The sequence below is a fragment of the Nostoc sp. UHCC 0251 genome, assembly GCF_034932245.1.
Classification (GTDB): Bacteria; Cyanobacteriota; Cyanobacteriia; order Cyanobacteriales; family Nostocaceae; genus Nostoc.
On sequence record NZ_JAYGHD010000308.1, the window covers coordinates 1 to 43,144 of the forward strand.

Here is a 43,144-nt window from a genome sequence, read left to right on the forward strand (position 1 = left end):
GTGTTAAGCATACCGCCAGCGTTCATCCTGAGCCAGGATCAAACTCTCCGTTTTGAAGCGTTTGTAGCTCTATAGCTGCTCTTTTTTAACTTCAGCTTAGTTATCTTTATTTTCTTGACGCAAACTACTTGCTGTCTTTTCGCTTTCAAACTATAATATTTTCAAGGTTCGGTTCACCTTTTGGCGTCGCGATTTCGCGCTCCGCTTCAGGCACTTATTCAATATAGCGAACCTAATTCATTGTGTCAACTATTTTTTCCAATATTATTTTGGACTCCTTCTGAGTCTCTATGAAAGCCTTGAAGGATAAGGGTTTTAGGCTATAGTATTCTTGGAAGTCTCTAAGGAAGCAATAGATTTGTGAGCAATTCTGCTGTTTTGCCGCCAAGGCTAGTTTTAGATCCTCTGTTGCATGGCTGGTTGGTGGAGGATATTGGCCGGGGCGATCGCACTACTAATTCTCTACTCCTACAAGATGTCACCCTCGGCTCGGCTCAATGGGTAGCTAAAGCTTCTGGAATAATTGCTGGCTTACCACTTGCTGCTAGAGTATTTCAGATTTTGAATGAAAAAGTCAGCTTTGTGGCGGTTACGCCTGAAGGTACATGGTGTGAATCTGGACAAATAGTAGCTGAAATTCATGGTTCGCTCGATGCCCTGCTCATGGGCGAACGCACCGCACTCAATTTAGCTATGCGCTTGAGTGGCATTGCTTCCTTGACTTATATATATGTAGAGAAAATTGCTGATTTACCTGCTCTGTTGGTCGATACGCGTAAAACTACACCAGGGTTGAGACTGTTGGAAAAATACGCGACTGCTTTGGGTGGGGCGATTAATCACCGCATGGGGTTGGATGATGCAGTGATGATTAAGGATAATCACATTGCGGCGGCTGGGGGAATTAGAGAAGCAGTTACCCGTATTCGTTCTCAGATACCTTATCCCTTGACTATAGAGGTGGAGACGGAAAGTTTAGAGCAGGTAAAAGAAGCTTTGCAGCACAATGCTGACATTATTATGTTAGACAATATGCCTTTGGATATGATGTGTCAGGCAGTGCAGTTGATTCGTCAGCAGGATAGCCGGGTAAAAATTGAAGCTTCTGGGAATGTGACTTTGGAAACTATTCGCGGTGTAGCAGAGACGGGTATTGACTATATTTCTAGCAGTGCGCCGATTACTCAGTCGAAGTGGTTGGATTTGAGTATGAAGATTCTACTCTAAGCTCGACTTTATCCAAAATTAACAACTCGGATTTCTTTATCTGGCAAAAACTCTGACTTTTAGAAAATAGTTTTTCCACATCATAGATAATTGATGAAGTTAAAAAAGCAAAACTAGTGTCCCACAGAGATTTCAGCAATAGCGATCGTGCAATGTTGCCGTAGAAGTATTACTTTGCCAAAAAATGGATAAAGTCAAGATTAAATCCTGTTTAAATTGGAATTTTAATCCAGAATTCTGTACCTTTTCCTGGTTCTGATAGACAATTCAAAATCCCACCATGTTTTTCTACTACAATTTGGTAGCTAATTGACAGTCCTAGCCCTGTTCCCTTACCCACCTGTTTTGTTGTGAAAAAGGGATCAAATAATCGGTTTCTAATATCTTCCTCTATTCCTAACCCATTATCAGCAATTCGGATGACCACAAATTTACTGTCTAAAATTTCAGTACGAATTGTAATTTGCGGTTTATGAATTGTTTTTAAATTGACCATTGATTCTTCTAAAGCATCAATTGCATTAGTCAAAATATTCATAAATACTTGATTAAGCTGCCCAGGATAGCAATCAACTAAGGGCAAATTGCCATATTCTTTAACAATCGATATATCTAGCCCGATACCATTATTTTTCCAACGATGATGCAAAATTAATAGTGTATTATCAATTCCTTCATGAATGTCAACTAGTTTTTTATCTGCTTCATCATGGCGGGAAAAATTTCGCAATCCCAAAACAATTTCACGGATACGATTAGTACCCATATTCATTGAAGATAGGAGCTTATAAAGATCATCAGTAATAAATTCTAAATCAATCTTCTCAACAAAATCTTGAATTTCTGGCTGGGGGTTGGGATAATGTTGCTGATAAAGGTGCAATAAAGTTAACATCTCTTGAAAATATTCGTTAGCATAGGTTAAGTTGCCGTGAATAAAATTAACTGGATTGTTGATTTCATGAGCAACTCCAGCTACTAATTGTCCCAAGCTAGACATTTTTTCATTCTGGATCAGTTGAGATTGAGTTTGCTGCAATTTATGCAAAGTTTCGGTAAGTTTTTCGGCTTGAGTTTGAGCAGCTAAAGTAGCAGCACGACTTTGGGTATAAAGTTGTGCGTGATCGATGGCGATCGCTAGTTGATCGCAAACCGCCTGTAACAGGCTAATTTCACTGTTGCTCCAAATGCGATGACCACTGCAATGACTGCAAACAATTGCTCCAATCTCACCAGAATTGCTTTTAACTGGTAGCAGTAGTTGAGATGTAATGCCAAACTCAGTTAAAAGTTCTTGCATATCATCATTAAGATTTGAATTGCTATTAATATCGTCGATGCAAATTAGCTCTTGAGAAAGAAGTATTTTTGTTAGAAAAGTACTTTTTTGCGGCGGAATACTGCCTAACATGGTTGGGAGCTTAGGGTTTCGTGCTTCATAGGTAATAGTCAGGCTTGGCTGGGATGGGTGTGATAAGTAACAAAGAAAATAGCAACGATCAATTTGCAATAAACTGCGAATTTCATTAACAGCAGTTTCTAGGATCATATCTAGGTCAAGAGAACTGCGGATTTGGCTAGCTAGACGCAGTAGTAAGGCTTCTCGACGGCTGAGGAGTTCTTCTCGTGCCCAGATTCGGTCAATAGCCACAGCAATATTATTAGCAATCCAATTTAATAGATTATGAGTTGGCTCAGTAAATAATTGCTTGCTAAATAAAGCAATTATTCCAATTAATTGCTGCTCTATTATTAAAGGGTAGGCAGAAAATCTTAAAATTGATAATGTAGAGTTGACAAGTTTATCTGAATTGTTGATTGATAGTTCTTCGTTAAAAATGGCTTGATGGTTTTGAATCATTAAGCCAATAATATTATTGACTAAAATCATTTGCTCTGGGAAATCTTGAGTATCGCTCAAAGCACTACAAGCAATATCTGTGCAATGAACGCCAGCCTGTAATTGTAGCTGGTTTGTCTGCCGTTCAAAAGTCCAAATACAAACAAAAGCGATATCAAGATACTCGGAAATAGTATTTGTACATGATTGCAGAATTTCTGGAAGCGTGCCACTTTGAGATAAAGCTAAACTGACTTCTGCACTCAAAACTGACAAGCGCGATCGCTCCAATAAAGCTAACTCTGAGAGCTTGCGCTGTGTGATATCTGTACGAATTGATACATATTGATAGGGTTTTCCATCTGGGTTCAACATTGGAGCAATCAAAGTGTCCACCCAATAAAAACTGCCATCCTTAGCTTTATTTTTAATTTCTCCTTTCCATATTTTTCCTTGAGCAATAGTTTTCCATAAATTTGCAAAAAATTCCTTTGTATGATGACCAGAATTAATAATCCGATGATCTTGTCCTAGAAGTTCTTCTCTAGAATATTTAGAAATTTCACAAAATTGTTTATTTACATAGGTTATCCTTCCGGTTTTATCAGTAATCGCTACTAGTGAATGGGCATTTAAAGCAAATTTAAAAGCTTCTAGCTCTCGGATAGAATTGTGTAACTCTATTTCATTCTGTTTATTAAGGGTAATGTCACGAGCTACTGCATAAATCAACTTTTCCCTGCTGAAGGCAGTCGCATTCCATGACAACCATTTGTAAGTACCATCTCGACAAAGATACCGATTCTCAAAGCTGATTGCATCTACAGATAATGTAATTTTTTGGGCTGCAACAATAGTAGATTCACGGTCATCAGGGTGAACAAATTCGATAAAGGGTTTGCTAATGAGTTCTTGCTCAGACCAACCTAGCGTTTGTGTCCATTTTGGGTTTAAATATTTAAAATAACCGTCAAAATTAGCAATACACAATAAATCTATAGAAAGTGAGAAAAATCGAGAGTATTTTTCTTCAGATTGTTTGTACCCAGATTTTACTAGTTTCATCAATTGTTTAAATACAAGTACTTTTTGGTTACAAGTAGAATAAGTTAATACGTTTTCCGCAAATTTAATAACCACTTTAATGGGATATTATCGAGCTAGACACTACTTAATATGAATTCCCACAAAGATTATTTATTTTACGAATAAATACGTAATAAACTTGATAGCAGAGGCAATAATCACCTACTAGTTTTTACTGAACAAGGTAGCTAGTTGCTGACTTAATTCTCTATTAAATAAAGGTTTCCCAAAAAAGGTGTAAAGTAATCATTTTTATTTAAAATTGAGATAAGAAGTGTTACGTAATGACAGCACCTTTTGCCTAACAGTATCAATTCCTTAATCTGCTTAAGATTGTTTGCCTGGGTATCGTGCCCATTTTGCTATCTCTAGCTTGGTTAACGTGTTAGTGCTACTAATAGGAATAAATCTAAACATCATGAACTGGGATGGCTACGATCGCCAATTTCAAAACCCGTATATTCAAACGATAAGATCGCTCTGAAAGTTCCTAAGCAATACTGCCGCGCTTTCTGGCTTCTTTGTAGGAAGTTCCCACATTTTTTAGGCCAGCTTTAATCATTTGTTGTTCGAGGAGGGCAAAGAAACGCGTTCTATCGCCACCTTTTACCACTGCTTGATTATGGGCTTCTGCGATCGCTACTGGGTAGCCATATCCTTTTTGGACTTGTGCTAGCATCAGTCCCAGCGCTTGGTCTAACATGGTTGCATTCTCTGCTACCCATGCCGGAACTTCGATTCGGGCGATTTCAGTGCCAACGTGAACATAGCAAAAGTAAATGCTTTGGTCTCCGTAAAGTTCAAGAATGGGGGAATTACTGCGCCAAAGGGTGCTACGTTGTCCTGGTTTGAGTCGGGTTGCCCAAACAGAAGTATCTCGCAACTGTTCAAAAATTTTACAAGCTACTTTTTCTAGCTGATTTGGGCAATAAGTTTTACAGTCTGGCACTGGATGAGGACAAGCTAACAAACGTAAAAAATTCATTGTTTCGATGCTGCGAGAGGCGCTAAGATAGCCCATGAGTGGAATTTGAGCATCACGCATTTGCTGCCAAGCTTCGAGGATAGGGGGTAAAATGCGATCGCGTGCATCAATTGGCAACTGTTCTAAGAACCAGTAAACTAGGGAACCATCTACCATCGCCAATGCTGGTGCTTCCCCTTTTGCTGCACATGCAAGTTCTGCCAATACCGTTGTTTCTGAAGCAGTGCGGCGAAAACTCATCCATTCTTCGGTTCTAATTCCCCACTGCCGAGACATATATAAATCTTCTGGGCGGTAAAATACTTCTGGCAAACTATCAAGTAATGGATGGCGATTTTGTCCGTAGTGTAAAACTACTCTGCCAATATTTAGGAGATAACAGTAAGCAATTTCATGATGGTTAGGGGCAATTTGCGAACCATCGGTAGCGATGACAGTATGGATTTTGGGAGGAACCGGAATATCGATGCAGGTTTCTAGCGGTTCAATTGGGGTAGCATTAGCAAAGAGAATGCGATCGCGCCATTTTTCCTGGCGATCAATTAAGTCTTGTTGACACTCGTAAGCATTTTTGAGATGTTGTTGTGCCAATTCTAAACGCTGACGACTGGCAACAGCTTCTAAAGTAAGATGCTGACTTAAACCCTGCATTTGTCGCGCCAATTTTGTAAGGTCAAGCATAAAAGTAAGTGCTAAGTCAGGAGTGAATAGTTATGAATTATTATTTCACCTAAATCGAAAAACGTAAGCTTTTAGTTTCTAATCTTTGCTATATATCCCGCTTCGTCACGCTTCGTCACTATTTTGTGTCGGAACAAATTTCAAAGCTAATAATTAAAGTTATCTTCAGACGGCTAAGTAAATGATTTTAGTCTACTTGAACTGTCTTGGATTATGCCAGGAACTGAAATTCCTGGCGGGATATCGGTAAATGCAACAATTTGAGTATTACAAAAATCTGGGCAATGACAAACCCTATTAGAGTAAAGACATCAAGAGATTATTGCAATGTATTTAATATATTCAAAGCCAAGCAGAAAAATCTTTTGCAAATTGAGACAATGATAACAGATGAATTTGCGGATCATTTTGGGCAGCTTCCCGTTCCGCGTGGGTATTATAACCCCAGTCTGCAAGGAAGAGTTTCACATCTTCAAGGTCTGTTTGCTGTTGGACTAACTGCAATGTCTTGAGTCTATCTTCTACAAACCAAAGACTAACTGGTTTGTTTTCTGCTTCCTGCTTTAGTTCTCGCAGAATTTCGTATTTAGGACGCTTGACTTCCTTCCCAAAAATTGATGCTGCTGGTAAATTAACTCCTTCTTGTTGCAACAACTGCTGTACAAAACGCCCTTCTTTAGTTGTTACAATATATAACTTAACTCCACCGTCAAGAGTTAATTTGATTTTTTCTACTACACCCGGATAAAATCTATGCAGACTTAGCCAACCGTCTAAATTGGTGGTAATCCATTCATCTCGTTGATTATCTAGTTTCGCAGCAATTTCTTTTGCTTGTAGTTTGTCGTCTAACAAAAGTTTTGGGGCGATGCTAGCCCATTCATGAAGAATTTTCTCATCAGGAATTTCATCTACCAAGGCTTTGATTAAAACGGGCATTTCCCAACCCGTTTCAATGACAGGTCGTAGGCGATAGAACCTTAAAGCTAAATCATCTGCTGGTGTGTCGTTAGCAGAAGACCAAATTTTACAATAGGTATGCCATGCTACCTCAAAATATTCAATTAGTCCGTCGCATATGACTCCATCAAAGTCTAGGGCTAAAATTGTGGGACTACTTGCTGTCATTGTTTTGAGGATTAAACTTCTGTTGCCAGCTTAACTGAACTAGCAATGATTTGTTGTATCACAACTGTAGGTAGAAAAAAAAGTATGGATGATTGGACGAGCGCTCTAGCACTTCCAAGCAGGTAACTCTTCATCGCATTAATGATTCCAAACTGCCTCGACCTTTTGCTTCCCAATAGTACCCACAGGTGTACTGTTACCTTAATAATCTGAAATGTCATGATTTGAGTGTGAATTCCTCGGTGTAACTCCACTGACATATGAGTGGGCATTACCGGACTTCTATAAAGCAGCGGAAAGTGCTGACTGTTGACTGCTGACCGTTGACTTTTAACTGTCAGCAGTCATTGCAACAGTGCTAATATGGCCAACATTGGCACTTTGTAGCTTCTAAGTTGTCCTTTTATAAGACAACAACTCTACTACATCAGCCCTCTGTTTTTATATTATTCTTTTGGCGAAGGTACTGTATTAACGCATTTGCACCACTTGTAGGACAACAGCAAGCTATAGAATTACTCACTCAGGCTGTTAGACAAAATCGGGTTGCTCCAGCCTATCTATTTGTGGGGCCAGATGGTGTAGGAAGAAGTTTAGCAGCTAAGTGTTTTGTAGAACTGCTATTTTCTAGTGAAATGGGAGTCACTACAGCTTTACAAAACCGTTTGCGTCAAGGGAACCATCCAGCTTTGTTGTGGGTGCAACCAACGTACCAATACCAGGGACAACGATTAACAGCAGCAGAAGCGGCCGAGAAAGGACTTAAGCGTAAGGCACCACCTGTAATTCGGCTAGAGCAAATTCGGGAAATTACCGAGTTTCTCAGTCGTCCGCCCTTAGAAGCACCGAGGAATGTGGTGGTGCTGGAAGAAGCGCAAACAATGGCAGAAGCAGCAGCGAATGCTTTACTTAAAACCTTAGAAGAACCGGGACAGGCAACGTTAATTTTAATTGCACCTACACCTGAGTCTGTTTTGCCAACTCTGGTGTCACGCTGTCAACGCATTCCTTTTTATCGCTTAGATGCACAGTCTTTGGCTGTTGTGCTCACACAAACTGGTCATCAGGAAATTTTGGCAAATCAGGCGGTATTGAATATAGCAGCTGGTAGTGCGGGAAGTGCGATCGCATCTTACGAGCAATTACAAGCTATTCCTCCTGAGTTACTCGATGATTTGAAAAAAGCCCCTGCTTCTTACCGCAAAGCTTTGGAGTTAGCTAAGAAAATTGATAAGGATTTAGATACAGAAGCCCAACTGTGGTTAGTTGATTATCTTCAGCAATACTACTGGCAGCAGTGGCATCAACCCAGCATCATCAACCAGCTAGAACAAGCTCGTAAATACTTACTTTCTTACGCTCAACCAAGGCTAGTTTGGGAATGTCTGCTTTTATCTATATATCAAAAATAAAATCTCATTTATTAACTCTTGTACAAAAACCTCAAACCCTTTAGCAATATTAAATGATATTACTTAAGTATCCGAAAATATTAGTACTTGTGTATTATTGAAAAGCTACGCAAAGTGTCATCTAGAGGATATGGCGAGTTAGGAGACATTGCCCCAAGACACTGTAATTTGCTCAATTGTCTAAGCTTCATAGCAAATGAAAGTCTTGCGGGAGATGACTAAGTAAAGGCTGTTCAATTATTGTCTTTAAAGATTGTACCCCTGACTTATGATGAACTTACCACAGACAATTCCAGCTCTTCTTTTAGGGACTAGCTTGGCTGTGTTTTTGCCTCAAGTTTGCCCTGCTTTCACTGTTCAAGAGGTAGCTAGCCTTGCCCAAGCATCAAGTGATTTACCAGTAGTCAAATCAGCAGGATTATCCCCTGATATGGATGTGCCTTGGTCGAAAGCCGTGAGAATCGTTGACCCTTTTGAAGGAGAGTTTCTTGGGGTTTTTGACCGCAACTCCTTGGGTGGCTATTTGTACCGTGAGGGTTCAAAGCAAGTTATTAGTTTGTGGACTCCTTCGAGCGTTCGAGTTCTCGTAACTGTAAATTCGGGCCAAGCAATGTCTTCTTTCTACACCGCAGGTCGTGTGTATCCCAGACCTGACTTTCTTCGGTTTGTCACAACCAAGAGAGTCGAGAAACTTTTGCTCAAGGTCAAGGAAAAAGTTTTTCAATTAGACGGTTCAACTGGCACGTTTGCTGTCAGTCAAGAATTAGCCACTGCTTTGAAAAACGCTCCAGATGAGAACTTAGACATCAGACTAGTTTTGGAAGGAGGTCAAACTGTTGATAGCGAAATTGGCAAAGCGACGGTAAAAGCTTGGCGAAACATTTATTAAGCGATGTCTTCTCTGCAAGAGGCTACGCATAGCTTATTTAACCGTAGGATTACCACAGACTATTCAATGTAGCATTTTTAACTTAAATATTTTTTGTTAGGAAAGGAAAATTTTTCTCCCCTCTTATCAGGAATTTCTCTGGTAGAACTTGTTTATACATTTAGCAAGAACAGAAGCAGAATCGTTGATAGGAATGTAGAAATTAAAATATGAAATTCATCAAATGTATAATAAAGTTCTCTAATTACCAGATAAATAAGTATAGTGGCGATCGCTATCTTTTATGGGAGCATTATTTTGAAACGCCCAAGTGCGACGCCGATAGCGAGTCTTGCCTACGGCACGCTACGCGAACGAGCGTCATAGCCCATCGTAGACTATCACTACTTTGAGACTGCTGGTAGCAATGCAAAATAGATTGGATATTTTTTACAAGCTTCTTCACCAACTACGTGAGAAAGCTCTCGCTACAACTGAGAACCGACTTGTTTGATGTAGTCGTGTTCATAACTTATCTGCACCGCAATTTCCGCATAGGTGCGTCCCAGCAAACTTCCAGTAAAACTACAGATTGAATATTATTGAGCCTTTCCCCAAAGGTAGAGTATAAAAGAGTATCGGCTGGATTCAGTGCCTCTTGTGCTGTCATTAGTTAGCCTGCTTCATTTATAGGTTGAACTTATGAAATTTTTGTTTTTCATGAGATTTTTACGTTAAATGTTACATCTATGTACAGTAAAAACTCACTTTATCTCACTGACAAGACGATTGCACTTGGGTTAATAATTAATACAGTATAGTAAGTTAACCCGTACTTCTTAAGTTATAAAAAGGACATCAACTCTATGAAATTTGGTATTGATATAGGACACAATTGCCCTCCTCACGATACAGGAGCAACAGGTATCCAACAAGAAGATATTTTAACGAAAGCAGTTGGTACAAAACTGATACAAAAACTAAAAGCAGCAGGTCATACGGTTATTGATTGCACTCCCACAAGTGCTAGTGGTATAAACGATTCTCTAAGACAACGAGTCAATAAAGCAAATGCTAATAACGTTAATGTCTTTATTTCGATTCACTTTAATAAGTTCAACACTATAGCTAATGGCACAGAAATTTTCGCCATTAGCAATACATCGAAAGGTATCGCTAGATCAGTTTTGCAAGAGATTGTAAAACTTGGTTTCAATGATAGAAAAGTTAAAAGTACAAATTTCTTTGTGATCAAGAATACACAAATGCCAGCTATTTTAATTGAGTGCTGCTTTTGTGATTCCAAGTCAGATATGGATCGCTTTGATGCTGAAAAAATGGCCGAAGCAATTAAAAATGGATTAATTGGTGAGTCCGATCACGATGAGCCTAAGCCTGATAAAAAGTACAGTCTGGAAATTACAGAAAAAACTTTTTTAAAACCTTCTACAGAACAGTCATCAGAACTACCTAAAGAATCTGTAATCGATATTGTTCCAGGAAGTTACCCAATTTTAGATGTCCGTTTTGAGGAAAACCATTATTGGGTTAAGTGGCTTGATAAAAGTAAAGGAAATCGAGATGGGCATTTTGTTTTTGCTGGACACGCCAAAGTTGTAGAAAAAGATTAACTTATTCTATTTAAACCATTCGTGAACACATAGATCCCCCACTTTTCCTAGAAGTAGGGGATCTACAAAAAGTTTTTAATAGGACAAAGATATGTCATTACTAGATGATTTAGTTAACAATTATTTTAATAAAGATTTAGCATTAATTTTTACAAAAATTGGTATTGAAAATGCAAGGATTACCGAGATAAATCGGCAAACTCTAAAAGAAGTTACCCTGGCTCAATGGTTACTAGAGTCTACTAGATGTAAAAGCGATCTTGCTGTTAACGCTAACAATTTTGCCGGATTAAAATGGCGAGATCCTGATATGAAAGGGTTTGCCGAACCGTTGAAAATCAAAGTTCCTTCTGAGTCAAAAGAAGTTGATTTCTGTAAATTTACAGATATAGACGCTTTTATTATTGGTTATTGGAAGTTTTTAACTCGCACTCCCTATAGAGGCTTAGAGGATTATACCAACACGCCAGAGAATTTTATTGGCTTTCTCAAGGCTAAAGGCTATTCATCTGATCCTAACTATGTCAACAAGATTGTGAATTTGCTTCCAGAGGCGCAGAATTTACTGGCTAATGCAGGTGGAGTTGCCATTCCCGCTTCAGTGGAACAACTACAGCTAATTCGTGCGCCAAAAGAAGTTGAATTAGGACAAAATTTTAGGGTTGAAGGCATAGCACGTTTAACCGACAGTGGTAAGGTTTTGTCGGTGATGATCGATGACAAATTTCCAGCCTCAAGTGTAATAATTAATCAGTATGGCAAATGGCAATTTGATTTCGTCTTTAAAGAAGAAGGCGATCGCCGCATGATAATTGCCATTGACGATCAAACTCTAGAGATCCAGATTAAAGTTGTTGTTCCTTTCGATAACAAGGATGATGAGAATACTCAACAACCTACAGCATCCAGTTTACCAGGAGCAAAGCTAATTACGCTCAGTGGTAGTGTAGGAATTGGCGGAGTTAATAAAGCTGATGATGTTAAGGCTATTAAAGCGCGATTGCATGAGCTAGGCTACAAATGGGTAGGTGATCCTAACAGTGCAGACAGAGACAGAGGACTGTTTGACGCGATCAAGTTATTTCAATCAATTATTGCTGGTCGCAGTACTATTAATGGTGATGGTCGAGTTGATGTTGGTGGAATAACTCATCGATGGTTGCAAGCAGCTAACTCACCACGATGGGAGTTGATGCCAAAAAGCGATCGCGACAATGGTTTTGTAAACGGTGAACTAGAAGACACTAAAGATAACCACGATTTTGGAACACACTGGTTAGCTGATGCGATCAAAAAAATTGCCCAAGATTATCAAAACAGTTATCGTAACACTCACCCCACAGCTGCTCCATTCGCAATTAATGATGTTAGTCTTCCTCATGGAGGTGATACTCCCGACCATCATGGACATGAAACTGGCATGATGTGCGATGTTTACTTACCCAAAAAAAATGGAAATTTTGGTGGCATTTTTTGGTCGAGTTCTGAATATGATCAAGATGCTACGCGAGCTATTCTCAAGTCTATTCGTAAGCAAAGCCTGGTAAAGGTGGGGGCGGTTTTCTTCAATGATAAAAAGCTAATTCAAGAGGGGCTATGTACCCCGATGATTGGTCACGATCATCATATTCACTTTGAAATTAACCCACCATTAAGAAGCTAAGAGAGAGTCCGGTTGAATACCATTTTTTAAAATCTTAGCAACACATAATCGGCTATAGGGTTGTACACTTGTACAACCCTATCTATATATCTGTATCAGCTATTTCGTCAAACAGTATAATTAGGTAAATACGATATGATGCAATGTACGACTTAGAGGTTATTATTGCAATATTTTGATTAATGAAAGAGTTGCTGAGAGAAGAGATTTTACAATTTCTGCCCTGCGTAAATAGATCGCACTTCACCGTTGCGCCGGATGACAGCTTCGCCATTACTAACATCTACTAGCGTCCAACCGCTTGAGCCGATACTTTCACCCATATTGATGCGGCGAGTTACGCCATCAATTTTAAACAAAGCAGCAGATTTGTTGCCTAACTCTAGCAATCCTTCTAAGGTATTACTCGGAGCAACTGCGATCGCAGTTGCCGGATATACTTGTTCCTGGGTAATAGTTGGTTCTGGCTCTGGGGCGAGTGCTGCACGTAATGGAACTACTGGTAATGCAGGCAGAGGCTTGGGTGTTTGCCGCACAGTAATGGGTGCAGTTTTTGCAGCTACAGGCTTCAGTTCGGCTCTTACAGTCGCAGCTAACATATTCACAGTTACAGGCTTGGCAGCTTGTTGTACTGTATTTAGGGCATTTTTCACAACATTAGGTTGAGATCCCTGTAATGCACTGGGTAATGCACTGGCAACTTGTGGTAAAAGTGTGGGACTACCAGGAATAGTCGGAAGCGCATAGCGCATTGGCGACGGCGCTTGATAAACGGGAACGTATATCCGCTCAACAACGCCTCCAGAACGATTGGGGGCTGGTGGTGTATTGTTAGCTAGAAGTGGAAGTGGTGGTAGATTACCTGTTGTTTGCCCGTTACCAAGGGCTATTTGGTTAGTATTTGCCTGATTGGAGAATCCAGGCATGACAGATTTTTGATTGCTTTTTGCTCCTTGCTTATCTATAACTGCTAGCGATTGGAGCATGTAGTCAACCAACTCTGCCTCAATTTCTACTTTTGTTGGCAACTGTGACTGCGCTTGCGGCACTAGAAGAGCTGGCTGGGCCAAGTTGGTATTTAAAAGATATACGACTCCAGACTGTACCAGGTAAATAATACTAGCCATCGCTACGCCTAAAGTTGTTCCCACAATCAGCAGTTTGCCCAAAGTCCGACTACTTTTCTGACGCTTTCTAGTAACTGATTTAACAGTAGCAGTGTCAAACACAACGGTACTCAAGTGCTTGTGGTTATCGTAAGCAACTGACTGTACTGCTTGGTTCACTGTGTTCGGTAAGATAATCTGTGGTATCGTTACCACGTATTCTGAAGGCGACTGGCGTTGAGCTTGGGAGGAAACCCCAGCAAAAGACTGGCTCGATTTATTCTGCCTACCGTGCCTAACGGTTTGAGAAGGCAGATTACTACTAACATCCAGAACGGAGTCGATATCGGCAAAGAGTTCATCCATTAGGCCATCAGCATAGTTTTCTATCGACCAAGGCTCGTTGGCGATTAAGTCTTCTGATGGTTCCGGTACTATGAGACGGGTGCTGGCTTCTTGTAACATAGACTTTCTGGGTTGTTGCTAGGACGAGGAAACGCCGCGCCTACTGCCTGGGAATTAGGATTACAGATAAAATATCCAATCCGCCGTCTTATTGAGACGAGTTGGTTGAGCGCTGGTATTAAAGTGAACTTTAATCTGGGGATTGTTGATGATGACACTACTAATATTTATGTCATCTATCATACCAATTTCCCTCCCTACTACTATACTCAGTCTTTATCAAGCTTGTGTTAAGCTAACGCTGGAAACTCTGATTGGCTCTTGGTTCTACGCAATTCTAAATATAATAATAAAGCGTTAACGTCCGCTGGGTTTACACCACCAATACGTGCAGCTTGACCAAGTGTGAGTGGTTTTACGTGAGTTAGCTTTTCCCGTGCCTCTTTGGAAAGAGTATCAATTGCTGTATAGTCCAAATCCGCAGGTAATTGGCGATGCGCTTGGCGGGCAATTTGGTCAATCTGATTTTGTTGCCTAGCGAGATAGCCAGAATATTTTATGTCAATTTCTGCACCTTCTTTCTCAGCGCGGTTGAGGTTGGGGTTTCCTAGTCCGAACCTGTCGAGGTCAACGTAATGGAATCCCGGACGGCGCAGTAAGTCATTGAGAGTTATTGAACCTTTAATTGCTTGTTGGGTATTAGATGCGATCGCTATTCCTATTTCATCATGTTCTTTGACTCGTGTAACTTGCAATCTTTGTTTTTCTGTGGTAATATTTGCCTGCTTTTGGGTAAATAGATCCCAACGGCGATCGTCAATTAAACCAATTTCTCGCCCCAAGGGTGTCAAGCGTTGGTCGGCATTGTCAGAACGCAATATCAATCGGTACTCAGACCTACTGGTAAGCATCCGGTAAGGTTCCCGTAAATCCTTTGTACACAGGTCATCAAGTAGCGTTCCAATGTAACTTTGCTCACGGGCAAAGACAATCATTTCTTGAGAACGAACAAATCGAGCTGCGTTAATTCCCGCCACAAGCCCTTGAGCTGCGGCTTCTTCATAACCTGTGGTGCCATTAATCTGCCCAGCACAAAACAGTCCGGCAATCTTCTTAGTCATCAGTGTGGGGTAACACTGAGTTGCAGGTAAATAGTCATATTCCACAGCATACGCCGGACGCAGCATCACACATTTTTCCAAACCGGGGAGAGTCCGCAACATTTGTAGTTGCAAATTTTCTGGCAACCCTGTAGAAAACCCTTGGATATAAAGTTCGGGTATATCCCTTCCTTCTGGTTCAATAAAGATTTGATGGCTTTCTTTATCAGCAAAGCGCACAATTTTATCTTCAATACTAGGACAATAACGCGGCCCTTTCGCTTCCACCCAACCGCCATAAACTGGTGATAGGTGCAAATTATCTTGAATTAGGCGATGGGTTTCGGCGGTTGTGCGGGTGATGTAGCAAGGCATTTGTTCCCGTTCTACCCACGCCTCTGGGTCAAAGCTAAACCAGCGTACATCTTCATCCCCTGGCTGGATGAGCATTTTACTATAATCCACCGATCGCTTGTCTACCCGTGCTGGAGTTCCAGTTTTAAGTCTTCCGGTTTCAAATCCCAGGCGATTTAGGGTTTGTGTCAATCCCTCAGCCGCAAATTCTCCAGCGCGTCCGGCTGGCATTGATTTGTTTCCAACCCAAATTTTACCCCCCAGGAAAGTGCCAGTTGTCAAGATGACTGCTTTACATTGGAACCCCACACCAAAATAAGTTTCAACGCCGATAACTTCACCGTTAGCGCCCAGCACCAAATCTGTCGCCATACTTTCGCGGATTGTCAAGTTGTCTTGGTTCTCGACAATATTCTTCATCACCGCTGCATATTCGCGCTTGTCACTCTGGGCGCGTAATGCCCAAACAGCAGGCCCCCGTGAAGAGTTGAGGATACGTTTTTGTAGGTAAGTGCGGTCTGCTACTTTACCAATTTCTCCGCCAAGTGCATCTACCTCATGAGTCAACTGAGATTTGGCCGGGCCACCCACTGCTGGATTACAAGGTTGCCAAGCGATTTTATCCAAGTTGAGCGTCAATAGCAGGGTACGACAACCGAGGCGTGCAGAGGCTAGAGCTGCTTCGCAACCGGAGTGACCTGCACCGACGACTATGACATCAAAAGCGTCTTGGAATTCAACGGAATTGTGCATGGTCATACTTACAGGATCGGCAAGCTTAGAGTTCTTTTCAATTTTAACTGTTCCAGTGGTTTCCTGGATGTAACTTTCTGATAAAAAAGTTATCAACTTTACTAGTACTGAATTAGAGACAAGTTTCTAGTTTTAAACTTGAAGAATAAGTCAAAAATACAATCTTTTTTAATAATTCTGGCGGTGTTGCCATTTATTTATTACAGCTATTTTTAACATAATTAGCTATGAAAAAAGCTGATTTATTACAGTTTTATATTATATAGGTTGCATAAGCTATATAGAAAAATATATCAACCTTATGGATTATCTGCTCTCTCATTTTTTTCATTTTCGCTTGCAATTAATTAATAACAGATTATAAGAAACTTATCTAGCGCTTTTATTCTTAAATCCACTAACCAATTATTTAAAAATGAAACTACCCATCAGAAAGAAAAAAATCATTCCTAGAATTATCAGAAAGGCAACTTTTATTAGTATAGTTATCTTGATGATTTTTATCTTAGTAGCTAGTAATGAGATTACCCAACAAAAATTAGCTAGAACTGCACAACCATTAAATAGATGCTTGAGTAATGATTTATTAGTTTGTACAGATACTTCTAAAGAGACAATATTAGAACCATTTATTCCCAACCCCGAATTAAATGAGCAACAGCGTTTTTTATCTGCGATCGCTAGGAAGTTACCAGTTCCCCTGCCTGGTACTTATGAATATATTTTGCTACGAGCATATGGTGCAGCCTTTGTAAATCAAAATGTCGAGATTAAATTGCCGCCAAAATATATCTTTGCTAATGAACAAGAAACCCAAGAATTTCAAGCTACTTTAACAATGGGTTATGTTAATGGCACTAAAGATTGTTATTTACAAAAGCCAGCAGCTGATGCTTTAAATCAAGCGCGATCGCTACAAAAAATACCGCTAAAATCTGGTTATGGTTCTGGTGATTGTACTCGCACTTTCAATACGAATTTAAAATTTTGGCATAAATATGCTAACAATCGAATTTTGGCAAAAGTTCAGGAGGGCAAAGAAACAAAAATTCTCGGTGTGGTTGCCCCTCCTGGAACTTCACAACATCTCTGGGGATTAGCAATTGATTTACGCGTAGGTAGTAAAGAACAAAGAAAAGCTCTTAATCAAAATGGTTGGTTTCAAACTGTAGCAAATGATGTCCCACATTGGACTTATGTGGGCTTACCTGAAGAGAATTTACCTCTGTTTGGTTTTAAAAAACAACTTGTCCGAGGCATTACTTATTGGATTACGCCACTTTAATTATTAATATTATTTAACATATAATTAGACTTGCTTACCCTGAGCATGGAAATTATATTAACTTTTTGAAAGATGCATAGTGGCGTCGCACAGCGAAGCATAAGACTTGGTATGAATGTTGGGTTTCGCGTTGATCAACCCAAACTACTAGTACATCAGCCTTAAAAGATTGGTTTCAAATAAAAATAAAAATCTAGTTAGTCTCTACAAAGGTAGTTTGGCACATAAAATTTTTTTATCTTTAGCTCCGTTCTTCAACTCTTATAAAAACTACTTTTACAAGAGTTGAAGAAAGAGTATCCTAACGATTGTTATTCATTAACAATCGTAAAGCCTTCATAATCAACGACTCCACTCACAGCATTTGGTAAATTAACGTTACCAAGCAAGGTGGCGGTTGCAAAACCAGCACCATTAGCACCACCAGCACTACCTAAACCTAAACCTGATGCAGCAAGTTCATCTTGGTAGCCTGTGATCTCATAGACAGCGCCAGTTTCCACCCAACCGAGCAATCTTTGAGAACCGCTGTTAGTAAATGACAACCCAGAATCTAAGTTGAGATTCAAAGCTTGCCCTGAAGGAGTTCTCAGAGCAATCGGTGCAGATAGCTGACCAGTAAGCAAATCTACTTTGTAAAGCTGGTTTCCATCTCCATCATTAGTCCTGAAATCGCTAGCAAGAGCGCGAGTATTACCAGGATTGAGATTGTCGATAGCTAATCCATCGGCAAATTGAGAGTTGGTAGGTTGAGTTCCTCGTCTTTGTGCAGCAGTAGTAGCTGGACCAAAGTTATCTACAAGGCTAATAACTCCAGGGTTAGCTGTAGTAATTCTATAAAGAGAGCTTCCTACTGGTCCATTGGCGGGATTCGGATTCCCTGAAATGTTGTATAAAGCACTACGATTAAAGTCAGCACCTGACTCAAATCCAAAACGACGGTCAGATGCTGTACGAGTTGGTGAGGTCGTGGCTGGAGCAAAAGGCTGATCTACATTATTAACGACAGTAACAGTTGGATCAATTGGTGTTGTGGGACCAGTGACCCGTGCTTCGTTAACTGCACCAACCCTTCCAGTAATGGGGTTAGTTCCCAAACCTTCTAAATCTGCGGTAGTAGCATTAGCTGGGAGATTGACTGTACCTACTCGTGTGGGAGTAATAGTACCTCCAGGTGCAGCAGGGATCAAAAAGCGGTAAACGTCAAGTTGCTTGCCATTACTAGCGTTGCCGTCACGATCTTCTCCAATGGTATAGCCGTAGAGTGCCATGAGAATTTTCTCCTTGTTGAAACCTGTTAAACTTTTGGGAATATTCCAAATATGCAGTATTCAATATGTGCAAATTGCTATCCGACTAAAAGTCTTTAACGACACAAACAAAAGCTTTCCTTCGCAGGCTAAGATTTAGAGCTAGTCTGCGTTATCTTAACTTTGCTTATATAGTCTATAAGCTTGCAAAATTGAAACACTACTAAACCTTTGACTGTAAACAGGCTAGGACGACTTAACTCAAGACTGTTGTAGTTACTATTTGCTCAATTTGTGAAAGTAGAATATGTGATAACTTGATGTTGGGGATACAAATTTCAAAACTACATCTAGTTACACTTACATACATTTTGTAGGAACCCACTATTTCCAAATTGTATTAAAACAACGGAGAGTTAAACGTCTTTTATTTACCTAATTAAAAGTCAAATTTTAAGGTTAATAATTGTATTTGGAATTATCTTAATATCAATATATTTGAGTAATATTAAGAGAAAATTTTCTATTTGTTAAGTTTTAATAACATTTTGGTTAAGGTTTAGTAGTTGCTAAGTGTTTTTACTTGCTGATATGCTTCTTTCATCGTTTGAACAAAGGAATCATCATTGAGAACAACTAAATACACAAGTATACTTTCTCCTGCTGAAACCGCTACCGATTACCTGTGGGCTTGGATAGAACAATTTGCTCAATCCTCAGGTCTGCCGAGCAAGGATGATTTTGTACAGTTTCACAAATAGATATAATTTCTATAAATAACATTTTGTAGCTAATTAATACCTTTACTAAAGTTATTGTTATAGGCATAAATTGATTAATTTAATAATCCATTAAATTAATCAATTTATGCAGGGGATCGCTATTAGTCTATTCAGTTAGAAATATCTTTAATAAAAATAATTAACAAAAGGTTAAATAACAAAAGTAAAAAGAGTTTTTTTTACCTTTGCTATTTAACCTTATTCTGCAATAACGTTAATTCTTTTTCGTGGAGCACAAGATTAGACTTTTTCTAGGGCGTAGACGCACAGTGCAAAGCCGGAGACGTATCTGTTACTCCAAGCTGTCAGACTCGCAACCTAGATGTAATCAAATTGCTCCTCTGGTTTCAGCATATTAATTGGAAAGTAGATTTAGTATTACTTCACTTCACTGGGTTCAAACTTTGTTACCTTACCTTTTTTAATCGCTACAATCACATCGTAGTGCGAACAGTAAGCGAATGTGACATCATTAGCTTTGTTATAAAGGTTGACTACATGACCTGCACCACCTAGCTGGATACCGATTGGCTCCAAGTCAGCAAAAAAGAAACGACGCAGTTGATCACCACTACCAATCTGACCCTTACTCTTAGTAAGCAAATCTAATTTCTGTGCTACAGACATTTCTTCGGCTGCTGATGCTTGGACTAATGACGGATTGATCGCCTTTAATGGTGCGTCCCAAACTGTGAAAAAACCAACCAAAGCAAAACTTGTAAGTAATGGGGCGAGTTTCATTTGTTATTCCTCTTCTTTGTTCTATCCTGAATATGCCAAGCATCTCAGGTGGGAGTGAGAGTTGATTGAAACTAAGCCACTATTTTCATGAATTTATCCTTTGAGAAAATTTAGTTGATTCTCAGGAATTTCTCAGGCAACTATGTAGTTTAAAGTTATAGAATAGCTTAAGTATTTTCTCACCAAAACCTCATTTTGAACTGAATGAGAGCAACTTAATATAATTAATGAGCAATGCTTTCATTGCAGTAGTGTTATTGTGACTAGACCCAAAAGGCCACATCGCCTAATCCATAGAGTTTCGGGGCAAACATATCTCTGGCTAGCAATGCTAATTTTTGCAGCATCTGGTGCAGTTACCCGGAAGCTAACAGAAATTGGTGCTGAACATTTTATCGGCGATGCCTACGGCGGCAAGCTACGCAATCCAATTTCTTTGTGTAATGTTTTATTCGTGGGAAACCTTTGCGCCTTGATACTTCTGATCCTAATCTATGGGCGACAGTGGAACAAAGCTACTTTGAAGCAATTCTCAAGGACGGATTGGGTCAGTCTAACAACAGTAGCGATTTTATCAGGAGCGTTAGCCCCTGGCTTAATTTTTCAGGCACTTGCACTCACAGGGGTGAACAATGTCATCTTGGTAGGACGTTTGGAACCGCCTTTAACTCTGGCTTTATCAGTCTGGTTATTGAGGGAACGGGTAAATATTTGGGAATTTATCGGAGCGATCGCAGCTTTTATAGGTGTTATCCTAACCATCATCCTTCAGTCCCCAGCAGAAGCCATGATCAACATGGGAGATTTCGGTTTAGGCATAGGGGAAATTTTGGCCGCAGTAGGATCTGTGGCTCTAGCCACTTCTACAATTATTGGTAAAAAATACCTTTCGCAGATACCTTTGGGAATCTATAGCATTTTTCGGACTGCACTAGGAACTGTAATCTTTTTCCTTACTGCTTTAGTCCTCTATGGCAGCGATCATTTTGCTGATGTTCTCTCACCGTTCTTGTGGCAATGGATGTTTCTCTATGGTGGGTTAATTGTGGTATTAGGTCAGTCTTTTTGGATTAAAGGCTTGAAAACTGCCACTGTATCTATGGCTTCTTTAGTTAGCACATTTAGCCCAATTGCGGGTATTTTATCAGCCTATTTAATTTTGGGTGAAATTCCTACGCTACCTCAATATATTGGCGGTAGCTTGATTTTAGTAGGCATATTCTTGAGCCAGCTTGGCATTTGGCGTAAGACTTCTAGCAGAGTTGCGTCTGGCAAGGTGAATTCTACTCCAGCACAGCAAGAGGTAGAAAATGCTATGGGATTTAAGGGGATTTGAAGTAGAAAAAAGCTTATGCCTTAAACCTTTGCGTTATTTTTAACTAGACAGTTATTAATGCCCTGCTGCACTAGTATGTCAAAATGAAAATACCCGATACATCAAGGTGAGCGATCGCTCCAAAAGCTAGATTAAAGGATTGACCTGAGCAATGGCAGACCCAACCAATCACAATCAAGCGGGAGAAGTAGCTCCCAGCACTGTTGATAAACAAGCTCCCAGTGTGGCTGAAGAACACGCTCCTAGTACAGACTCACCCGAAGCCACAGACATTCCTACTGCTAACGCGCCAGACCCTAAAGCCGCAAATCCAGAAACTAACCCAAATGCTGCCAAACCAGTTGCTACACCCCCTAAGCGAGAAAAACCAGCAGCTAAAGCCGCAGTAGGCGAAAAACCAGCCGCAGCCGAAGAAAAACCCGCAGCCGCAGCTAAAGCCGCCAAGAAGGAAAAAGCCCCATCTGTTGAAGATAAGCCATTTGTAGAGTTCATTGAGCAAGACTACTTACCAGCTTTACAAAAAGCGATCGCTCAACAAGGTGTGCAAGATTTACAGGTGTCTTTTGCCAAGCAGAAAATGCCAATCACTGGCTTTGAATCTGCCCAAGAATGCTGGCAAATTATCGGCAGCTGGAAAGAAAAAGGTCAACGTCAGTTTAACCTCTATTTCCCCGAAGAAGATATTCAAGGGAAAAAGGGATTTTCCTGTAATGAAGGCAAAAAACCTAGCACTCTTGAGTCCTTCTTAATCGATGAGCGCAAAATTACCCTCGATTTGTTGGTATTTGGCTTAGTTCAGCGCTTGGACGGACAAAAGTGGCTAGGTATAAATTAGTCATTGGTCATTAGTCATTAGTCATTGGTTTTTTGACAAGGGACAAAGGACAAATGACAATTTAAAGTTCATGGAAATGGTAGATAACGGCTCCAGTATTGGGGTCGTTATCTATTTTTACATAACCTGATTTATACATCTCATTGAGAGTAGCTTCAACTTCAGCAAAGCTAGCTCCCGTGAACTTCACGCCTTGAGTGACAGTTAAAATACCACCCTTGCATTCCGCTGCTTCAATCAGTTTAATCATTAGTTGGTTGCCTGTTGGGCGGTGGACTTGAGAGGCAACCACTGCTTGATTCAACGGCACACCGAAGGGAGATACACCTGCTTTTAGCCTCAGCTTGTGTTCGTAGTTGTCAACCATATCGGTGATAAAGAACAAATCTACGACCTGCCCTATACCAAACACACCACCAGTTAACAGCCAGAACAAACCAGTTCCGATCTTGCCATTGTAGAAACGGTGCAATCCTCCCACTCCGATAAATCCGACTGCACACAAGATATAAGAGACAAGAAGTCGGTCTTTATGTTGATTGTTTTCAAGATTCATCTTGCTTTTCAACCCTGTAGATTTGCTCTTGTTGTCTAAGACGGGTTTTCTATGTTGTAGTAACAACTATAGAAAATTACTGAGATAGCAGTATTTGGAGATACAACAGGTGCGTATTACTTCACTTGTTTTAAACAGTGCTAATCACTGAACTACGTTTATTTGACTACTAATCCGCGATTCTTGGTTCCGTAAACATTGAATGATTGTTGCAACTCTTAATCTTTTGCTTACAAATTTCTCACCCGCACCTTGGTAGACTGAACTTTATACAATTGGATTATTGTGGGCTGTCAAGCCTTGCCAGAGCTTTAACCTTGGCTTTCTGGTCTACTTAAGATAATAAAGACGAAAGAGCAATCAAGACATGGTAGATTCCCTCAAAAAACCAGGCTTTGAAGAAATCCGGCCAGGGATTAAAGTCCCGGCAAAAGAAACCCTGTTAACACCTCGGTTTTATACTACCGATTTTGATGAAATGGCGCGGATGGATATCTCCGTCAATGAAGACGAGTTACAAGCCATTCTCGAAGAGTTCCGCACTGACTACAACCGCCATCACTTTGTTCGGGATGCCGAGTTTGAACAATCCTGGGATCATATTGACGGGGAAACTCGCCGATTGTTCGTTGAGTTTCTAGAACGGTCTTGTACGGCAGAGTTTTCCGGCTTTTTGCTGTATAAAGAACTTGGCCGTCGCTTGAAAGGAAAAAGCCCCGTCTTGGCAGAGTGTTTTAACCTGATGTCACGGGATGAAGCACGTCACGCTGGCTTTTTGAACAAAGCTTTGTCAGACTTTAATCTGTCCTTAGATTTAGGGTTTTTGACTAAGAGCCGCAGTTATACCTTCTTTAAACCGAAATTCATCTTCTACGCTACTTATCTTTCTGAGAAGATCGGTTATTGGCGCTATATCACCATTTATCGCCATTTAGAAGCACATCCCGAAGACCGGGTTTATCCAATCTTCCGGTTCTTTGAGAACTGGTGTCAAGATGAAAACCGTCACGGCGATTTCTTTGATGCGATCATGAAATCTCAGCCGCAAATCTTGAATGATTGGAAAGCACGGCTGTGGAGTCGGTTCTTCTTGTTGTCGGTGTTTGCGACAATGTATCTCAATGACATCCAACGCAAGGACTTTTATGCAACCCTGGGATTGGATGCGCGAGAATACGACATCCATGTAATTCAGAAGACTAACGAGAATGCAGGTCGCGTATTCCCACTGATGCTGGATGTAGAAAATCCAGAGTTTTATCAGCGATTGGATACTTGTATAAGCAATAACGAGAAGTTGGGTGCGATCGCTAATTCCAACACTCCCAAATTCCTGCAAATCTTCCAAAAACTGCCACTTTACATCTCCAATGGCTGGCAGTTATTGCGGCTGTACCTAATGAAACCGATTGATACTGTTTCTGCTCAAGGGGCAGTTCGTTAAGTTAAAACAAATTTGCGAAAGCTTTAGTGGTTCTGCTGTTTGCAGAGCCACTTTTTTTGTCCGCAAAGTTCACTGAAATTGAACTTTCTGTAGGTAATGTTTTACAGTTACCAGCCCAAGGACAAATTCGTACTTGGTATCAAAAAATAGATTTGAGTGAAAGCATTGCTGCTTACTTGCGTCCCTATAACCATTGGTTTCAACTTAAGCAAAAAGTAGCTTAACTGAAAGCTTGACTCGCCCGCCTCAAACTAAAGTTCTAGGTTAATAGCTACCCTTTATTTGTATAAAGGGTTTTGAAATCTGCCAAAGTTTCAGTTACCCTGAAGTGTATTATTATGAGCGCTAAAGTGTGATCAGTCATTGATCATTAGTGATTCTCCCCCAATGCCCTTTAGGAGTGTCTTTACTCAGCACTGGCTCAACGCCCTGCTACCGCTAACGGAACTCAGAACTCAGAACTTTTTTTGCCCCATGCCCAATGACAATAATTAATAATTAACAGTTGTGTCCCAAGTTATTTTAGAAAACGTTTATAAAAGTTTTTCCCCACGTAAAGGGGAAAGTGTTAGCTCACAAACCCAATCTCCCCTGACATCTGGGGAGAATGATGCAGCGCAAGAGCGTACGGGAAGTGTCAATGTCTTGCGGCGAATTAACCTGACGATCGCAGATGGCGAATTTATGGTGCTGGTAGGCCCTTCTGGTTGCGGTAAAAGCACCTTACTGCGATTAATCGCCGGGTTAGAAGTGATGACTGGCGGCAATATCTGGATAGGCGATAGCTTGATAAATGACCTACCACCCAAAGAACGCGACATCGCAATGGTGTTTCAAAACTACGCCCTCTATCCTCACATGACGGTGTATGACAACATCGCTTTTGGGTTGCGTCGCAGGGAATTAGGGAATAGGGAAAATCAGCGTTCCCCACTCCCCACTCCCCGCTCCCCACTCCCCACCTGGGCGGAAAATCTTTTTGTAGGGGCGACCAGAAAGTTACCTAAAGGATTGCGATACATTTCTGACAAAGAACGGGCGGTGGATGAGCAGGTGCGTAGTGTTGCTCAATTGTTACAAATCGAAACATTACTGAATCGCTTACCCAAACAGCTATCTGGGGGACAAAGACAACGGGTTGCATTGGGACGAGCGATCGCGCGTGACCCCCAAGTATTCTTAATGGATGAACCGCTTTCTAACTTAGATGCCAAACTTCGGGCGGAAACCCGCGCTCAAATTGTCAAATTGCAGCGCCAATTGGGGACAACAACAATTTACGTTACCCACGATCAAACAGAAGCAATGACAATGGGCGATCGCATTGCGATTATGTCTGAGGGTAAAATTCAGCAAGTTGCTTCTCCCCTAGAACTTTACAACCGCCCTGCCAATCTTTTCGTAGCAGAGTTCATTGGTTCACCACCGATGAATTTTATTCCTGTAGAATTTCATGCTCCACAGTTGATTACTCATTCCCAGTTGCGTTTCACCCTCCCAGAAGTCTGGGGAAAAGCTTTACAAAAATATGATCGGAAGACTCTAATTTTAGGCATTCGCCCAGAACACTTGAACTTGAGTATGCCTGCCACCAAAAATCTACCAGTGCAAGTAGATTTGGTAGAGAATTTAGGTAACGATTCCTTTCTCGCTGTTAAGATTGCCGAACCGGGATCTAAACCTGCTACTACAGCCAATTCCCTACAAGTGCGAATACCACCAGACCGATTTGTACAACCTGGAGAGCAACTTTGGTTATCGCTAACTCCAGAGAAAATTCACTTTTTTGACCCGGAAACTGAGTTAGCAATCTTTCCCTAAAACTATCTGCGTCTAATCGGTAGAATACGCACCCTAGATTGGGCTTGGTCAACAGTGACTAATGCGCCTGTCTCTAGTGAAGACTCAAACTGATTCAGGGCTGAAATAACTAGATTTTCGATACTTTTTGGCAAAACATCCTGGGTACGAACCTGAATGACACTGGGAGTATCAGCACCTGTAGCAGCGAGCGAGCAGGGAACCGAAGTCTAAATCGTGAGTAAAGACGATATATCCATTAGTTCTTGCCCACTCCATAATTATTGAATCTTTCTCACGGGGATCGCCAACCGTAGACCAGTGGACAGCAGAGATATTGTACTTCTCAAAAACCGCAACCCAATCAGGGGAAAGGTTCATATCAATCAAAATTTTCATGCACTTCTAAGAGGGACTTCAATTTCTTCAGCCCGCCATGCAGCGTAAGCAAGTGCCTCATAGATGTCGGCTTCTTCGAGGTAGGGATATGCCTTAAGGATGTCACTATTACTGTGTCCAGAAGCCATTAACCCGACGATAGTACCAACGGTGATACGCATTCCCCGAATGCAGGGTTTGCCACCCATAACTTCAGGATTGCGAGTAATTCTGGCTCTTGGCAACTTTTGGTGATGATGAAAGGTTACGCGCCTTAAGGCAGAGGGCAGAAGGCAGAAGGCAGAAGAAAGAAAGGAATAAGTAGTGAGATTTTGCATAATTTTTGTAGAGTGGGGGTGAGGTTATTGGATTGAACAACCAAAAATGGCCGCGTCAATCTTTTTCATTATCGAACTTTCACCATCTTTCAGGGTAAAATTCAAAGTCTCTCTCCTAGAAGGAGAGAGATTTAGAGAGAGGTTTTTCAGATACCGTGAAAAGTCAGGTCGTAGCCATCGCTTTGTTTGTGGAGATTTATAAAAGCGATGCCTACGGTGGTCACTGAGCTTGCCGTTCGCGCAGCGTCTCGTAGAGAAGTGCGGGCTACGCCTACGCACCTGTGTACTTAATGGCGGTGCGACAAAGTTTGGAGTACCTAAACACAACTTTGAAGTACCTCAACACAACTTTGAAGTACTTCAACACGACTTTGAAGTACCTCAATACGATTTCTAGGTATAATTTAAACTATTAGCCATATAAAGTATGACTACAAGTTCGCCTGTTCCCGAAGATTATCAATATCAATTTGGTGGTAGTCTTCCTGCTAATGCACTTACCTACGTCACACGCAAAGCTGATGCAGATTTGTATCAGGCTGTGAAAGCTGGAGAGTTTTGTTTTGTTTTGAACTCTCGACAAATGGGTAAATCTAGTTTGCGTATCCGCACAATGCAAAGGTTACAGGGTGAAGGAATTGCTTGTGTATCTATTGATTTAACCGCAATTGGGACATCAGGGCTAAAGCCGGAACAATGGTATTCTGGGATTATTGATACTATTGCTGGTTCTGAAAGTTTAAACTTAGGTGAGCAGTTTGATATAGATGAGTTATGGGAAAAAAATTCCCGGTTTTCTGATGTGCAGATTTTTGGTAAGTTTATTGATAAATTACTCAAATTAGTTTCCACACAGATTGTTATTTTTATAGATGAAATTGATAGTGTTCTCAGTTTAAAATTTCCGGTTGATGATTTTTTTGCTTTAATCCGAGCTTTCTTTAATCAAAGAGTTGATAATCCTGAATATCAACGCATTACTTTTGTGCTTTTGGGAGTCGCCACCCCATCTGAGTTAATTCAAGATAAAAAGCGTACTCCTTTTAATATTGGCAAAGGAATTGAGTTAATCGGCTTTGAATTTGCAGAAGCTTTACCTTTAATCAAGGGATTGTCTGGACAAACTAGCAACCCCAAAGCCATACTCAAAGAGATTTTAGACTGGACTGGAGGACAACCATTTTTGACTCAGAAAGTTTGTGAATTTGTCCGTAAATCTAAAACTATAATTCCCCCAGGTGAGGAAGCTGCTTTTGTAGAGAATTTAGTCAGAAGTCGAGTGATTGAGAATTGGGAATCTCAAGATGAACCGGAACATTTTAGAACAATTCGGAATAGGATTTTAAAAAGAGATGAACAGAAAGCGGCATACTTGTTAGATTTATATCAACAAGTATGGCACTCAGGCGGAATAGATATTGATAATAGTATTGAACAGAGTGATTTACAGTTAGCGGGAATCGTTGTTAACAAAGGGAATAAATTAAAAGTTTATAACCAGATTTATCAAACCATTTTTGACAATTTATGGATTGAGAAAACTTTAGCCAGTTTGCGTCCTTATGCAGAGAATTATCGTCAGTGGACAAAACAACAGGATAAGTCTCGGTTATTGCGGGGGAAAGCTTTAGTAGAAGCGGAAAGTTGGGCAAAAGGTAAAAGTTTAAGTTTTCAAGATGGAGAATTTTTAGCTGCTAGTCGCACACTACAGCGAGAAGAGGAACTAGTAGAAACAGAAAGACAAGCAGAATTAGAAAGAGAAAGGAAAGAAAAGGAAGCGGCAGAAAGAGCTAGACAAATTGAAGCTGAAGCTAAACAGAACGCAGAGAATCAACTAGCGGCTATTCAAATAACCATAAATGAACTCGAACAATCTATTGCTAAAATTAGAGAATTATCAACAGTGGCTTCTCAATTGCAACAAAAAGGAAAAACAAACGAAGCAAACGAGTCTTTGAATATTGCAGGGTTGGTTTTGCAAGATCAAATTGAGAATCCCAAGCTAAAAGAGATTTTATTAGATAGTGCGCTAGTTTTAGGATATCAATACCTAGCTGATCAAGGAAAAGAGCGAAATCAAACAGAGTCTTTAAAATTAAAAACTGCTGAGAATAATTTTGCTGGAAGTATAAAAGAATTATCAATAATAGAAAACCAAATTGACAATAATTCAACCGATTTAGCTATTTTAGTTTATATTAACTGTGTTAAAGGTAAATTAGAGGAACTATCAGACCAAGTTAAGGCTTTAGTTGATTACAAGAAAGCATTTGAGCATATCAGCAGTCTAAAATCTAAGTTTAAATCTAATGTTGAGTTATTTACTCAAAATATTCTCTACAATGGCAATGCTGATATTGTAGCTTTACTTTATCGTAAACTTAAAGAATTAGACGGTTCAAATCAAGTATATGATCAATCTTTAAAGGAACATTTATTAAATGAATTAGACTATTTAATGCAGGAACATCGATGGAGGGAGGCGGATTCAAAAAATTGGCAGTTTATTCTCTATTCAGCAAGAAAAGAAGAACAACGCTATTTAAATTTAATTGATGTCAAAAACTTTAATTGTAAGGATTTAAAACAACTAGATACACTTTGGGTAAATAACTCTAAGGGGTATTTTGGTTATAGTGTCCAGAAAAAAATATATTTGGCTAGTGGCAATTCTCTCGATTTTGATTGGGAGAAGGGAGAATGGAAAAATTGGAACGAGAAAGGGTATAATGATTTTACAAAAAATGTGGGATGGAAAGGACAGGATGGGGAGTGGAGAAGTGAGGATGAATTACCCATGAACCTGAAGGGAGATGGGAGGGAAGTATCAATTTCGATGAGAGGAGAACTCCCGTGGAGATGGGGAAAAGTGAGACGAATTGTGAGAGAGTCCTTACTCTTCTCTTCTTGCAGAGACTTGTAAATTTTAGCAGATAAGGCTTTCAGAGAATTATAAAGATTTATTTATGGGATATTTCCCATGCAGTAATAAGGCTTTGGGAGATTCGATACCTGGCACTAGGCAATGCACAAAGAAAAAAACAAACAACATAAAGGGAACTGAGAAGAGCGAATGAGTGAGTCGCTGATATTACCAAAAAGTAGCAAATTCCTGTAAAAAAGACATCTTTAGTGATAAATAGAGACACTGCTCCTATCTTCATCTCAAATCATTGACTGTGACCTCTAAAAATCATCCCTGCAACTTGCGGACTATAACAATTAGCAAAAATAAATTTCTCAGCCACATCAATAATTTCTAGATTACTTGCCTCCCAAGTATCCCAAGGCAATCGCATCTGTCCTAGTGATGCTTTTTTTCCTTTGCCTTTAATTACTTTAGGCAAAAATTGATTACCCCAAAAATAGTGCTTTTCTGTTTTCGCTTTTGGCTTATACTTCTTACAAAAACCCCGATATTTAGCAGCACATTCATTCAAAGTTTTACCCAACGCCAAAAAAGCCGGATGCCAAGTTGTTAAACCGGTTTTACCCCACCCTAACCCTCCCCTTGTAAAGGGGAGGGAACCGGAAATCTTATTTCCCCCCTTTATAAGGGGGGTGATACGACTTATGTGTACACCGTAGTCCGAGTAGTGACGCGATCGCTGTATCCTAGTTTTAAGTCGCGCTGCGATCGTGGCATAAAAAGAACTTGTCATCCTCTAATTCTCCCCATAATATCTATGCCCTTTAACATTTTTTCTAAACCCCCAAAACCTGAATCCGCAGAGATGACTGGTTTAATCAAAATATCGGGATGTGACAACCCAAAGCGCTGCGGGGATGTGATTTTTGTTCACGGGTTAGGTGGCCACGCACGAGGAACTTGGCATCCGCAAGAACGACACGACGATGATAATTTCTGGTTAACGTGGCTTGCACAAGAAAGACCAGATTTAGGTATTTGGTCTTTTGGCTACAAAGCTGAACCCTTTGAATGGAGAGGTTCAACAATGCCACTCTTTGATAGAGCTAGTAATTTACAAGCATATTTAGAAGTTGATGATATCGGAAAATACCCAATAATTTTTATTGCTCATAGTATGGGTGGATTATTAATTAAAGAAATGCTGCGTAATGCACATACATTTCAAAAAAAAGCAGTTATTCAACAGACAAAAGGCATTGTATTTCTATCCACCCCTCACACTGGTTCTCATCTCGCCAACTTAGTCGATAAAATTGGTATTTTGGCACGAACCTCTGTTAGTGTTAATGAATTGAAATCACACATTCCCCAACTGCGTCAACTTAACGAGTGGTATCGGCAAAATGTTGACTCCTTGGAAATTACTACACAAGTTTATTATGAAACGAAGCGCATTCAAGGTTTTTTAGTTGTAGACCCAGATAGCGCTAACCCAGGCATCAGAGATGTCCAACCTATCGCTACAGATGATGACCATCTTTCTATCGCTAAACCAAAATCAAGAGAGAATTTAGTCTACAAGAGAGTAAGTCAGTTTATTAAGCAACAATTGCTAATTAATCTAACCATTGTTGAACAACCAACACCAGAAGTCAAACAGAATAACTCCTCTGTGATTTATGAAAATCCTGATGGTCAAGTTCCTCTTAACTCCCCCTTTTATATCGAGCGTCCAGAGGTGGAAATTAATTGTAATAAGTCCATCCTGCAACCAGGGGCGTTAATCCGCATCAAAGCGCCGCAAAAGATGGGTAAAACTTCTTTAATGAGTCGCATTCTTAACCATAGTAAACAAGAAGGTTATCGCACAGTTTCTCTTAATTTATGGAGTAAAGAAAATCTTACCGATCTCAATAATTTCTTACAGGCATTCTGTGCAACTCTGAGTTATGAATTAGGGCTAGAAGAACAAATAGATAAATATTGGAAAAAACGATTAAGCAGTCAAGTAAACTGCACTAATTATTTAAAAGACTATTTATTAAAAAATCTTGATGTTCCCCTTGTATTAGGCTTAGATGATATTGATAAAATTTTTCCTTATCCCGAAATTGCTCAAGAATTTTTTGCATTGCTCCGAGCTTGGCATGAAAACGGTAAAAACGAAGAAATTTGGCAAAAATTGCGTTTAGTAATTGCTCATTCTCAAGAAGTATATGTTTCTATAAATGTCAATCAATCTCCCTTTAATGTGGGTTTATCTGTTGAAATTGGAGAATTAAACGCCACACAAATAAAAGAATTAGTCCAACGACATCAATTAAATTGGTCAGATACAGAAATCGGACAATTAAGGGGAATGATTGATGGTCATCCTTATTTATTAAGGACTGCTCTTTATCAAATTGCTACAGGTAATTTAACTTTAGAAGAGTTCTTGAAAGTTGCTCCCACTGATGAGGGATTATTTAGAGGCTTTTTACATCCCTATCTTTCATTGCTAGAAGAAGACAAATTGTTAAAAGCAGCGATGAAAAAAGTGATTGAGAGTGATATTCCTGTGAAGTTAGACTCTGCACAAAGTTTTAAATTACGCAGTCTGGGGTTAATTGAATTTAAAAAAAATAAAGTTCAATGCCTTTGTAATTTATATCGCCTTTATTTTCGAGAACGCCTATCCGAATGATTACACCCAGCTTGAGATGAGGGATTATCAAGAAATAAATTATCCAATCTTGTGGGGTGGACATCTTGTCCGCCCTTGCTTACGGGCGGGCGTCTCGCCCACCCCACAAGAAAAGTTGAATGTTTTTTATTTGGAAATCCCTGATGAACCATCAATAATTAGTGGTGAAATGATTACCAATGTCTACGACGGGCTACGCCTACGCAGCGCCAACACCAAAGGCGATCGCACTTCTGTATCTTACTAATTTGTAGAAGTGCTAAAAGATAGCGCAGATGTTTCCACCAAATGCAGATTGTGGCGTTCCCAAAAACTCAAAATTTGTTCGCCAACCTGTTGAGGATAGAAGTAGTGAAAAAAATGATACCCTTCTGGGCATTCCCAGAGCTTATCTTCTGGCTTCAACCAATTCAACCAGTCATGCAATACAGTTGAGTTGACTACCGGATCGCTCTTGCTACCACATACCATCATTGGCATAGAAACTCCACCCTTGGGTAAATAAACCAACTTAAATAAAGAGTGTGATGATGGAGATTGTTCTAAATCTTTATCTAAGGCAGCTACTAACTTTTTAGTAGTATGAGGTGGTTGATTTCCAAAAAGACTGCGAACGGTGCTTGCTAGAACTAGTTCACGGCTGATGCTAAAAAGTTGTCGTTGAAAGTAATAGTGAGCTTGCCAATTGTTTGCAGGTTGAGCAGCTATACCCAGCAGAGTTAGCGATCGCACTTTTTCAGGAAATCGCCGCGCAAAGGTTAAGGCGATCGCACCACCCATCCCATGACCTGCCAAATGTACGGGGCGATCGCGCCACTCTAAAAACTCATATAGCAACTCCACAGCTTGATCTATGGAACTGGCTTCATCTTTGGTTTGCTGGTATTCCCACTGGGCGATTCTCATATACCCAGATAAATATTCAAGTAATGGTTTATCAAAACGCTTCAAAATAGGACTAGCATTTAACCACAGAACATCAAATGAATCAGACATAAATACCTATAATTTCTAAATTATCAATTTCACTAGTTGTCAGATCCCCGACTTCTATAAGAAATCGGGGATCTCACGCACCCAAGGCTTTCTACAAACCAAATTCTGTCTTCAACTGAGCAACCCAAGTTTTAATTCGCTCGTCTGTTAGATCAGATTGACTACCTTCATCGAGTGCCAATCCCACAAACTTGCCATTTTTCAAAGCTCTAGAATTCTCAAAGTCATAACCCTCAGTTGGCCAGTAGCCAACAGTTTTACCACCGCGCTGGGAAATCTTTTCTTCCAAAATTCCCATTGCATCCTGGAAATTATCGGCATAGCCATATTGATCGCCATCACCAAAATAAGCAACCAACTTACCACTAAAATCTATTTCATCCAGATCAGGCAAAAAGCTTTCCCAATCGCTCTGAAGTTGACCAATATCCCAAGTGGGAGAGCCAATAATCAGCAAGTCATACTCATCAAAGGTAGTAGCGTCCGCCTCATAAATGGGATGTAATGTTACAACATCACCACCAAACTCATCCCGAATTTTTTCAGCATCAGATTCAGTGTTGCCAGTTTGAGTACCGTAGAACAGACCGATTTTTTTCGACATATTTTCACCTGATATATGAATTTGCGTTAGCGTTCGCGTTGGCGAAGCCTCTCGAAGAGAAGCGTCTCGCAGAGAAGGTATCGCCAGGATACCTATTTGCCTTGTTGAAATATATTCTTAGCTTAATGAATATCTATCTCAATAAGCTTGAAGATATCCTACCAGACTTATTGAAAGTTTTTATCATTTAATTTAAGTAAATTTTTGTAAAGTATTTCAGGAAACAAACTGAAAAGGCGGACAGACTTTCATTGAATCCCTACTTACTGTAAGTAAGTGGCTTAGATATACTCACACAATATTCCGAATTATTACTAGTTTCAAAACATACATCGGTGAATGAAGCTAGAGAAGGTAAATTTTTTGTGCATTTATGAAATTAATCCAAATACTAAAAGTAGCCGTAATTCCTGTTTTGACTGTATTGAGCTTGTTGTCTGCATCAAATAAAGCATTAGCTGACTATTTAAATAGTCAGGGTTCAGGAGGTGATTACCGTTATGAATTATGGTCTAGCGATGATAATAGTAGTTACTATTTAAAAATTTGGCTATATGAAGCAAGTCCAACCAGTAGCCCACGTACTACAACTAGAGGATTTGATTCTACTAGAGAAGCTTTAATTTATTTTGATTGCAATTACGCTAAGAAAAATTTACCAGAATGTTCTCAATAATAATTTTGAACCCCCCTCAAAATAATTCGTAATTGCTAATTCGTAATTCGTAATTAAAAAATTCAATTACGAATTACGAATTATGAATTAAACTTCTGCCGGTTGATATTCTTGTTGTCTTTCCACAAAAGTCTGAACACGGGTGCGGTAGTTTCTCACAGTTTCATCTACCCATTCGCGATCGTTGCTATTTGCATACAAATGCACCAGTGGCTCGCTAGCATCTGGTAAAACTAACAGCCAACTGTCATCATAGGGTTGACAAATTTTCACTCCATCGATGAGTTCTAGGTTTTGGGCTGGGTGAGTTTCCACCAAGTAACGCATCAAAGCACCCTTGGCTGTCCAGGGGCAACGGACTGTATAAGTTTTGTGAATTACACGGGGCAATTCCGATCGCGCAGCAGCAAGCGATCGCTCCTGTATAGTCAACATCTCAATTATCTTGGCAATGCAGAACATGGAATCAAATCCCGGATGCAGTTGCGGGAAAATAAAACCAGTCTCTCCACTACCTCCTAGCACCACATTCGGATTTTTCTGACAAGCCTCCATTAAGGCTGTAGGGTTGGCTTTAGTGCGAATCACTCTGCCATCGTGGCGACGGGCGACTTGTTCAATAGCACTGGAAGCATGAACTGGCACTACTACTGTTCCTCTGGGGTTAGCCGTCAGAATCATGTCTACCATCAGTGCTGTTAAAGTTTCCCCGCGAATTGGGTAGCCTGATTCATCAACTAAAATTAGCTGTTCTCCATTAGCGGATACTTGCACACCAAAGTTAGCTTTCAATGCCTAGGGGAAAGACTTGTTTCAAGTTCTCCCCTGCCTCCCCTGCCTCCCCTGCTCCCCCTGCTCCCTCATCCCCCACTCCCCAGCTTATTGACAATGATAAAGTTCATATTCGTAGCCATCTACCTTTGGCAAAGATTGAGCATCAGACATAACGCATGTTTTGACTGCTTCTGCTACGGGTGCGTGAAAGTTTACCAGCCACAAGTCAAAAGGTCGTGGTAATTTCTTTAAAGTATTTTCTAGAGCAATAGTAGAAGTATTTGGGTCTTGGTCTTGATGGGCAAGGAGAAACAGAGGATTTTGGAGCGCATTAGCAAGTTTAATCTCCCTAGCTACCCCCATCATTTCCCCAGTGTGTATATAAGTTTTGTGGGTAGTGGCAATCAGTACTGATGTTGGGGATGTTTGTTGGATTAATTGCACAAACAGGTCAGGGCGATAGTATTTTTGATAGCCGAGATTGCAGATTACTGTAACTGCACTGGCAAATCCCATTAACCAAATTAACATCACGGCTTTTTTACCGTTTATTCCCCATCTGCCTATGGTTTTTATTCCATTTTTTCCTTGCTCTGTTCCTATCCATTCTTTGGAGGAATGCCAACAAACTGCGAGACTTGCGCCTAGTAAAACAACGATCGCAGGAAAGTAAACAAAGTTATATCTAGCACCCCTAGTCAGGTCAATTCCCAAAAAGTACGTAAAGATAAAGAATAAAGCGATCGCACTGATAACTACTCCAGCAAGCACCTGAATCATAATCCGGTTTTCTGGGTGCTGTAGTTGCACCTTAAGCCCACGCAGCAAAATTGGTACTGCCCAAATAAAGAAAATCAGCGTCACCAGTCCAGAAGGAATCACAACTAATAGCTGTGAAGATTCAACTGGTAACAGACAAATCATTGCAATCCATGTTCCTAAAGCCTGAAAAATTGGGCTTAACCAATCTAGTCCTTCGCGCGAACCTCGAATCCACTCGGTCAAATTACTCCGATTTCTATTCTCTAAAAAGATTGGTAGCCAAATTAAACCCGCCACAAAAGTACCTACAGCAACGGCATAGATGCGCCGCCAGGGAGGAGAGAAGAGGAGAGAAAATTTGGTGCTAGTCTGCAATTGAAGCCAAGCAAGAAAAATCAAAACTACAGCTTCTGTGCATAGGGTAAGGCTGAAGAAATAATGAGTAGCAATACCTAAAGCATTAATTACTACCCATAAAAGTGCTATCCAGATGGGTAAAGGTGTGCGGTTTTGAATATGACGTGTGGCAATTACTAAACAGATGAGGGAAGCAGTTACCCATAAGGCTGCCAAACTGTAATGGCGTGCTTCTTGTGCTAAAAATACGCCGTAAGGTGATACTGCCATCATGGCAGCAGCCAAGTGTCCCACTAATGGCGAACGAAACGCTACCTTACCTAATACGTAAGCACATGGAATAGAGGCAGCACCGATTATAGCTGGTAGCGATCGCGCCGCAAATAGCGATACTAATCCTCCTTCGCTGGGAAATAATTTCATCCACAGGTAAGCCAGCACAAAATACAGTGGAGGGTGGGTATCTTGGGTAACTAAGTTATGAATTACATCACCAATACTAGCTGCTGGGTTTGGTTGCAGTGGTTGTAATAAGATATCAGGTGCGATCGCTTGATCTAGGGGTACTGATAAAAAAGTATTCCCCAAACTAAACACCAAGGTGGAAAACTCATCAGTCCAAGGAGGCTTTGCAGTCAAGTTGGCTAGACGCAAACTGATGCCGATGATTAACCACATCAAGTTCAGCAAGGGGTTAACCCAATAAGGAGGGATACGAGCTTGCCAATTATACCAATGCTTGGGTTGTGAGGCAGAGCTTGTAACTACCATAGGCAGGAAATGGGTAGCAGATGTAGGTAGCAAAGAGACAATTTTTCTGGAAAAATAAAATGCACCTTGGAAAATAACTCTCATTGCCAGGCCTCACAGGAATGGATTTGTAGATTTGACGTTTAAGATTTAAGTTCGTTCTGAAATCTAAAAACAAAAATCAAAATCTCAAATCCCTCGTTGTGATTATTTCACGTCAGTGACGCGCCAGCTAAGTTTCAAGTTAATCCAGAAATTCCAGATGGTAGCAACTGCGATCGCTATCAACTTAGCTAAATACTCATTTATTTCCAAGACATTATAGAGAAAGTTAATTATTAGAGCTTGTAATATAACTCCTGCCAAACAGACAGCACTGAACTTCAAGAATCGCTTGAAACGTTGACGTGGATCGGGTTGCCTCTGAGAAATATCACCAAAAGTCCATAAATCATTCCATAGAAAATTATTTACGATTGCCACTCCGGCCGACAGAATCGTACTGCGAGTTAAACCTAAATGAATCACAGTAAGCAGCAAGTGAAACACCGTTAAATCCACAAACACACCACTCAAGCCAACAAACCCAAAACGGACAAATCGACCAATAGGGAAATTGACTTTTCTACTCAATCGTCCTACCCGTCCTGTGGAGAGCCGCAACCGTACCAAGTGGTGGATGTAATCTATATATTGCTTCCATGTCACCTTACTCTCACCCTCTTTGCGTTCGCAGAACACATAGCCAACTTCGGCAACTTGGTCTACTTTTCCCCGCCCAATTACTTCTAGGAGAATTTTGTATCCTACGGGATTGAGTGTTGCATTGGCGATCGCACTCCGCCGCACCATAAAATAACCACTCATAGGGTCAGAAACTCTGCCCAGTACCCCCGGTAAAATCACTAAGCCTAACAACTGAGCGCCACGAGACAAGAAACGCCTGACAACACTCCAGCTACTAACACCGCCTCCGTCCACATGACGGCTAGCTACTGCCAAATCTGCTCCCTGCTTAACACTACCCAACAGTTGCATCAGCACTTCTGGTGGATGCTGCAAATCTCCATCAATCACCCCCAATACGTTCCCTGTGGCTGCTTGCCATCCCCGAATCACTGCTGAGGACAGCCCCCGTTCCTGTTGGCGTCGCATCACCCGCAGCTGGGGATATTCTGTCGTCAAGGATTGGGCTATTTCCCAAGTTCGGTCTGGGCTATCATCATCTACCACAATCAGTTCATAACTTCCTGGAATAGATTCATCCAGTAACTGACTCAATATGCTGACCACATTCTTGATGTTGTCACGCTCTTTATAAGTAGGAATTACCAGGGATAGAAAGATAGATTCACCACTTATAGCGACACTGTTAGGGGGCAACTCTGAAATCTTTAGTGGGCCAGTTGGTACTGTTAACAGCGAGTTGGATGAGTTTGTCTTCATAATTTCACATTACAGAACAAGGATGTGTAAAGACCGAGGGAAATATAGCCAAACATCTGCTGGCTTTATTGACTGAACTTGGTTGTCAAAATTGATGAATATTTTTGTTACAGTTAGCTGTTCTGAAAAAGTTTAGTAATTCTCGTGCCTCAATTACAAATATTTTCCTCAACTTCATCTAAACTTTACATTTTACTACTTATGTTTATGGTATTTTATTGAGGTTTATATAATTTTTTTATACAATCAACACTGTACCACTAAGTCAGCTAAGTCAGCAAATATACAGTTTCTCTGGACATGTGAAGACTTTTTTGTGTTAACCAATCCGTAATCATTCGTGAAAAAATAGTAGTTGTAGAATGTGTTATGGAGACTGTAACGCGCCATTTGAGGTTTTTGGTGCGTTACGCTAACTACACCATCTTCTAGTTATTTGCACTTACTGATTAAGTACTGGTTCACAAAATCTTAAAATTGGTGGAAAACAAGAAAGTAGTGAATCTGAATCAAGAGCTAATTAAATTCTGAATCTTGAACTTTAACTTTGGAATTATTCTTAAATCCAGAAAAATATCAAGACTATTTAGTAAATAAACTTCCGCTTTTGGACATAGCAATTCTGTGCCCCTACGACAAACGTGGTTCAAATAAATAAAAATTGCTATAAATAGTAATAACTATATCTCAATCGCGCAACAAAGCAATTCAAAATTAAAATTTTTTGGGTAACGTCTGGTAGAGAAGAAACGTAATTTTAGCCAGCCTTTTGGCGATTGAGAATATGTAAATGAAATGCATATTAGCTTATTAAAGTCAAGTTTTTCCACTTTTTCAAGAATTTATCAATATTTAGCGACATATATAAAAATAAAGTTAACAAAATTTAATATATTAAAAAATAAGTATACTATTTAGCAGCCATTAGATTGTAAATCTCTCGAAAGTAACAGCATAAAATCCCCCAAGAGGGCATTGCAAAAAAGGTGAAAATTTTGTTTGTTATTAATTTAATGCCTTTGTTTTATTGCTTGTATTGAGTAAATGAACATCTAAAATACAGGGTAGATCATGCATATTCCTGATGGATTTGTTTCTGTTCCAGTGGCAGGGGCTACTGGTTTAGCGAGTGTAGCAGCACTCTTTATTGCCTTCGAGCGATCGCAACAGGCTTTTGGTATTCGTCGTGCGCCCATGCTAGGACTAACCACCGCCTTCATCTTTGCCGCCCAGATGATCAATTTTCCCGTAGCAGGGGGTACTAGTGGTCACTTGTTGGGGGGAACCTTAGCTGCGATCGTTTTGGGTAGTCCGTGGGCAGGAACATTGTGTATCGCCACAGTTTTAATTATTCAAGCTGTGCTGTTTGCTGATGGTGGCATTACAGCCTTGGGAGCGAATATTTTGAACATGGCAGTAGTTGGTGTTTGGGTTGGCTGGGTTTTAACCCAAACCTTGCAGCGGCTATTTGGGGGGTCTAAAGGGCGCTTACCTTTGGCTTCTGGTATAGCTGCTGGACTAAGTGTAGTGGTAGCCGCCATAGCTTGTGCCATTGAGTTAGCCCTTTCAGGAACTGCATCCGTAGCCATAGTTTTACCAGCTATGGCTGGTGTGCATATTCTGATTGGCATTGGCGAAGGAATAATTACTGGTGGCGTGCTGACTTATTTAGCCACAGCCAGACCAGATTTATTACCAGGAGAGCAGCAGGAGTTTCGTGGTTGGTCTGTACCCATTGTCACCATTTTCTTGATTGCGGGAGTACTGTCGCTCTTTGCCTCAGCATGGCCTGATGGTTTGGAGAAAGTCGCCGAAAACACCGGCTTCATCGACTTAGCCAGTAAAGTGCGGGTAATTGTGCCGACTCCCTTAGCTGACTATGGTATCGAGGGTTTGGGGCCAATTGGTACAAGTATCGCTGGACTTGTGGGAGCTGCGGTTTGTTTTGCTGTGGCCTTTGGGATTGCCAAGGTGGTGAAACCAAAAAATGCTTAAACTTTCCTTACCGTTACGTTTGCAACTGTCATTAGTGGTTGTAGTGGGAGCAGCTTTATTAAAGCATCATGCTTGGTATTGCTTAAGTGTATATGGCGCGATCGCACTTTTGTGGGCTTTGCTGTTGCGCGTACCAATTCGCCGCTTGGGAGGATTACTTGGTACAGAATTGATTTTTTTGTCATTGCTGGCATTGCCCTTGGGATGGGAACGAGCCAGTTTCTTGCTAGTTCGTTCTCTGGTTTGTCTAGTTACGATGAATAGTTTTTTGTTAACCTTACCACCCCACAGTTTCGGCATCGCTCTCAAAGGCTTACCTGTACCAGCACCTTTAAAAGAAAACTTGTTATTAGCTGGTCAATATATGGAAATTTTGCTCTCAGAAGTGACGCGGATGCAACGCAGCGCTCAATTACGCGGTCTAACTGGAACTGGGGGATGGTTGCGCTACGCCAGTGCTGCCATGATTGGAGCCTTGTATCTCCGTAGCTTGGACAGGGCAGAGCGAGTTTACGCGGCAATGGTAACTCGTGGTTACAACGGGCAATTACCCATAGATTCTCCCCTCAGACCAAAAGAGCGTTTTGCCCTGTTAGCAGCTTGGGCGATCGCTGCTGGGATTACCTCAACCTCTTACAGAATTTAGAGCAGTTGTGAATATTGAGTTTGTGAATCTTGAAATCTTTAACGTCTAATCCCCAATCATCAATCCATAACCCTCACGCAGCCGTGGTCGAGGTTGAGAACCTGGTGTATGCCTATTCTCGCCAGGAGCCAGTATTGCAAGAAATTTCCTTTACCTTAAATCCGGGCGATCGCGTGGCGTTGATGGGAGCCACTGGTTCTGGAAAAAGCACCTTGCTGGAGAACCTAATCGGCTTAAAACAACCGCAAGCTGGGAAAATTACGATTAATGGTATCCCGGTTGAACCGAAAACTCTACCCCAAATACGACGCAAAATCGGCTATAGCTTCCAAGATGCCAACGACCAGCTATTTATGCCGACCATCTTAGAAGATATCACCTTTGGGCCACGCAACTATGGAATGTCACCAGCCGAGGCAAGCGATCGCGCCCGCCAGTTATTAGCTGATTTCGGCCTCGAAGCCTACGCTAATCGTTCCGCCCACGAACTTTCTGGTGGACAAAGACGCTTGGCCGCGCTAGCCTCGATTTTAGCCCTAGAACCGACAATTCTAATTTTGGATGAGCCAACTAACGGTCTTGATCCAGCATGGCGGCGACAATTAGCGCAAGTGTTGTTAAAGTTACCTGTACAGGTGATGTTAATTGCTTCTCATGACTTACATTGGCTAGGCAGAGTTACTCAACGCGCTTTAGTACTTTCTGGTGGTCGTATTCAAATAGACAGCAATATTCAGCCACTTTTGCAAAATGGTGCTACTTTAGACCAGTTGGGTTTGCCGATAGATTGGTAATTCCAGATGAGGGGAGAAAAGGAGCAGAGGGAGCAGAGGGAGCAGAGGGAGCAGAGGGAGCAGAGGGAGAAGAGGGAGAAGAGAAGCTGTTCTTGAGAAAAGAATTACTGAACAATAACTCTCTTTCCTCCCCTGCCTCCCCTGCCTCCCCTGCCTCCTCTGCCTCCCCTGCCTCCTCTGCCTTATTTACTCGTAATATCGGATACAACTAGGTTTTATTGTTATTGGGGTGTTAATGTCTGTTTCACATAAATATACTGTTATTGCTCCTGTTAGCCTAAGCATTGCTTTATTGATTACTAGTTGCAGCGAAAATAAAGTCTCGCAGTGCCAGCGATTGGTTCGAGTTGTGAATGCCGGAACTTCTCTGATTGATAAAAATAAAGGGACGCAAGTAATCACTAGCATACAGTTATCTAAAGATTTAGAATTTGTGACTAAATCTATTAAGGAACTGAATTTAACAGATCCTAAGCTGAAAGAATTTCAAAGTAGTTTTGCCAAAATTTTCCAGAATCTCAGTCAAGCGGTAGCCAAAGCAGGTAGGGCGCTTGGTGCGACCAAAATAGCACAAGCCTCAGAATCTGGGAGAGCAAAAATCCAAAAGGCTAGAGCCGAAATTGACTCAGCACTGACAACAGCTACAACTCTTGGTAAGCAATCAGATACGTTAGTCAATCAGATGAATAAATACTGTAGCCAGCCAGAATAATCTATCTGACTCATATTTGATTTCAGAAAACACTTAGTACAACTAAGAAGCCTTCTTGCCTATTGCCTATTGCCTATTGCCTATTGCCTA

The 43,144-nt window shown here is 40.6% G+C and carries 37 protein-coding genes and 1 pseudogene; 20 read left to right on the top strand and 18 right to left on the bottom strand.

The window, feature by feature from the left end:
- Positions 1 to 360: 360 nt before the first annotated feature.
- Positions 361 to 1,227 (top strand): carboxylating nicotinate-nucleotide diphosphorylase, encoded by an 867-nt coding sequence (gene nadC, locus VB740_RS23980; RefSeq protein WP_323202381.1) that lies wholly within the window; start codon positions 361 to 363, stop codon positions 1,225 to 1,227.
- Positions 1,228 to 1,438: 211 nt separating this feature from the next.
- On the opposite strand, the gene VB740_RS23985 is transcribed toward nadC, so the two are convergent.
- The 3 genes from VB740_RS23985 to VB740_RS23995 form a co-directional block, all read right to left on the bottom strand.
- Positions 1,439 to 4,132: a PAS domain S-box protein gene (locus VB740_RS23985; RefSeq protein ID WP_323202382.1), complete on the bottom strand. Its 2,694-nt coding sequence runs from the start codon at positions 4,130 to 4,132 to the stop codon at positions 1,439 to 1,441.
- A 511-nt stretch (positions 4,133 to 4,643) separates the two neighbouring features.
- Positions 4,644 to 5,819 carry a DNA double-strand break repair nuclease NurA gene (locus VB740_RS23990; protein WP_323202383.1) on the bottom strand — a complete coding sequence of 392 codons (1,176 nt, stop codon included), beginning with the start codon at positions 5,817 to 5,819 and terminating at the stop codon, positions 4,644 to 4,646.
- Positions 5,820 to 6,161: 342 nt separating this feature from the next.
- Positions 6,162 to 6,947, bottom strand: a complete 786-nt coding sequence (locus VB740_RS23995) for an HAD family hydrolase (RefSeq protein WP_323202384.1) — start codon at positions 6,945 to 6,947, stop codon at positions 6,162 to 6,164.
- A 470-nt stretch (positions 6,948 to 7,417) separates the two neighbouring features.
- On the opposite strand from VB740_RS23995, the gene VB740_RS24000 reads away from it, so the two are divergent.
- A complete protein-coding gene (locus VB740_RS24000) occupies positions 7,418 to 8,359 on the top strand; it encodes a DNA polymerase III subunit delta' (protein ID WP_323202412.1) in 942 nt (313 codons plus the stop codon).
- Between the two features lie 268 nt (positions 8,360 to 8,627).
- A complete protein-coding gene (locus VB740_RS24005; protein ID WP_323202385.1) occupies positions 8,628 to 9,248 on the top strand; it encodes a hypothetical protein in 621 nt (206 codons plus the stop codon).
- Between the two features lie 511 nt (positions 9,249 to 9,759).
- On the opposite strand, the gene VB740_RS24010 is transcribed toward VB740_RS24005, so the two are convergent.
- Positions 9,760 to 9,897 carry a hypothetical protein gene (locus VB740_RS24010; RefSeq protein WP_323202386.1) on the bottom strand — a complete coding sequence of 46 codons (138 nt, stop codon included), beginning with the start codon at positions 9,895 to 9,897 and terminating at the stop codon, positions 9,760 to 9,762.
- A gap of 196 nt (positions 9,898 to 10,093) precedes the next feature.
- Between VB740_RS24010 and VB740_RS24015 the strand changes: the two genes are divergently transcribed.
- Complete coding sequence (locus VB740_RS24015) at positions 10,094 to 10,858, top strand: N-acetylmuramoyl-L-alanine amidase (RefSeq protein ID WP_323202387.1); 765 nt, start codon at positions 10,094 to 10,096, stop codon at positions 10,856 to 10,858.
- Between the two features lie 91 nt (positions 10,859 to 10,949).
- The gene (locus tag VB740_RS24020; protein WP_323202388.1) at positions 10,950 to 12,521 is read left to right on the top strand and encodes a glucosaminidase domain-containing protein; all 1,572 of its coding nucleotides are present in this window, start codon (positions 10,950 to 10,952) and stop codon (positions 12,519 to 12,521) included.
- Positions 12,522 to 12,730: 209 nt separating this feature from the next.
- Here VB740_RS24020 and VB740_RS24025 read toward each other — a convergent pair whose 3' ends face one another.
- Genes VB740_RS24025 through mnmG form a run of 3 tightly spaced genes read right to left on the bottom strand, consistent with a single transcriptional unit; the run spans position 12,731 to position 16,245 of the window.
- Positions 12,731 to 14,092 carry a hypothetical protein gene (locus tag VB740_RS24025; protein WP_323202389.1) on the bottom strand — a complete coding sequence of 454 codons (1,362 nt, stop codon included), beginning with the start codon at positions 14,090 to 14,092 and terminating at the stop codon, positions 12,731 to 12,733.
- Between the two features lie 60 nt (positions 14,093 to 14,152).
- Entirely contained in the window at positions 14,153 to 14,275 is a 123-nt protein-coding gene (locus tag VB740_RS24030; RefSeq protein ID WP_323202390.1) for a hypothetical protein, read from the bottom strand.
- Positions 14,276 to 14,322: 47 nt separating this feature from the next.
- A complete protein-coding gene (mnmG, locus tag VB740_RS24035; protein ID WP_323202413.1) occupies positions 14,323 to 16,245 on the bottom strand; it encodes a tRNA uridine-5-carboxymethylaminomethyl(34) synthesis enzyme MnmG in 1,923 nt (640 codons plus the stop codon).
- Positions 16,246 to 16,654: 409 nt separating this feature from the next.
- Here mnmG and VB740_RS24040 point away from each other — a divergent pair, with 409 nt between their 5' ends.
- Entirely contained in the window at positions 16,655 to 17,524 is an 870-nt protein-coding gene (locus VB740_RS24040; protein ID WP_323202391.1) for a D-alanyl-D-alanine carboxypeptidase family protein, read from the top strand.
- A gap of 311 nt (positions 17,525 to 17,835) precedes the next feature.
- Here VB740_RS24040 and VB740_RS24045 read toward each other — a convergent pair whose 3' ends face one another.
- Together VB740_RS24045 and VB740_RS24050 are read right to left on the bottom strand one after the other, a co-directional pair.
- Positions 17,836 to 18,795, bottom strand: coding sequence for a water stress protein WSP1 (locus VB740_RS24045; protein ID WP_323202392.1), 960 nt, complete (start codon positions 18,793 to 18,795; stop codon positions 17,836 to 17,838).
- Positions 18,796 to 19,934: 1,139 nt separating this feature from the next.
- Positions 19,935 to 20,297 (bottom strand): hypothetical protein, encoded by a 363-nt coding sequence (locus tag VB740_RS24050; protein WP_323202393.1) that lies wholly within the window; start codon positions 20,295 to 20,297, stop codon positions 19,935 to 19,937.
- A gap of 259 nt (positions 20,298 to 20,556) precedes the next feature.
- On the opposite strand from VB740_RS24050, the gene VB740_RS24055 reads away from it, so the two are divergent.
- On the top strand, positions 20,557 to 21,633 hold the full coding sequence (locus VB740_RS24055; protein WP_323202394.1) for a DMT family transporter: 1,077 nt from the start codon (positions 20,557 to 20,559) through the stop codon (positions 21,631 to 21,633).
- A 151-nt stretch (positions 21,634 to 21,784) separates the two neighbouring features.
- The gene (locus tag VB740_RS24060; protein ID WP_323202395.1) at positions 21,785 to 22,468 is read left to right on the top strand and encodes a DUF2996 domain-containing protein; all 684 of its coding nucleotides are present in this window, start codon (positions 21,785 to 21,787) and stop codon (positions 22,466 to 22,468) included.
- Between the two features lie 61 nt (positions 22,469 to 22,529).
- Here the strand turns inward: VB740_RS24060 and VB740_RS24065 are convergent, their stop codons facing one another.
- Positions 22,530 to 23,024 carry a TM2 domain-containing protein gene (locus VB740_RS24065; protein WP_323202414.1) on the bottom strand — a complete coding sequence of 165 codons (495 nt, stop codon included), beginning with the start codon at positions 23,022 to 23,024 and terminating at the stop codon, positions 22,530 to 22,532.
- A gap of 367 nt (positions 23,025 to 23,391) precedes the next feature.
- Here VB740_RS24065 and acsF point away from each other — a divergent pair, with 367 nt between their 5' ends.
- From acsF to VB740_RS24080, 3 genes are all read left to right on the top strand, one after another.
- Positions 23,392 to 24,468 carry a magnesium-protoporphyrin IX monomethyl ester (oxidative) cyclase gene (gene acsF / locus VB740_RS24070; RefSeq protein WP_323202396.1) on the top strand — a complete coding sequence of 359 codons (1,077 nt, stop codon included), beginning with the start codon at positions 23,392 to 23,394 and terminating at the stop codon, positions 24,466 to 24,468.
- A gap of 56 nt (positions 24,469 to 24,524) precedes the next feature.
- Positions 24,525 to 24,692, top strand: coding sequence for a hypothetical protein (locus VB740_RS24075; RefSeq protein WP_323202397.1), 168 nt, complete (start codon positions 24,525 to 24,527; stop codon positions 24,690 to 24,692).
- A 283-nt stretch (positions 24,693 to 24,975) separates the two neighbouring features.
- Positions 24,976 to 26,289 carry an ABC transporter ATP-binding protein gene (locus VB740_RS24080; protein WP_323202398.1) on the top strand — a complete coding sequence of 438 codons (1,314 nt, stop codon included), beginning with the start codon at positions 24,976 to 24,978 and terminating at the stop codon, positions 26,287 to 26,289.
- 171 nt (positions 26,290 to 26,460) lie between these two features.
- On the opposite strand, the gene VB740_RS24085 is transcribed toward VB740_RS24080, so the two are convergent.
- Together VB740_RS24085 and VB740_RS24090 are read right to left on the bottom strand one after the other, a co-directional pair.
- Positions 26,461 to 26,667, bottom strand: coding sequence for a DUF5615 family PIN-like protein (locus tag VB740_RS24085; protein ID WP_323202399.1), 207 nt, complete (start codon positions 26,665 to 26,667; stop codon positions 26,461 to 26,463).
- Positions 26,664 to 26,891, bottom strand: a complete 228-nt coding sequence (locus VB740_RS24090; protein ID WP_323202415.1) for a DUF433 domain-containing protein — start codon at positions 26,889 to 26,891, stop codon at positions 26,664 to 26,666. Before VB740_RS24090 ends, VB740_RS24085 begins: the two co-directional genes overlap by 4 nt.
- A gap of 520 nt (positions 26,892 to 27,411) precedes the next feature.
- On the opposite strand from VB740_RS24090, the gene VB740_RS24095 reads away from it, so the two are divergent.
- Complete coding sequence (locus VB740_RS24095; RefSeq protein ID WP_323202400.1) at positions 27,412 to 29,907, top strand: AAA-like domain-containing protein; 2,496 nt, start codon at positions 27,412 to 27,414, stop codon at positions 29,905 to 29,907.
- A 247-nt stretch (positions 29,908 to 30,154) separates the two neighbouring features.
- Here the strand turns inward: VB740_RS24095 and VB740_RS24100 are convergent, their stop codons facing one another.
- Positions 30,155 to 30,646 carry a hypothetical protein gene (locus tag VB740_RS24100; protein WP_323202401.1) on the bottom strand — a complete coding sequence of 164 codons (492 nt, stop codon included), beginning with the start codon at positions 30,644 to 30,646 and terminating at the stop codon, positions 30,155 to 30,157.
- 24 nt (positions 30,647 to 30,670) lie between these two features.
- Here VB740_RS24100 and VB740_RS24105 point away from each other — a divergent pair, with 24 nt between their 5' ends.
- Positions 30,671 to 32,542 (top strand): AAA-like domain-containing protein, encoded by a 1,872-nt coding sequence (locus VB740_RS24105; RefSeq protein ID WP_323202402.1) that lies wholly within the window; start codon positions 30,671 to 30,673, stop codon positions 32,540 to 32,542.
- A 16-nt stretch (positions 32,543 to 32,558) separates the two neighbouring features.
- Entirely contained in the window at positions 32,559 to 32,789 is a 231-nt protein-coding gene (locus VB740_RS24110) for a hypothetical protein (RefSeq protein ID WP_323202403.1), read from the top strand.
- Here VB740_RS24110 and VB740_RS24115 read toward each other — a convergent pair.
- Both VB740_RS24115 and fldA read right to left on the bottom strand, forming a co-directional pair.
- Positions 32,786 to 33,538 (bottom strand): alpha/beta hydrolase, encoded by a 753-nt coding sequence (locus tag VB740_RS24115; protein WP_323202404.1) that lies wholly within the window; start codon positions 33,536 to 33,538, stop codon positions 32,786 to 32,788. The genes VB740_RS24110 and VB740_RS24115 overlap by 4 nt on opposite strands.
- Positions 33,539 to 33,629: 91 nt before the next feature.
- A complete protein-coding gene (gene fldA, locus VB740_RS24120; protein WP_190899654.1) occupies positions 33,630 to 34,142 on the bottom strand; it encodes a flavodoxin FldA in 513 nt (170 codons plus the stop codon).
- Positions 34,143 to 34,515: 373 nt separating this feature from the next.
- Between fldA and VB740_RS24125 the strand changes: the two genes are divergently transcribed.
- Complete coding sequence (locus VB740_RS24125; RefSeq protein ID WP_323202405.1) at positions 34,516 to 34,818, top strand: hypothetical protein; 303 nt, start codon at positions 34,516 to 34,518, stop codon at positions 34,816 to 34,818.
- An 87-nt stretch (positions 34,819 to 34,905) separates the two neighbouring features.
- Here VB740_RS24125 and VB740_RS24130 read toward each other — a convergent pair.
- The 3 genes and pseudogenes from VB740_RS24130 to VB740_RS24140 form a co-directional block, all read right to left on the bottom strand.
- A pseudogene (locus VB740_RS24130) lies at positions 34,906 to 35,613 on the bottom strand (mannose-1-phosphate guanylyltransferase); the annotation flags it as partial.
- Between the two features lie 84 nt (positions 35,614 to 35,697).
- The gene (locus VB740_RS24135) at positions 35,698 to 37,566 is read right to left on the bottom strand and encodes a glycosyltransferase family 39 protein (protein WP_416290521.1); all 1,869 of its coding nucleotides are present in this window, start codon (positions 37,564 to 37,566) and stop codon (positions 35,698 to 35,700) included.
- Positions 37,567 to 37,668: 102 nt separating this feature from the next.
- Positions 37,669 to 38,907, bottom strand: coding sequence for a glycosyltransferase (locus tag VB740_RS24140; protein ID WP_323202406.1), 1,239 nt, complete (start codon positions 38,905 to 38,907; stop codon positions 37,669 to 37,671).
- A 1,071-nt stretch (positions 38,908 to 39,978) separates the two neighbouring features.
- On the opposite strand from VB740_RS24140, the gene VB740_RS24145 reads away from it, so the two are divergent.
- The 5 genes from VB740_RS24145 to VB740_RS24165 are packed head-to-tail and all read left to right on the top strand — an operon-like array spanning position 39,979 to position 43,054.
- Complete coding sequence (locus tag VB740_RS24145; RefSeq protein ID WP_323202407.1) at positions 39,979 to 40,902, top strand: energy-coupling factor ABC transporter permease; 924 nt, start codon at positions 39,979 to 39,981, stop codon at positions 40,900 to 40,902.
- A complete protein-coding gene (locus VB740_RS24150; RefSeq protein ID WP_323202408.1) occupies positions 40,895 to 41,548 on the top strand; it encodes an energy-coupling factor transporter transmembrane protein EcfT in 654 nt (217 codons plus the stop codon). The genes VB740_RS24145 and VB740_RS24150 overlap by 8 nt, the downstream gene beginning before the upstream one ends.
- 29 nt (positions 41,549 to 41,577) lie before the next feature.
- Positions 41,578 to 42,342 (top strand): ABC transporter ATP-binding protein, encoded by a 765-nt coding sequence (locus VB740_RS24155; RefSeq protein WP_323202409.1) that lies wholly within the window; start codon positions 41,578 to 41,580, stop codon positions 42,340 to 42,342.
- On the top strand, positions 42,336 to 42,554 hold the full coding sequence (locus tag VB740_RS24160; RefSeq protein WP_323202410.1) for a hypothetical protein: 219 nt from the start codon (positions 42,336 to 42,338) through the stop codon (positions 42,552 to 42,554). Before VB740_RS24155 ends, VB740_RS24160 begins: the two co-directional genes overlap by 7 nt.
- A gap of 23 nt (positions 42,555 to 42,577) precedes the next feature.
- Entirely contained in the window at positions 42,578 to 43,054 is a 477-nt protein-coding gene (locus VB740_RS24165; protein WP_323202411.1) for a hypothetical protein, read from the top strand.
- Positions 43,055 to 43,144: the final 90 nt, after the last annotated feature.

Coding starts and splice junctions, on each gene's coding strand:
- VB740_RS23985 (WP_323202382.1), bottom strand. CDS start 4,132: ATGAAACTAGTAAAATCTGGGTACAAACAATCTGAAGAAAAATACTCT.
- VB740_RS24005 (WP_323202385.1), top strand. CDS start 8,628: ATGATGAACTTACCACAGACAATTCCAGCTCTTCTTTTAGGGACTAGC.
- mnmG (WP_323202413.1), bottom strand. CDS start 16,245: ATGACCATGCACAATTCCGTTGAATTCCAAGACGCTTTTGATGTCATA.
- VB740_RS24140 (WP_323202406.1), bottom strand. CDS start 38,907: ATGAAGACAAACTCATCCAACTCGCTGTTAACAGTACCAACTGGCCCA.
- VB740_RS24115 (WP_323202404.1), bottom strand. CDS start 33,538: ATGTCTGATTCATTTGATGTTCTGTGGTTAAATGCTAGTCCTATTTTG.
- VB740_RS24100 (WP_323202401.1), bottom strand. CDS start 30,646: ATGACAAGTTCTTTTTATGCCACGATCGCAGCGCGACTTAAAACTAGG.
- VB740_RS24040 (WP_323202391.1), top strand. CDS start 16,655: ATGAAACTACCCATCAGAAAGAAAAAAATCATTCCTAGAATTATCAGA.
- VB740_RS24020 (WP_323202388.1), top strand. CDS start 10,950: ATGTCATTACTAGATGATTTAGTTAACAATTATTTTAATAAAGATTTA.
- VB740_RS24045 (WP_323202392.1), bottom strand. CDS start 18,795: ATGGCACTCTACGGCTATACCATTGGAGAAGATCGTGACGGCAACGCT.
- VB740_RS24065 (WP_323202414.1), bottom strand. CDS start 23,024: ATGAATCTTGAAAACAATCAACATAAAGACCGACTTCTTGTCTCTTAT.
- VB740_RS24085 (WP_323202399.1), bottom strand. CDS start 26,667: ATGAAAATTTTGATTGATATGAACCTTTCCCCTGATTGGGTTGCGGTT.
- acsF (WP_323202396.1), top strand. CDS start 23,392: ATGGTAGATTCCCTCAAAAAACCAGGCTTTGAAGAAATCCGGCCAGGG.
- VB740_RS24135 (WP_416290521.1), bottom strand. CDS start 37,566: ATGAGAGTTATTTTCCAAGGTGCATTTTATTTTTCCAGAAAAATTGTC.
- VB740_RS24010 (WP_323202386.1), bottom strand. CDS start 9,897: ATGACAGCACAAGAGGCACTGAATCCAGCCGATACTCTTTTATACTCT.
- VB740_RS24095 (WP_323202400.1), top strand. CDS start 27,412: ATGACTACAAGTTCGCCTGTTCCCGAAGATTATCAATATCAATTTGGT.
- VB740_RS24150 (WP_323202408.1), top strand. CDS start 40,895: ATGCTTAAACTTTCCTTACCGTTACGTTTGCAACTGTCATTAGTGGTT.
- VB740_RS24050 (WP_323202393.1), bottom strand. CDS start 20,297: ATGAAACTCGCCCCATTACTTACAAGTTTTGCTTTGGTTGGTTTTTTC.
- VB740_RS24145 (WP_323202407.1), top strand. CDS start 39,979: ATGCATATTCCTGATGGATTTGTTTCTGTTCCAGTGGCAGGGGCTACT.
- VB740_RS24125 (WP_323202405.1), top strand. CDS start 34,516: ATGAAATTAATCCAAATACTAAAAGTAGCCGTAATTCCTGTTTTGACT.
- VB740_RS24025 (WP_323202389.1), bottom strand. CDS start 14,092: ATGTTACAAGAAGCCAGCACCCGTCTCATAGTACCGGAACCATCAGAA.
- VB740_RS23990 (WP_323202383.1), bottom strand. CDS start 5,819: ATGCTTGACCTTACAAAATTGGCGCGACAAATGCAGGGTTTAAGTCAG.
- VB740_RS24060 (WP_323202395.1), top strand. CDS start 21,785: ATGGCAGACCCAACCAATCACAATCAAGCGGGAGAAGTAGCTCCCAGC.
- VB740_RS24030 (WP_323202390.1), bottom strand. CDS start 14,275: ATGATAGATGACATAAATATTAGTAGTGTCATCATCAACAATCCCCAG.
- VB740_RS24165 (WP_323202411.1), top strand. CDS start 42,578: ATGTCTGTTTCACATAAATATACTGTTATTGCTCCTGTTAGCCTAAGC.
- VB740_RS23995 (WP_323202384.1), bottom strand. CDS start 6,947: ATGACAGCAAGTAGTCCCACAATTTTAGCCCTAGACTTTGATGGAGTC.
- VB740_RS24110 (WP_323202403.1), top strand. CDS start 32,559: ATGAGGGATTATCAAGAAATAAATTATCCAATCTTGTGGGGTGGACAT.
- VB740_RS24015 (WP_323202387.1), top strand. CDS start 10,094: ATGAAATTTGGTATTGATATAGGACACAATTGCCCTCCTCACGATACA.
- VB740_RS24105 (WP_323202402.1), top strand. CDS start 30,671: ATGCCCTTTAACATTTTTTCTAAACCCCCAAAACCTGAATCCGCAGAG.
- fldA (WP_190899654.1), bottom strand. CDS start 34,142: ATGTCGAAAAAAATCGGTCTGTTCTACGGTACTCAAACTGGCAACACT.